The organism is uncultured Phascolarctobacterium sp. (assembly GCF_902463975.1).
GTDB lineage: Bacteria > Bacillota > Negativicutes > Acidaminococcales > Acidaminococcaceae > Phascolarctobacterium_A.
Genome location: NZ_CABQHJ010000004.1, coordinates 57672 through 103141 on the forward strand (window position 1 = coordinate 57672; position 45470 = coordinate 103141).

Below are 45470 nucleotides of genomic sequence, written 5' to 3' on the forward strand. Positions count from 1 at the left end.
ACCCATTGCTTCCTGATCGTACCAGACGCTTTCGCCGTTGACGATATCGGTAGCAGCTACCTGCAGCGTGCCGGGATAGACGCGGTAGGCAGCATAGTCGAAGGGGAGCAGATGCTTGGGCAGCTCATTGAAGATGAAGTCAAAGCCGAAGATGCTGCCGCTTTTAATCCAGTTGCGCACGCTGAAGTAACGCTTATCTGTGACGTAATGCTCGATAATCTGGCGTGTGCGCAGCGGTTGGGCAGACATATATGATAAAATATTGCAGGCTCCGGCCGAGACGGCGGTGATGTAGGGGAAGGTGAGCTGGTGCGCCAAAAAGGCTTCAAATACACCGGCGGAAAACATGCCCCGCATACCGCCGCCCTCCAGAACGAGAGCTGTTTTTTGTAAATGCATAGTAGATTCCTCCTAATTGCTATTATACACTAGCGTTTTAGATATACCAATAGCAGATGGAACTGTAAATGTAAAATATCGGTGAGCAAAGCGTTTAGGCTCCGTCCGTATAATAATGCAGTCACAATGTTGCAAGACGGCAAAACGACCTGTTGAAGTCTATTCCGAGAACTAAACTTCAGCAGGTCGTTTAATATAACGCCTTAGCTTATCTGTACTTATTGGTGTGCTTCTTTTTGGTGTGCTGCTCGCGGTAATCGGCCTGCACCTGATATACCTGATAGATATACAGAGCGCACAGGGGAATAGCTACAATCAGGCCTAACCAGCGGTTGTTGAAGAAGTAGCTGCCGGCCATGCCGCCAAGCAAGCTGATGATAAGTACAATCAGCATATTAACCTTGATTTTCATTAAATATTTTTTCATTATATATTCCTCCCAGGTTTTATAATCAGTGTAATGTGTTATTGCCTGCGCAATCAAAGCAATTGCGGTACAACGATGTTGTCTTGGGGAACTTTTTCCGGATGGAAAAGCGGCAGCAGCTCTGCTGCTGTAAGAGGCTCCGGCTTGGGCAGCTGGCCTGCAAGATAGGCCAGGAGGCCGATAATAGGCTCCGGACTGCCGAAGTGCTGCCTGAGGGCGGCGATTTCCAGATCACCGTCGCGCTTGGAAAGCCTGCGTCCCGCAGCATCTGTCAGCAGCGGAATGTGGCAGAAGGACGGCGGCGTAAGGTTCAGCAGGCGGTAAAGATAAAGCTGTACCGGTGTGGAGCTGAGCAAATCGCAGCCACGCACTACCTGATTTACGCCCATGAGCGCATCGTCGATGACTACAGCTAACTGGTAGGCGTATATTCCGTCGCTGCGGCGCAGGATAAAGTCACCGCATTCGTGCACCAGGTTGGCCTGTTGCCTGCCGTAGTGCATATCCGTAAAGGCGATAAGCTCGTCAGCAACCTTAATGCGCCAGGCGGGATGGCGCTGCTGCATTTTGGCGCTGCGCTGTGCTGCCGTCAGCTCGCGGCAGGTTCCGGCGTAAATAATACGTCCGTCGCTGGCGTGAGGTGCTTCGGCGGCGTGCAGCTCGCTGCGGCTGCAAAAGCAGGGATAGACAAGCTCCTGCTGCTGTAAAAGGTCAAAGTAGTGAGCATAGATATCGCTGCGGCGGCTTTGGAAAAAGCTGTCGCTAGCGGCGCTGCAGTATGCACCCTCGTCCCAGGTGAGGCCCAGCCATTCCAGCTCGCGTGCCAATGCGTCAGCCTTAGCGCGCGAGCAGCGCTGCGGGTCCAGGTCTTCGATGCGCAAAACTATTTTGCCGCCGCTGCTTTTGGCATAGAGCCAGGCCAGCAGACTGCAGAAAACGTTGCCCAAATGCAAAAAGCCGCTGGGCGTAGGCGCAAAGCGTCCTACGACAGGCGCAGTAGCTGCTGCCATTTTATCTCACCACCTCGACGTAATATCAATATATACTATAATATTTTACCATAAACTCTCCTGCTTTGCTAAGGAGATTAGTGCAGCGACGGAAAAAGTTTGCTATAGCCAGTGATTTCACGATAAACTCACTGTTTTGCCTGCCTGCTTTGCTGTATAATGTAATTATAAAAAGTATGCTGTTTATAAGCTTAAGGAATGGGGTGTAAAAATGACAGAATGCTTAGATGAGCATAAAATGAAATATGCTGTTGATACGGATAAGGAGGCAGAGGATATCTGCCGTTGGGCTGCTGCCCGCGCCGGTGTGATTGTAGTTGCTCCGGTAGTAGGTACGATGACACTGATGGCTAACGAGGTTTATATGATTACCCGCCTGGCCAAGCTGCGCGGTGTCAAGCTTTCCGAAAGTGCCGTGCTGGGGCTGTTGGGTTCACTGGGCGGTGCCTTTGTAGGGCAGACGCTGGCGACGCTGATTCCCTTTGCGCCGGTGCAGATTCCTGTAGGTATGTCGGTGACGTATGCTGTGGGCAAGGTGGCGAATGCCTGGCTGGCAGCAGGCTGCCCGGAGGATTTGTCGGCCTTTAAGTCTACTTATGAGGAGGCACGCATTGAAGGCATCAAAATGCTGGGCGAGCTGAAGAACATGGCCTGCAAGGATAAGCCGCTGGGTGATGAAAGCCGCCGCTTTGAGGTGGATGACGATTCGCCGGCAAATAAAAAGGTCGACGATTTGCTGCGTAAGGTAAAGGGCGTGTTGAAGAAGGACTGAGACACCTGCTTATGCCGGTAGTGTAGTTCTTATGCTGCCGGCTTTTTTATAATTCTTTTTTACACCATAAGAAGTTTTGTTGTATAATAGATAATTGAGAAAATATTTTTATGTGAGGTCTGACTATGCGCTTAAGAAAAAAACCATGGATTGAAGAAGCTATGAAGGAAGTGCAGGGAGAATACGTTTTCCTGCATGATATTGATAAGTTCAAGGGACATTGGCAGGAGATGTTTCCGGGCAAACGTCTGTGTCTGGAAATTGGCTGTGGCAAGGGACGCTTTACCATCGGCATGGCAGAGCTGTATCCGGATAAGGCCTTTATCGGCATTGAAACACAGCATGATATTGCCTATTTCCCTGCGAAGGCTGCCAAGGATAAAGAGCTGACGAATGTAAAAATCATTTGCGCTAACGCTGAAAACCTGCTGGACTGGTTCGAGCCGGGCGAAATCAAGGAGCTGTACCTGAACTTCAGTGACCCTTGGCCGAAGGCACGTCATGCCAAACGCCGTCTGACGCACCGCAACTTCCTGGCGCTGTATAAGCAGCTTTTGGGCGAGGGCGGTCACCTGCGCTTTAAAACAGATAACCGCGCTTTGTTTGATTTTTCCGTAGAGGAATTCAAGGAGTTCGGCCTGCAGATTATTGCTTTGAGCTATGACCTGCATCATTCTGAATATGAGAATCCTGTACAGACAGAATATGAGCAGAAATTCAGTGCGCTGGGAACGCCAATCAATTTCTGCGAGGTAGTTTTTTAAGTAAGGCTTTGCCATGAAGAAGAGATTTTTGTTATGGGACAATCCCTGCATTGCTGTTTATGCACTTGTGGGAGTTTTGCTGCTGGTGGGTGGCATAAATGTGTTCAGTGCCAGCTTTGTGAAGGCACAAGGGATGTTTGGTGACGGTCTTTATTTTCTGCTTTTGTATTATGTCTATGCGTTGCTTGGCATAGTAGCAATTGCTATTATCCGCTATTTTGGCTACAAATTTTGGTTGAATAAAAAATTGCTTTACTTGGCTTTGGCTGTTGTATTGGGCATGCTGATAGCAGTTGAGTTTGTGGGAGAGGTCAATAATGGCGCTGCCCGATGGCTCAAAATCGGTCCGCTTAAGCTTCAGCCATCGGAAATAGCCAAGCCTTTGCTGATAATGATAGCTGCGAAGTATCTGGGCAATGTGATGAAGCGGGGTGAAAGATTAAGCCAGCGCCTTGGCGATTGTCTGTGCGTAATAATCCCGACGCTGGTTATTGGTTTTCTTGTTTATAAGCAGCCTGATATGGGAACGGCAGCAATTATCGTGGCTCTGGTCATGGGATTATTTGTTGTTGCCGGTCTGCCTATGCTTTGGGTAACCGGTATGGGTATCTTAGGTGTCGTGGGAGGCGGCATTCTGGCTTTTTCTTCGGAGTATCGTGCGCACCGTTTCATGGTATGGCTTGACCCCTGGCTTGACGCTCAGGGCAGGGGTTATCAGACAATACAGTCACTGAAGGCCATTGGCAGTGGCGGGCTTACAGGTACCGGCTGGGGACATGGTGCAGCTAAGTTTGCTTTCCTGCCGGAGTCACATACGGACTTTGCCTTTGCTATTTTTTGTCAGGAAAATGGTTTAATTGGTGCTTTCCTGTTGCTTCTTGTATTTTGTCTTTTGTGTGCTGCCTTTTGTAAGATTGCCTTCCATACACGTGATAAGGTTGGCTTTTTGCTGGCTGTCGGTGTTACCTTTTTAATTATCGGCCAGGCAGTTTCCAATATGGCCATGGTTTGCGGCTTGCTGCCTGTTATCGGCGTACCGCTTACCTTTATCAGCTATGGTGGTACCTCAATGGTAATTTCGATGGCAGCAATCGGCCTGCTGTTGTCAGTTTATGATGAGGAAGAGCGTCTGCAGAAGCTGGAGGACGAGCCGCCGGAAAAACGCCGCAGTGATTTGCGCGTTGTGCATAGCGGGAGGTGGCAGCGGTGAAGCGTTTTTCTTTATTGGATGCGCAAAAACGTTTTGTTAGCCTGTGTTTATTGATGGGATTGTTAGTGTTCCTTGTATTTTTGCGACTTGTCTGGCTGCAGGTGGTAGATGCCGCAAAGTACAAGGAAATGAGCAAATACCAGATGACATTAGATTATGAGCGCGGCACTCCGCGCGGACGCATTATGGACCGCGATGGAGAGGAGCTGGCCGTGAGCATTATGACGGGCTCGCTTTATGCGGACCCCGAGAAGATGGTTGACAGCGAGAACAGAATAAAAGAGCATGGGCCGCGTGATGCACGTCGCCTGTGTGCTAATCTGCTGGCGCCGGTGCTGAAGCGGGATCCCGAAAAGCTTTATAAGGACTTTTGTGGCGGCGGTAATTACCTTTGGCTGAAGCGTTATATGGATCCCAAGGAAGTGGCGCAAATCCAGAAAATTATTGACGATAATGATTTGCCTGGCCTGCATTTTGAGCAGGAAAGCAAGCGCTACTATACTAAAAAGCGGGCAGCGGCACAGGTTATCGGCTATGTTGGTACGGATGATAAGGGACTGGCCGGTATTGAACACGCATATGATGACCTGCTTAAAGGTAAGAAAACGCTTTATTCATGTCTCATGGATGCTAACGGCAAGCGGCTGGTAGGACTGCTGTTTAATGAGCCTGCGCATGATTTGCAGCGTAAGCAGGAGCAGCTGCCGACAATCTATTTGACCTTGGACAGCAAAATCCAGTATGTGCTGGAGGATGCTATGGATGATGCTATGAAGCGCACCAAGGCTCAGGGAGCAGCGGCAATCATCATGGATCCGTATACCGGCGAAATCCTTGGTATGGTCAGTCGTCCGACTTTTGATCCAAATAATTTTGGCAAATATAGTGCTGATAGCTGGAAGAACCGTGCTGTTTCGCTGGTTTACGAGCCTGGCTCGGTCTTTAAGCCGATTGTAGGCTGCATGGGCCTGACGGAGGGTATTATTACGCCAGATACACTAATTCAGGACAACGGTCATATCAAGATTGCTGACCGCACTATTTATAACTGGGACGGCGAGGGCCTGGGCACGGTGCCCTTTTCCACGGTTATCAAGTTTTCGATTAATACCGGTATGGTACAGCTTGGCATGCAGCTGGGAGCGGAAAAGCTTACGAGCTATGCGAAAAAGTTCGGCTTTGGCTCGCCCACCGGCATCGAGCTTCCCGGTGATGAAAACGGCATCCTGTATAATCCCAAGAATATGTACGAACCTGATATTGCTACCATGGCCATTGGCCAGGGCATTGGTGTGACACCGCTGCAGGAGCTGCGCGCGATTTGCGCTATTGCCAACGGTGGTGAGCTGCTGCAGCCATATATCGTCAAAAAAATAGTGGCTGCTGACGGAACTGTCATCAAGGAGGGCAAGAAGACGGTGGTGCGCAATGTCATTACCGAGCAGGTGGCACGACAGATGCGCGAGATGATGGAAATGGTAGTCAGCGAGGGTGGCGGTAAGACTGCTTCCATTAAGGGCTATCGCATTGCCGGCAAGACCGGTACGGCCGAAAAGCGGGCTGAGAGCGGCATTGGTTACGCTGCCGGTCAGTACATTGCTTCCTTCGTAGGCTTTGTGCCTGCTGATAAACCGCGCTATGCGATGATCGTTATGCTGGATACACCGAAGGGTGCCTTCTACGGCTCGCAGGTCAGCGCGCCTATCTTCCGCGATACGCTGCAGCAGATTCTGGTAGCAAAGGGCATTCAGCCTGTCTACAGTAAGGGCTTACCTTCGTTTGAGGAGTTGAATACTGTCAGCCAGAAGGCTGATAACAAGCCGAAGCAGCTGCCGGTGCTGCAAAGAATGCCAGACGGCAAAATCAAGCTGCCGGATTTCAAAGGCTTGGATATGCGTAATACTGTCGACCTGCTGGAGCCGTATAAGCTGCGGCTGAAGCCTTATGGCAGCGGCCATGCGTGGCAGCAGAAGCCGCCACCTGGTAGCGAGGTGCTTGAAAACACTACGGTAGAAGTGTGGTTTAACTAAAAATTTTTGTATTATTTTACTTCCCCGGGCAGGAAAAAAGCTGCTCGGAGAAGAACTATATATGATACTTTGTTTCCAGTTGTATTTTTACGCAATGAAATAGGAGGAGATAAACATGTTATCCGATATTGAAATTGCCCAACAGGCAAAAATGCAGAAAATTACTGATGTTGCTGCCAAATTAGGCATCAGCGAGGACGATATTGAATTATATGGTAAATATAAAGCAAAGCTGTCCTACGATTTAATCCGTCGTGTGAAAGATAAAAAAGACGGTAAGCTGATTTTGGTTACCGCTATCACTCCGACTCCGGCTGGCGAAGGCAAGTCCACTACTACCGTAGGTCTGGCACAGGGCCTGGCTAAGCTCGGCAAAAAGGTTATCGTAGCTCTGCGCGAGCCTTCCCTCGGCCCATGCATGGGCATTAAGGGCGGCGCTGCAGGCGGCGGCTATTCCCAGGTTGTGCCGATGGAGGATATCAACCTGCACTTTACCGGTGACTTCCATGCTATCACCTCTGCACATATGCTGCTGGCAGCAATGCTCGACAACCATATCCAACAGGGCAACGCTCTGAACATTGATCCGCGCCGTATTGCCTGGAAGCGTGTTGTAGATATGAACGACCGCGAGCTGCGCAACATCGTAGTAGGCCTGGGCGGCAAGGCTCATGGCGTACCGCGTCAGGACGGCTTTGACATCACCGTTGCTTCCGAGGTTATGGCTATTCTGTGCCTGGCAAGCAGCCTGCACGACCTCAAGGAGCGTCTGGCAAAAATTATCGTTGCTTATGATTACAACGGTAAACCTGTTACTGCAGGCCAGATTAAGGCTCAGGGCGCAATGGCAGCTTTGCTGAAGGATGCCGTTAAGCCGAACCTGGTACAGACTCTGGAAAACGTACCGGCAATCATCCACGGCGGTCCGTTTGCTAATATTGCCCATGGCTGCAACAGCGTTATGGCAACTCAGACCGGCATGAAGCTGGCTGATTACACTATCACCGAGGCAGGCTTCGGCGCTGACCTGGGTGCAGAAAAATTCTTCGATATCAAATGCCGTTATGCTGGCCTGAAGCCGGACGCAACTGTTATCGTTGCTACCGTGCGTGCACTGAAGATGCATGGTGGTGTACCGAAGACCGAGCTGAAGACTCCGAACGTAGAGGCTGTTAAAAAAGGTCTGGTAAATCTGGAGAAGCATATCGAAAACGTTAAAAAATTCGGCGTTCCCTGCGTAGTTGCGATCAACATCTTCGCTCAGGATACCGCAGAAGAGCTGGAGGCAGTACGCGAGCACTGTGCTAAGCACGGTGTTAACGTTGCACTGTCCGACGTATTCGCTAAAGGCGGCGAGGGTGGCATCGACCTTGCTAAGGAAGTAATTGCCCTGGCAGACAGCGGCGAGAGCAAATTCGCGCCGATTTATCCGCTGGATATGAGCCTGAAGGGTAAGATTGAAACCATTGCTAAGGAAATTTATGGCGCTGACGGCGTTAACTATACTAAGGAAGCAGATAAGGCTCTTAAGGAATTTGAAGAGCTTGGCTACGGCAACCTGCCTATCTGCATGGCTAAAACCCAATATTCCTTCTCCGATGACCCGGCACTTTTAGGTCGCCCGAGCGGCTTCAAGATTACTATCCGCAATTGCCGCATTGCAGCAGGCGCAGGCTTTATCGTAGTTCTGACCGGTGATGTTATGACTATGCCTGGTCTGCCTAAGGTTCCGGCAGCAGAGAAGATTGACGTTACGGATGATGGTGTTATCAGCGGTCTCTTCTAAAAAAGTCTGACGGATAAAGCGCCATCCTTTAAGGAAATCGGAGGATAAAGCGCCATTTATTAATATATTTTCTATCTATAATAAATCAACTATGTTTTTTTGAGGTGAATTTACTATGGAAACTGTTTTAATGAGGGGTAAGCCTGTTGCTGATGTTTATCGTGAGGCTATTGCCAAAAAGATTGCTGTTGCTAAGCAGCACGACCTGGTAGTAACCCTGGCTATTTTGGTTGTGGGTGATGATCCTGCATCTCACGTATATAAGGACAGGCTGGTCAAATTAATTGAAAGTCTGGGCGGTGCCGCTAAGGTTATCACCTGCCCTGCCGATACTCCGGAGGAAGAGGTTATCAGCATCATCAAAAAGCTGAACCGCAACCGTTACGTTACCGGTATTATGCCGATGATGCCGATGCCGAAGCATATCAACAGCGATAACGTGGGCGCAGCAGTTTCCCCGAACAAGGACGTGGACTGCCTGAATCCGCAGAATATCGGTGATGTGTTCATGGGACGCAGCCGTTTTGCTGCCTGCACGCCGCGTGCCTGCATGGCAACCTTGGCGCACTATGGCATTGAGCTGGAGGGCAAGAACGTTGTTGTTATCGGCCGCAGTAATGTTGTAGGCAAGCCGGTAAGCGTACTGCTGCTGCAGCAAAACGCTACCGTTACCATCTGCCATTCGCGTACACGCAACCTGCCGGAGCTTTTAAAGCAGGCAGATGTTATTGTCGCTGCAGTGGGCAAGGCCTGCTTTGTGAAGCCGGAAATGGTTAAAGAGGGCGTTGTGATTGTGGACGTAGGCATCAACGCTGTTGACGGCAAGCTGGTGGGCGACGTTGACCATGCTGTTGCTGAAAAGGCGAGCGCCTTTACGCCTGTGCCGGGCGGTATCGGTGTTGTCAGCAATATGATGGTAATGGAGTGCCTGACGCGTCATATCTGATTTTGGCTGCAGACACATTAAGTGAGTGATGGAGCTATATGAAGTATTTTTGGTTTTTACTGGCTGCCTGTTTTGTGGGCATAATCTTTTATAATTCGTCGCTACCCCTGCGGCAGTCATCCCAGCTTAGCGGCTGGGTGACTGCGCTGACGCAGCTTTTGGCGCAGCACCTGGATATCCAGCTGACGGGTGATGTGGAGCATCATATCCGCAAGCTGGCGCATTTTTGCGAATTTTCGCTGCTGGGGCTTTTGCTGTGCCACAGCTTCAGTGCTCTGGGCGTGTCGAATCGCACAGCAACCGGCTATATCCTGTTTTTGGCTTTGTTCGCGGCGGTGCTGGACGAATATATCCAAAGCTTTTCGCCGGGACGTGCCTGCAGGGTGACGGATGTGCTGCTGGATTTCAGCGGTGTCTTCTGCGCCTGGCTGGAATACCGCATCTGGCAGTGGTGCCGAAGATAATTAAACATGGAAGGCTGCAGCTTGGCGCCGACAGGCGTTCGGCTGCAGCCTTTTGTTTGTTTCGGAATCTGTATAGGCAAAAAATATTGTTGTAATTATAAATTGCGCGCCAATCTGCTTGCGCTCAAGGTTATCCTGTGCTATAATTTTGGTTAACAGATGGTGAACGTTAAAAACGTCAAGGTTAACGTACCACTTATTTTTTTACAGCATAAGCCTACCAATTAAATAGGTTACAAAAGGAGAAGAGAATATGAACCCGCAAGCATTAGCACAAGAAATTATTGATGGCAGAAGACTGACTCGTCAGGACGATTTAAATGCCTTTCTGACCTGCGATTTGCAGGAATTATGTGAAGGCGCAGATAAAATTCGCAAGCATTTTGTCGGCGAGCGCGTGGATTTGTGCTCCATTATCAACGGGCGCAGCGGCCGCTGTCCGGAAAACTGCAAATTCTGTGCGCAGTCCGCACATAACCATACCGATTGCGAGGTTTACAGCTTCCTGCCGGAGGAGGATATCGTGAAGCTGGCACGTTTGAATCAGGAGGAGGGGGTGCACCGCTTTTCCATTGTAACCGCAGGCAAGGCGCTGACCGGCGAAGAGTTCGATAAGGCTATTCATGCGTATGAAACTATGCACCGTGATTTGAAGATTGATTTGTGCGCTTCCATGGGCTTCCTTTCCCGTGAGCAGCTGCATCGCTTGCATGAGGCAGGTGTCACCAGCTATCATCATAACATTGAAACTTCTAAGCGCAACTTCCCCAATATCTGCACTACGCATACCTACGATATGAAAATCAATACGCTGAAGATGGTCAAGGAGGAGGGCATGTGCGCCTGCTCCGGTGGTATTATCGGCATGGGCGAAACCTGGGAGGACCGTCTGGATATGGCTATCAGCCTTGCTGAGCTGGGCATTGATTCTATTCCTCTGAATGCACTGATGCCGATTCCCGGTACGCCGCTGGAGCATCTGCCGAGTTTGAGCGAGGCTGATATCCTGCGTACTGTGGCCTTCTTCCGTTATATTAATCCGCTGGCCAATGTTCGCCTGGGTGCTGGCCGTGCGTTGCTGACCAATGATGGTGAAACGGCATTTAAGGCAGGTGCATCCGCAACTATTACTGGCAATATGCTGACGACTGTGGCCTGCGCTACGATTCGCAGCGACAGAAAGATGTTGAACCATATGGGACGTGACATTAAGCCGGAATATATGACGGATGCGGAAGCTGCGGCGATTGATGCCAGAGCGGAACAGGCATGATTATAGCTTAAAATGAATTTTGCTGCCTGCGGAGGGACGAGGTCCTTTTGCAGGCAGCTTTTTTGTGCTGCTTTAACGGTGCGTTTTGCACCGGTTGCACCAGTTGAACCACTTTTTTCAGCCTTTTTGCTCAAAAACCGTAGGCTCGAAAACTTTAATATAATATAAATAAAAATAACGTAAATTTGCTCTAAAGCCTATAAAATAAAGGGTTTGAACCCTTACGAAGACTTTACTTACAGGGATATATATTAGGGGTTGTGGAGCAGTTTTTCTTTTTGCACCAAAAGTAGTGGTGCAGAGGGAAGTGAGAAAGGAAAATAATTTATTTAGAGGTAGGAGGAGAGAATATTTAATTGCTTGTAGACGGATTGATGTTGCTGTAGGCAGTTCTTTGGCTAAATGATAAATTTGTCTTCTTGATAATATATAAACTTTTAGTACATTGGTTTAGTAATACAACTCCGAAATATTATAATTATTGAGAAAAAATAGATTAATGAAATAAAACCTAAAATAATATAGAAAAAGGCAAAAAAGTGTAATAAACTTTACAACTTGACTAGAAATGCTGCTAAGGGTATAATGTACACAATAACTAATACTGATAAGAATTTTAGTATAAATTTAGAATAAATTTATATAGAGAGATTTGTTTTAGGTGCAATAATTGCTTAATAGATAAACAGGTGTAATTCCTGTACTGTCCCGCAGCTGTAAGGCGGAGCAGATTTTTTTATGTCACTGGGTAACCGGGAAGGCAAAATCTGCATTGAAGCTAAGCCAGAAGAACTGCCTAAAATAAAAGCCATAGTTTTCTGCGATCGACAGAATAGGCCTGCAGTGGGATAAGTACGCCTTTTTGCTGATTGCAAGAGGGTGTTTTCTTTTATGCTTAAATTTTTTAGTAATGATGGCTTGCCCAATAAACCTTTCGTTTTTTTCGTTAGTGCGTTAGTGGGAGTTGTTATAATAGGAGAAATCGTTTATTGTGGTTTTAAGTTTGATACAGGGGAATTGTTTCATAGAAAACCACAACCAATAGATGTCTCAGTAAAGAATTATAATACTGACAGGCGTGAAGTTATTCTGAACTTTGAACGCACTCCTGAAAGAATTATAGCTTATCATCAAAATAATATTGAGATACTAGATAAATTTGGCGAAAGAGATAGAATTATTGCTTCGGTTGGACGTTTTATTATTCCCCATGATGTTAAGCAGCAAGAAATTGACAGACTTATAAACAAAATACCTTATTATGGTCAAAATGGCATTGATAAAGAAACAGCACGCTACCTGAATCCAGATTTCATTATGGGTTGGCCGTCTTCTTTTGGTAAAAGAGGAGTTTGGTCGCTGGGAGATACTGACTATTGGTTAAAGCGAAATGTTAATTGTTACATGTCCTTGCAGCAGAAAGACGGAAAGCTTTATGAAACGATGGATGGTGAATATCAGTACATATTAGACATAGGAAAAATTTTAAAAAAAGATGCTGAAGCAATGCAAATTGTTTCTGATATCAAAAGCGATGTTAATAAAATTCTTTCTGACAATCAGCATAGAAAACAACAAAAGGTGTTGATTTTAGATTTTTATGGTAATACCATAAGTTCCTATGGAGAAAATCGCTTAGCAGGCAATATTGTGCAGGCTTTAGGCGCTAGTTTGATAAAAACTAATAGTAAAATTGGCAAGGAAGATATTTTGCTTGCTGATCCTGATGTGATTTTCCTTATTTATAAAACAGATGCTGATTTAGCATTTAAAAACAAATTTATGCAAAACGAAGAATTCAGATCATTAAAAGCTATCAGAAAAAGAAGAGTATACATGATTCCTATATCATATATTTATAATAGCGGCTTGCGATTATCTGATACTATTCACCTGATTGCCGCAGGATTGTATAATTAGTTTTCAAATTGAATCGATTTACTATAGTCGGTTTAATTTAAAAAATATTAAAGGAGTTGTATGTTATGAAGAAAAGGATGTTAGCTTTAGCGGTTATGTCAACAGTTTTTAGCGTAGGGTTTGTTATGAGTGCAAATGCTGCTGAAAATGCTGACCAAAAACTGAGTCAATATAGTGTTGACGAAGTTATTGTAGAAGGTAGTAGAGACCTGTTGCCTGGTGGTTTTGTAAAGAGCACTTCCAATGTAGGTATTATGGGCAAAAAATCTATTATGGAGACACCGTTTACGAAAGCAAATCTTTCCGAAAAAGCTATTACTGCTTTTGAAACACCCGGTGAAGGCTTGACTAGTGCTCTGTTGAACGTTCCCTCTGTTCGCTCTGCTTCTTCCCCGATGTATAATGATTTTTGGATTAGAGGTAGCCGTATTACCGGCTACCAAATGTATATTAATGGTGTGCCGGGCTTGCTGACTCAAACTAATATTCCCACTAATTTTGTTGGCAGCATCGAAGTTACTTCCGGTCCTGTAATGGGTGTTACAGGTACTACTGTACAGGAATCTGCTGGTGGTATGGTAAATTTAGTTTCTAAACGTGCAAGCGGAGAAGATATTACCAAGTATAAGCAGACTTTTTCCGGTAAAAGCGTTTTTGGTGAATATATTGATGTTGGCAGACGTTTTGGCGAAAACAAGTCTTGGGGTTTAAGAGTAAATGCTCAAAACTCTTCTGGCGAAACAGCAATACCGGGTGAAAAATTAAATACCAGAGACATCTTTATCAACTTGGATCATGTAGATGCAAAAAGCAATACCAATTTGTTAGCAGGCTACAGATTTGTAAATCATAAAAATGGTGTAAGATGGTTCCAATACGGTGGCGGTGTTACCAAGTTACCTAGTGCTCCGGATTCTAAGAATAACTATAGCTTCAGAGGTCAGGAAATGGAATATGATACTTGGCTTGCAACCTTGAATCATGAACAAAAACTGAATGATTCCTGGACTGCTTTTGCTAATATTGGCTACAGCAAGTATGATCTTTATAAAAACTACAATGCTGACAGCAGTGCTTATTTGGTTAACAATAATAATGGTGATTTTACAGCGAAGAGCTGGAGCAAAACATTCCCTGTAGAAAGCTATTTTGGTCAATTAGGTATTAAGGGCGAGTTTGCTACCGAAGATGTAAAACATAATGTTTCTTTAGCAGTTGATAAAGCATGGTATAACAATGGTAGTGCTGTTCCTGGGGTTCAATTTAATACAACAGAACCAGGTAACCTTTATAATAAAACTCATATTATTGGGGCCGAATTACCTGCGCCGAATCTTGGAGGATATACTGCTAGAAATGAATATTGGGGTATTTCTTTAGCTGATAGCATGAAATACGGGAAAGCCGAATTGTTATTGGGTGTTCACAAACACAATGCTAAGGTTGATTCTTATCAATGGAATACTGGTGCACATACTGGTTCTACTCAGAAGAGTGATTCTACTAGTCCGACCTTTGCTTTAAGCTATAGCCCTGATGACAAGGTAACTGTATATGCAAACCATGCAGAAAGCTTTAATAAGGGTGCTCTTGTACCAGGCAGTGCTAATGGTAATCATTTAGAAAATGGCGGTGAGATGCTTTCTCCGACTAAGACAAAGCAGAATGAAATTGGTGTAAAATACCAAAATAAGGGTATTCTTACTACTTTGAGCCTGTTTGATCTTAAGCAAGCTGCCAATATGGATGTGCAAAAAGATGGCAAATGGTATAGAGTACAAGATGGTGAAAATGAGTTTAAGGGTATTGAATTAACCGTTAATGGTAAATTTGCTGATAAATGGAATGCAATGGGCGGTATTACTTACTTGAATGGTAAAGTAAATCGTTCTGCATCTGTTGCTTCCGGTACTAAAATCAATGGTACACCTAAATGGAATGGTGTAATGTCTTTAGAATACCAGGCAGACGATGATTTCAGCGTATTGGGCAGAGCCTTGTACTTTGGTGATTGCACTATCCAAAATGAAAGATTAGAAGTTCCTTCTTATCTGACTTTTGATTTGGGTGTAAAATACAAAACCAAGGTTTCCCATACTCCTGTAACCCTGTCTGCAATGTGCTATAATCTCACTGGTAAGGATTACTGGATTACTTCTGGTAATACTACTATCTTGTCTAATCCTCGCACCTTTATGTTAAGCGCAGAATTTGATTTATAATTCTTTTTAAATAGAGTTAGCAGTATCTTCGGGTACTGCTAACTCTATATCCATCTTTATTTAATATTTTATTATATTGGAGAATGCTTACAGATGTCAGTGCTTCTATTAATTATATTGTTAATATCAATCATTATATCAGCTATGTTTGGCAGCGCTCCTCTTGCACTTGAAGATGTAATGGAAGTCATAAAAACAGGATTGTTTTATAGAGATTTAGATATAGCTGAAAATATGTTAACTACTTTTGATATAGTGTGGTTATTAAGGTTGCCGAGAATTATTTTAGCTATATGTATAGGAGCAGGCCTGTCTGTTTGTGGTGTAGTTATTCAGGCGATTGTACAAAATCCTTTAGCTGATCCATACATTCTGGGAGTATCGTCTGGTGCGTCTTTAGGAGCAACAACGGCGATAATGCTAGGCTTGGGTGTATTGTTAGGCGAAAATGCTATAGGTACATCTGCTTTTATCGGAGCTTTTATAGCCAGTGTTTTAGTTTTGGTTTTGTCTAATATCGGCGGAAAGGCAAATTCGGTAAAGCTTGTACTGGCAGGTACAGCTTTGAATGCGGTTTTCAGTGCTTTTTCCAGTTTTATTATATTTTTTGCAAACGATGCGGAAGGTATGCAAACCATAGTATATTGGTTGATGGGTAGTATGTCCGGTGCTAAATGGAGTTCTTTAGTAGTGATATTTCCTGTGACAGTATTGTTAATCGGATATTTCTGCAGTCAATCACGTATATTAAACTTGATGTTATTAGGTGATGATGCTGCAATAACATTAGGGCATAAATTAAATGGCGTTAGAATATTGTTCCTGATGCTTATTTCAATTGTTATTGGATTAGATGTATATGCAGCCGGTATAGTTGGCTTTGTAGGATTGATTATTCCTCATATTTCAAGGATACTGGTTGGCGTAGATCATAAAAAATTAATACCCTTTAGTGCATTTTTAGGTGCTATATTTCTGTTATGGGCTGATGTTTTATGTAGAGTTATTATATCCAGAACGGAATTACCCATAGGAATATTAGTTTCATTGGTCGGAGCACCTACTTTTATTTATTTGATGTTGAAAAAATCCTATGGATTTGGGAGTGAGTAATAATGAAAATATTAGCTGAATCCATTAATTTATCCTATAGTAGTAAAAAAATTCTCAAGGATGTCGGGCTTAGGCTTGATAATAAAGAATTTTTGGGGATAATCGGACCGAATGGCAGTGGTAAAAGCTCATTTTTAAAGTGTATATATAGAGTTGTTAATCCCAATTCCGGAATTATATATTTAGATGAAAAACCTTTGGATGAAATCAGTTATCGTGAAACTGCTTTGAAAATGGCAGTAGTCAGTCAGCATAATCCCTGTAGTTTTGATTTTTCCGTATTGGATATGGTACTTTTAGGCAGAACGCCTCATAAAAAGTTTTTAGAAAATAATAATGAAAAAGATATAAATATTGCTAAGAATGCTTTGGAAAATGTTGGCTTACTTAATTTAGCAAACAGAAAATTTTCTACTTTAAGCGGTGGTGAGCAGCAACGTGTGATTCTTGCTAGAGCGCTGACGCAAGATACTGAATGCTTGCTTTTAGATGAGCCGACAAACCATTTAGATATAAAATATCAGCTGCAAATTATGGATATAGTTAAAAAAACGGGAAAAACGGTTGTTGCCGTAGTACATGATTTGAATATTGCAGCTATGTATTGTGATAGAATTATCGCTATGAAGAAAGGAGAAGTAGTTGGTTGTGGTACGCCTAAAGAGTTACTTACTGAAAAATTTATATATGATTTATATGGAGTTAGAGCTGTTGTGAGTAATGACTTAGGGATTCTTAGTATTCGCTATATGCCTAATTACTTAGTAAGATGATAGAAAGAACGGAAGGAGCTTTTAATATGAAAAGAATATTTTATATACTGCTGATGTCAGTAATGACATTGTTCTTGATAGCTGGTTGTGGTAGTGAAAGCAAGGGTGCAAATGTCAAAGTACATACTATATGTGATAGCGTAGGAAGAAATGTTGAGATTCCTTATCCGGTTACTAAAGCTGCTGTTGCGAATGCGTATAATGTTGAGCTTATAAATGCTATTGGTGCACTTGATAATGTTGTTGGTGTTGATTTTAATATTTACAATGATCAGGCAGGTTTTAAAAATAAATTTAAAAAAGAGCAGATAATAGGTAAAAACCAAAGAGAGCTGAATTACGAAAAAATTATTGAGATTAACCCGCAAGTTTTAATATTAACAGGTAATGGTGCTGTTGAAGAAGCCGAGAAAAAGCTAAAGCCTTTTGGTATTAAGGTCATTGTATGTGATTCTTATTATACAGAAGACTTTGAGAAAAATTGTAAGCTTATAGGCTCCATTTTTGGCAAAGAAAAAGCAGCCGATGAATTAACGGCTTATTTTATGGATAAGCTTGCCTATATTAATAAGCAGCTTGCTGGTGTAGAAAAGAAGAAAGTATATTTTGAATATAGAAGGATAGGTAGTACTACAATTCCGGGGAATTATTTTTATAAAATGATTGAATATGCTGGTGGCGCGAATATTTTTAGCGATGCCAAGAATGTTAACGTTGATCCGGAGTCGATAATCGAAAGAAATCCAGAATATATTATCAAGGTATCGAATGTTAATGTTCAATCTACATATGAGCCTCCGACAGCAGATGAACAAAAAGCAATTTTGGCTGAGATTAAAAATCGTCCTGGTTGGGATAGTGTTGATGCTGTAAAAAATAATAAAATTTTGCTTTTATCTCATTATGTTCATGGAGGAGCATCAAAACTGGTTGGTACTATGTATGTTGCTAAGTATTTATATCCTGACAAATTGCCGGATTTGCATCCAGAGCAGGTCTTTAAGGATTGGTTAGAAAAATACCAACACCTATCTTATATTGAGGGGCATACCTACCCCAAATTTAATTTGAACGATTGAGGTGGCTGTTACTATGTTGGAGCAACAATATGAGCGAGAGTGCAGAAGAAAAACAGCTTATATTGCAGTAGGCTTGGTGATGATAGTCTTTTTCGCTTTTGCTTTCTCGGTTATTGGTATGGATGTACCTGTTTTTCAATCAGTAGTTGCTTTAAAGGCACTTTATACTGGGAATATTAATGACGGCACTTATGCTGCTGCAAATAAAATCATCGTTTTATTACGTATGCCTCGAATATTATTGGCTGTCATTGCTGGCGTTGGTTTGTCTGTAGCTGGTTCAATAATGCAGTCTATAACAAGAAATTACCTTGTCAGCCCGTTTACTTTAGGTGTATCTTCAGCTGCTGCTTTTGGCGCATCAATGTGCATAGTTTTCGGAACAAGCTTATTCTTTCAAAGTGAAATAGGAATTATTTCCTGCGCTTTTTTAGCTTCTTGCTGTTGTGGCTGTATTGTTTATGGACTGGCAAATAAAATTGGAGTAAAGCCTAGTACATTAGTTTTGGTTGGTATAGCGTTAAATTATTTGTTTAGTGCTATGACGGCAACAATTGAGTTTTTCGCCAAGGAGCATAAATTGGAGGCTGTGGTACAGTGGACTTTTGGTTCTTTTAATAAAGCAACGTGGGAAAATGTTTTGATATCATTTATTGTTGTTGCGATAGCAAGTTTTGTTATCTGGAAATACTCTTTGATTTTGAATGTTATGGCTAGCAATAATGATGAAATGGCTAGAAGCTTAGGTGTAAATACTGATAGAATTCGTACTTATGGTGGCTTGCTTGCTATACTGATTACATCTACAGTAATAAGCTTTACTGGTGTTATTGGGTTTGTTGGTCTTATTGCTCCACATATGGCACGTTTTATAATTGGAACTGACCACAGATTCTACATTCCTTTTTCTGGAATTTTGGGAGCGATATTATTACTTGTTTCAGATACTTTTGGTAAGCTGATTCTGTATCCGGTTAATATTCCTGTAGGTATAGTTGTATCCTTCTTGGGTGTACCTCTTTTTGTACATTTGGTTTTGCATAAAAGCGGAAATTATTGAGTAGGTGGCAAGTATGGAATTAGTGGTAAAAGATATATCCTTTGGATACAACAAAAATGTCAACGTTTTAGATAAGGTTAGATTTAGTGTAAGAAGCGGAGAAGTATTAGGCATCTTGGGCCCTAATGGTACAGGTAAGACTACTTTGCTGAAATGCATTAATAATATTATTAGGTATAGAAGCGGTGATATATACTTTAATGATCAAAGCTTATCTGGCTTGAATCAATTTGAGATGGCAAAGATTATTGCTTATGTTCCGCAGTATATTAATAATATGTTTCCTGTAAGTGTTATCGATACTGTTTTGATGGGGAGATTACCTTACTCTAGATACGGATATTCTGAAGAGGATAGAAAAATAGCTTTTGATACGATTCGCATTATGAATTTGGAGAAGTTTGCTTTTCGCAATATCATGGAAATGAGTGGCGGCGAGAGACAAAGAGTGTTAATTGCTAGAGCAATGGTACAGCAACCTAAAATAATCACCTTAGATGAACCTACAAGCAGTTTGGATTTACATAATCAATTGTTTATTTTGAAGCTTGTATCTGAAATAGCTAAAACAAATAATATAAGCATAATTATGACAATCCATGATTTGAATTTGGCATCGATGTTTTGTGATAATTTATTGATGCTAAAGGATTCTCACGTTTTTGCTTATGGTAAAAGCCAAGAAGTAATTAATGAGAAAAATATTAGTGAAATGTACAATGTAAATACTAAAGTAAGCTTTGTTGATGGTTTTAAACATGTAAGGCTTTTAAAAGAATAAAGTTTATTTTAGAAGTTGCTTTTTCTAATTTTATCAAACAAGCATATTTATACGTTAATACCTATTCAGCCGCCTGCAGAGGAAACTTCTTCTTCCGCAGGCAGCTTTTTGACGTATGCACTTGTAGAGATGTGCCTGGTGTTATATAATAAAATGTGTATGCATGAAATATGCACATGTTTGTTGACAGTGGCTCAATGGAGGGCTTATGGACTTTAAATTTTTTAGGAACAGAATAAAGGTATCTCTATACAGCATAGGCATCTTCGCCTTCTTCCTGCTTGTTTCCCTGGTAAGCCTGTATATTGTGCGCGAAAAAATATTGGATAATTCGCATATTATGGGACAGCAGCTGGCAGCCCGCTTTGCCACAAGGGAAACAGGACGCATAAAAGCTCAAGAAATTCTGCTGCGCAGTGCCGCGCAGAACCTTGCACATATGCTGGAAATGAAGCCAGATATGACGGATGCAGAGCTGGAGGAGGCGCTGACGCATTTTACCGATTATATGGAAAAAAATGCTGATGTGGGCCGCTTTGATATGTGCGCTGTAGTACACGGGCATCTTATTGGCAAGCGATTGGAGGGACAGCCGACAGATGTTGCTTCGCTGAAATGGTATCAGGCAGCGCTGAGCAATAAAAGCGGCGTAGCCTATACTAATTTATATCAATACGGCAAGAATAATGAGCGCCTGCTGACGATGGCCGTGCGCTTTAGCGATAACAATGTACTGGCGATGAATCTTTATCCGGAGCGTCTGAATGGCCTGCTGAGTGACAATAAGCTGCCGAAGGACAGCTATTACTACCTTTGCGATCCGTCCGGTAATATTATGTTTACCATCAATGACCGCAATCTGTCGATAGAAGAAGAGCAACCTTATGTAGATAAAATCTTTAAGGAAATCCGTGAATCTGACAGTGATGTATCTTATATTACCGACTATGAAGGCAATAAGCGCGGTGTTTACTACACGGTTTCGGAAAAGGGCTGGATATCTATTGTAACGATTCCATATGATTTCCTGATGGGTGATTATAAGGATTTGATGCAGTGGTTCAGCCTGACGCTGGCTATTTTCCTGCTGCTGGCTGCCGGTTTGGCACTGCGCGAGCATTTGCTGAACAGGGAGCTGCAAAGCATCAATGAGGTTATCCGCGTTATGAGCAAATCATTCCTGGCTGTGTTCAGAGTTAATTATATTACAGGACGCTATTATATGCTGAAAAGTACCCCGCCAGGACCTCAGGAGCCTGAGGGCGATTATGATGAGCTGCTGCAGGAGCTGATAAAGAATGTGGAGCCGGAGGCTACCGAAGAATTTGCGACCAGCTTTGCGCGTGAGCATATCAAGGATCTGGTGGAGCGTCATATCAATGACTTCGGCGGTGAGTTCCGCTATCGCTTCGGTAAGGAATACAGATGGCTGAATGTCCGCCTGATGCGCGATGATTTGCTGAATAAGGACGAAGCGGTTTTCTTCTTCCGTGAGGTAGACGCCGAAAAGCAGAAGGAGCTGGAGCATATTCAGGTGACGGAGCAGGCGCTGCAGGTAGCACGCGAAAATGCCAAGTCCAGAAACATGTTCTTCTCTGCACTGTCGCACGATATGCGTGCGCCTCTCAACGGCATTATCGGCATGGCGGAGCTGGCAGAGCTGCACAAGGATGACTGCGTGCAGGTGAAGGAATATATCCGCAAAATAAGCGCCGCAGGGCAGCAGCTGCTGACCTTGATTAACGATATCCTGGAAATGGCGCGTCTGGACAACGGCAAGGTGGAGCATGTGCAGGAAACCTTTATGATTGCCAAGGTAGCGCAGGATACCAGCGATATTTTTGCGGCGCAGGCCGAGCTGGAGCAGAAGTTCTTTGACTCTCAGCTGATGCTGCAAGAAGATGAAATGGTGAGCGGCGATTTGCAGGGCTTGCAGCAGATTTTGAATAATATTTTGTCGAATGCGATTAAATATACCAAGGCGCATGGCAAAATCAGCTTTCTGGCACGTCGCGAGCTGAGCAATGAGCGCAACCGTGTGCATTATACCTTTGTCATTAAAGATACCGGCTGCGGTATGTCGGCTAAATTCCTGGAGAAAATTTACAAACCGTTTGAACGCGACAGCCGTTTCGGTGTGCCGCGCGTTACCGGCACCGGCTTAGGCATGACGATTGTCAAAAGCCTGGTAGAGCGTATGGATGGCAGCATTCATATCAGCAGCCGTGTTGATGAAGGCACCTGCGTAATTATTTCTTTGCCGTTCAATATTGTGAAAAAAGTAGAAAGCAAGCCTCAGGATGCAATGCCGAAGCTGGAGGATTTTGCAGGCTGCAGAATTTTGGTAGCAGAGGATAACAGTATCAACATGGAGATTATCAGCGAGCTGCTGACGATGAATGGTTTAGAGGTATTGCCGGCAAGCAACGGCAAGGAGGCCGTGAAGCTGTTTGAGTCTTCGGAGGAGGGCAGCATCAGCATGGTGCTGATGGACATGCAGATGCCGGAAATGGATGGCTGTGAGGCTGCCGAGGCTATCAGAGTTTTGCCGCGTGAGGATGCGCGTAAGGTGCCGATTCTGGCGCTGACAGGCAACAGCGGCAGTGATGACGTGGAACGCGCGATGGCTGCCGGCATGAATGATTTTATGGTGAAACCGGTACAGATGAAGCTGCTGGCGCAGATGATGAGTGCGTACCTGCAGCATTAAGAGCAGAAAGGGGTGCGAAGACGTGCATTTACAGGAACTGCCGCAGTATGTGGCGATTGATATTCAGGAGGCGCTGGAAGAGCGCTTTATGGAAAGTGAAGCTATGTATGTGCGCTTTTTGCGCAAGCTGCTGACAACCGATGATTACAGACTGATGGAGGAGGCTGCTGCCGCAGAAAATTGGCAGGAGGTGCTGCGCTATGCGCACAATCTGAAGGGCGTGTGTGCAACGCTGGGGCTGACAGGCTTGCAGACGCAGTTTGCCGATATTGTGAGCCTGCTGCGCAGCGAGGACTATACCGTGCCGCAGCTGCAGGCGAAGCTGGCTGCGGTTAAGATTGACTGGCAGCGCACGCTGCAATATATTGAGGAGCTGGAGAGCGCATGATGGAAATAATAAGTGTAGCAGTCGGCGGTGCTTTGGGTGCAGTGTGCCGTTATCTGCTGGGTAATTTTATCAGCAGAGCGAGCGGCAGCGCCCTTCCCTGGGGAACCTTCGCCATAAATATCATAGGCTGCTTTTGCATGGGCCTTTTGATGACGCTGATTGTGGAGCGCGGTCTGCTGCCTGCGGCCTGGCGCCTGTTCTTGTGCGTAGGCTTGTTGGGCGGCTTCACCACCTTTTCCTCGTTTGGCTATGAAAGCCTGATGCTGCTGACGGAGGGTAATATCGCTGCCGCGGCAGCGTACAGCGGCGGCAGCCTGCTTTTGGGACTGCTGGCTGCGGGAGCAGGCGTGCTGGCGGGTAAAGGGGTATGAGCTTGAACGCTTAACGGAATAGACAACGCTTGTAAAATGTATGTTATAATCAGTAATGTAGACTATGCGCAAAAAGCAAGGGGGAGAATCATATGGGCCTGTTGTTAAATACTCTTTCTCCGGCAGTTTTATACGAGGAGATGGCTAAAAGTACATATTTTGTTGATAAAACTGCTTTTATAGGCCAAATGCTGCAGCGTATAGGCACCAATGGCAAGTATGTATGTATTACGCGTCCGCGCCGTTTTGGCAAAACCGTTATGGCCAATATGCTGGGAGCATTTTTGACTAAAAGTGCTGCTACGAAAAAGCTCTTTGCACAGTTAACTATAGGTTGTGATGCTGAGGCTATGCAGCACATCAATCAATACAATGTTATTTATATTGATTTCAGCAGAATCAGCAGCAATGATTACCAAAGCTATATAGATAATATTGCTGATGCCTTGAAGAACGATCTGCATAAGGCCTATCCCGATGTTGATTATCGTGCGGCAGGCGGCGTAGCCGAGGATTTGGAACGAATTACTGCAGCGACGGGCGAAAGATTTATTTTCATTTTTGACGAATGGGATGCTATCTTTCACGCTGCCTTTATTTCTGAAGATGACAGGAAAAAATATCTGCTGTTCTTAAAGGATTTGCTGAAGGACAGAGTTTATGTCCAGCTGGCGTATATGACGGGTGTGCTGCCGATATCAAAATATACCAGCGGCTCGGAATTAAATACCTTTGCTGAATATAATATGGCGACGATGTCGTTATATAGTGATGTTTTCGGGTTTGATGATGCGGAAGTAGATGCGCTGTTTGCCAAGTATCAGGCTTTGACGCCTAAACCACAGGTTACACGTGAAGGCTTGAAAATGTGGTATGACGGTTATCACACTGCTGCCGGTAATTTGCTGTATAATCCGCGTTCAGTGGTTATGGCTTTGCAGAATAACCAGCTTTATAATTATTGGACCAGCTCCGGTCCCTATGACGAATTATTTTATTATATCCGCAACAATGTGACGGCGGTGCGAGATGATTTGGCACTGATGGCTGCAGGCGAACGCATACCCTTGAAAATTCAGGAATATGCGGCTATGCTGCTGGAGCTTAATACTAAGCAGCAGATTTTTTCAGCGATGGTTGTTTATGGCCTGCTGACATATGAAAATGGTAAAGTGTTCATCCCGAATAAGGAATTGATGGATAAATTTAATGAGCTGCTCCTGAACAAGGATTCTTTGGGTTATGTGCATCAGCTGGCGGTAAAATCGGAAGCAATGCTGCAAGCTACGCTGAAAGGTGATACTGTTACGATGAGCAGGATTCTGGAATTTGCGCATAATACGGAAACACCGCTGTTGGCGTATAACAATGAAACCGAGCTGGCTGCTATTGTTAATCTCATATATCTGGCAGCACGTGACAGATATAATGTCCAGAGGGAGGATAAGGCCGGGACAGGCTATGTTGACTTTATCTTCTATCCTTATCAGGAAAACGATGATTGTCTTATATTGGAGCTGAAGGTGGACCATACGTCTGAGGAAGCGATTGAGCAGATTAAACGCAGGCAGTATGCGCTCAAATTTGCCGGAACTCTGGGAGATGGCAGCAAGCGTTATAAAGGACGGATTTTGGCTGTCGGTATAGGCTATTCCAAGAAAACAAAGCAGCACCGCTGTAAGGTAGAGGTGCTGCAGAAATAGTTGGCTGTATTATGATGAAAATAGGGAGTGAATAAGGTGAAAATTGAAAGCGGAAGAATGCTGAATGACTATATTGAACCTAACAAAAAACAGTACTGCATTCCTGTTTTTCAAAGGGATTATGCATGGACTGAAGAGCAGTGTACAAAGCTTTTTGAAGATATAGTGATGGCATATAAAAAAGATAGACCTCATTTTTGTGGTTCTTTCGTGTATGCACCTTTGGGTTCTAAAAAACATATTGATTCATATATAATTATTGATGGCCAGCAACGCTTTACGACGCTTTATATCTTGATAAAAGCACTTGCTGATTCAGCAGATGATGATAGAGATAAGGAGGCTCTGCAAAGATACCTCTACAATGAAGATAAATTTAACAGATATGGCTTAGACGAAAAAAGCAAGCTGAAATTAAAACCGGTAAAAACTGATAATGATCAACTTCTGTTATTAATGTCAGGAAAAATAGAGCAGATGGATAAGAGCAGGCGAGGCATAATTTATCATAACTATATGCTTTTTATGCAATTAATAAAATCATTTCTTGAGGAATCAAGTGCTAATTCTGTACTGATGATTAATGATGGGATAGAAAAGCTGATTTGTGCAGATATTAGATTAGATACAGACGATAATGCTCAAGAAATATTTGAAAGAATTAATTCAACAGGCATTAAGCTAGGATTAGCAGATTTGATTCGTAATTATATATTAATGACTGATACAGATCAAGAACGTTTATATGAAGAGTATTGGCTTACTATGCAGAACTTATTGCCTGATAAATTGCTTGATAACTTTTTTATAGATTATCTGAATATGAAAAGCGATGGCTTTGTAAAAGAAAGTGAAGCCTATAAAAGCTTTAAACAGGTATATGTAGAAGTTAAGTATGACAATGAGAAAATGCTTCAGGAAATTTTGCATTACGCAAAGCAGTATTATGTATTTTGTTATGGAAGCAGTGATTTTGGCGCTGAAGTCAATAAAGCTTTAGCAGGCTTGCGCAAGCTAAAGCAGACTACGGTATACTTATTTTTGTTCAGAGTTTTTGATGATTATGAAAATGGAATTATTAATAAAAATGAACTGGCGAGAGTGCTCAAAATGCTTCTAAGCTACAGTATAAGAAGACTTGTTTGTGAGATTGGTTCTAATACTCTGCGTGGATTATATAAGACTCTTTATGGACGTGTATTCGAACAAAAAGAAAATAAAAATACATACTACGATTCTCTAGTTTCGTTCTTTCTACAACAAACCTCGAAAAATACAATACCATCAGATAATGAGTTTTTGACAGCATTGCAAGAAAAGAATCTCTATAGTAAAAATGCTCTTTGCAAATATTTACTCTGTGAAATCGAAAACCAAGGCAAGGAAACATTAGATACAGAAAATCTAAGCATTGAGCATATAATGCCACAAAATAAAAATTTATCGATGTCGTGGCAAAAAATGTTAGGAGAAAATTGGCAATCTGTGCATGAAAAGTATCTTCATACGCTCGGTAATTTGACATTAACAGGGTATAATAGTGAGCTTGGAGATAAGCCGTTTGAAAAAAAGAAAGAGAAATTGGAAGAAACCATTACACATATAGCTGTTCTCTATAGTGATGTTAAGGATAAGAGTGAATGGAATAGCGTAAATATGGAAAAACGTGCAAAGCGTTTGGCTGAGATTATTTTAAAACTATTTCCTATTGAGCAACCAAAAACAAAAATTGAATTTACTGATCCCCACTATAAGCTTTATACATTAGCGAATCCGGATGATGCTACTTATAAAACAGTAAATTATTTTGAGTTTTTAGGAGAACGTGTGAATGTTAGTAGTTTTGCTGAGATGGTAAGGTCTATTGCTCAAATTTTGTACGATATGGACAATAGCATTATTGATGATATGGCTAAGAAACATGAACCACTGCCGGAATGGACAACACCTGCGTTTTCTTATGAAGAAGACGGTGTACGCAATCCGTTTAAGTTGAGAAACTGTAACATTTATATTTCAACAGGTTATTCTGCATCTGCATGTATATTTTTCATAAGAGGTTTAATGAAAAAGTATGAGTTCGATATTAGTGAGGATTTTGTGTATAGTGCAAAACCTAACAATACATCGATAAATTAGCCTTTCTATACTTTCCTGATATTCAACACGGCAATCGCTGCAAATATCAGTCCCATGCCGATGATTTTCACCATCGTCAGTGCTTCCGCAAAGAAAATAACACCGACAACGGCAGCGACAAAGGGCTCAATCGTCGCCAGGATGGAGGCCTGTCCTGCTTCAATCTGCTCCAGTCCCTTGGTGTAGAGCAGATAAGGAAGCACGGCGCAGAGCAGGCCCAGTCCTAAAACGCTGACGATGGACGGCAGGTCAATGGCTGCAAGACGCTGATAATCAAAATCTGCGAGCGGCCATGAGGCTGCGAGTGCCAGATAAAAGGTGTAGGCGGTTATGGTAAATGACGAATACCTGCGCACGGCGTACTTGCCGAAGATGCTGTACAGTGCGTAGCCGAAGCCGCTGCCCAGACCGTAGAGCAGGCCGCTGAGCGTAAGCGTCACACTGCTGCCGAAGACACCGGTGACACAGGCGCAGCCGCTGAAGGTGAGCAGCAGAGCGAGTGCCTTGGTGCGCGTGAAGGCTTCGCCGAAGCACAGTAGTGACATAAGCATAACAAAGACAGGCGCGGTGTAAAGCAGTAGCGCTGCCACTGCCAAGCTTGTCTGCTGCATGGCGTTGAAGTAGCAGTAGTTGAAGAATACCAGGCTGCAGATGCCGGTGCCTACGAAGAGCCAGATGTCACGCAGTCTGATGCGCAGGGCGGCACCTCCTGAGCGCAGCAGCGGCAGCGTGACGCAGATTGCCGCTGCCAGCGAACGCAGGGCAACCATCTGCATGGAGCTGAAGCCATGAGTTGCCAGCGTTCTGACAAAAAGCCCGATTAAACCCCAGCAGACAGCAGCGGCGATGATATAAAAATAGGCCTTTGTTTTCATTGCTCAGCCTGCTTTTTGCCACGTCCCCAGAAGGTGTGGAATTTTTGCAGCAGCTCCTTACCGGGCTTGGGCGGCCACAGCTCCTGCCTGTCGCTGTTACGCATGGCTGCCGCCAGATGCTCGTAGATTTCCGGATACTGCGCGTTGAGCGCGGCGATATGCTCCTTGATGTCCTGACGCATGGTGTGACCGTCATAAGGACAAGGATTTTTGATAGGCTTCAGGTTCAGCTTGGCCACCAGCTCGCGTATTTCCTGCTCGCGGTAGTAGAGCAGCGGGCGCAGTACCGTGATGCCGGAGCGCGACAGCGGTGTTACGGGCAAGAAGGTGCGCAGCTGGCCGCTGGTCACCAGATTCATGAAGAAGGTTTCTACGGCATCGTCATTGTGGTGCGCTAACGCTACCTTGTTGAAGCCAAGCTCCTGTGCGCGGCGGTTGGTGGCGGCGCGGCGGAAGTAGGCGCAGGTGAAGCAGGGACTGCCGCCCTTTTTTTCATGCGCTGCCATTACGTCAACATCGTCGCTGTAGTGTGTAAGGCCGAACTGCGCGCAAAAGGCCTCCAGCTCTGCCTTGGGGAAGTTAGGCGCAAACATGCCGTTGACAGTGTAGCAGGCAAGGTCGAAGGGAATAGGCGAATATTTTTTGATTTCTGCCAGCATGGCTGTCAGAAGCATGCTGTCCTTGCCGCCGCTGAGGCCGACGAGAATGCGGTCGCCGGGCTGGAGCATGTCGAATTCTATAATAGCCCGCCACAGCTTGCTCAAATCCTTGGCGGGAACGAAGGTGCTTTTCTTAGTCATCTGTATAATCTCCTTTTGCATTACATAGCCTTATTTTAACACAATGCAGCTGCTTTTCCTAGCATCTCTCTAGGCAAAAGCGGCTGCTTTTCTTCTGCTAAGAGTCGCGTTTTGTGATATAATATTTAAGTCAAAAATATTTTTACCCAAGCAGAGGATGCAGGTGCATCCGTGAAATATTATGGAGGCTAACGACTGATGACCGATACAATGCAAGGACTCAATAAACAGCAGCTTGATGCAGTACAGACTATCAACGGACCGATGCTGATTCTGGCAGGCGCAGGCAGCGGTAAGACGAAGGTGCTTACCTGCCGTATTGCGCATCTGCTGCAGCAGGGTGTGCGTCCCTATCGCATTTTGGCGATTACCTTTACTAATAAAGCCGCCGCGGAAATGCGTGAGCGTGTAGACCGTATGGCAGGCGCTGCTGCCAGAGATGTGTGGCTGTTTACCTTCCATGCCTTCTGCGCCCGTCTTTTACGCTATGAGTTGGAAAACCTTAACGGCTATGCCAATAATTTTGCTATTTATGATACGAGCGACAGCAAAAACCTGATTAAGCAGGTGCTGAAGGAAATGAACCTTGATGAAAAGCGTTTCCCGCTGCCGGCGATTATCAGCAATATCAGCAATGCGAAAAATGCTTTGCTGCTGCCTGATGCCTACGCCCGCGAGGCCTCTGGCTATTATGAGCAGCAGGTGGCAAAAATTTATGATGCTTATCAGAAAAAGCTGCAGGCCAACAATGCCGTAGACTTTGATGATTTGCTGCTGCTGGCGCTGCGTCTGCTGCAGGAAAACCCTGCGGTAAGAGAAAAATACCAGCGCAAGTTTGATTATCTGATGGTTGACGAATATCAGGATACCAACCATGCGCAGTATCTGCTGACGAAGCTGTTGGCAGCAGGCCACAGAAACATCTGCGTTGTAGGCGATGCTGACCAGAGCATTTACGGCTGGCGCGGCGCCGACATCCAGAATATCCTTGATTTCGAAAAGGATTACCCCGATGCCAAGCTGGTAAAGCTGGAGCAGAACTACCGCAGTACGCAGGTTATTCTGGATGCCGCCAATGCCGTTATTGATAACAACAGCGGACGCAAGCCGAAAAATTTGTGGACTGCCAACGGCAATGGTTCGGAAATTGTTTACTATCAGGCGAATGATGAAAGAGATGAAGCACGCTATGTGATTGAAAATATGCAGAAGCTACAGCTGAATGAAAGCGCCAAGCTGGGCGATATGGCAGTGCTGTACCGCACTAACGCGCAGTCGCGTGTATTCGAGGAAATGCTGATTAAAAGCGGTATTGCCTATACGATGGTCGGTGGTACGAAGTTCTATGAGCGCAAGGAAATCAAGGATGCGCTGGCTTATCTGCGACTGATTTTCAACCCCAGTGACAGCTTGAGCCTGCTGCGTATTATCAACGTCCCGCGCCGCGGTATCGGTGATGCTACGCTGGCACGTCTGCAGGAGCATGCTAATGCTACTGGCCAGACGCTGTTTGAGGTAGTGACTAATGCAGCGGATGTTCCGGGACTTGCCAACCGTTTTGCCGGTAAGCTGGACGAGCTGAGCGAGCTGCTCTTTGAGCTGATGGGCGAGGCCGCTGATGTGCCGGTAAAACAGCTTCTAGATGATGTGTTGCTGAAAACCGGTTATCTGGAGGAGCTGCAAAGCAGCAAGGACCCGCAGGACGAAAGCCGTGTGGAGAACCTGAAGGAAATGCTGAGCGTAACCGAGGACTTTGCTGTCAAATGCGAGCGCAACGGCGAAGAACCGACGTTGGAAAACTTCCTGGCCGACGTAGCGCTGGTTGCCGATATTGATGATGCTGAGCTGGGTGAGGATGCAGTTACACTGATGACGCTGCATTCTGCCAAGGGCCTGGAATTCCCCAATGTCTTTTTGGTAGGTATGGAGGAGGGTATCTTCCCGCATTCCCGCACATTGATGAACGATGATGAGATTGAAGAGGAACGCCGCCTGTGCTATGTAGGCATTACGCGTGCGGAAAAGCATTTGTTCCTGAGCAACGCCAGAACACGCACTATCTACGGCCGCACGCAGTATTATACACCGTCCCGCTTTCTGCAGGAGGTGCCGCGTAATCTGGTGCATGTGATTAAACGTCAGGCACCGCAGCGTCCGGCGATGACGCAGCAGGTGCATAAGACGAGTGCAAAAGAGGCTGCTAACTGGTTTGAGCAGCACAAGGCCAGCTTCTTCCCGAAGGAAAGCAGTGCGGCGGCCGGTTGCAGCTTCCGTGTCGGTGATAAGGTTATGCATAAAAAGTGGGGCGCAGGCACGATTGTTACTGCCAAGGATGCCGATGATGGACAGGAGGTTACAGTTGCTTTTGCCGGCGGTGGTATCCGCAGCCTGCTGACGAAGTATGCTAAGCTGGAAAAGCTGTAAGCCGTTTTTCAGATAAAAATCTTGGAGGATAAAGCAATGGCAGAAATGGATTTATTTGCTGATGAGCGCGCGGCAGATTTGGCTGAGGCCGAAAAGCTGCGCCGCGAAATCCGTCATAACGAATATTTATATTATGTATTGGATGCGCCGGAGATTACGGACGCCGAATATGACCGCATGATGGTGCGCCTGCGTGAGCTGGAGGCGCGTTATCCCGACAGCATTCCGGCCGATTCGCCTACGCAGCGTGTCGGCGGCCGTGCCTCCTCGCAGTTTACCGAGGTGCGCCATCTGGAGCCGCTGCTGAGCCTGGGCAACGTGTTTTCCGCCGAGGAGCTGCGTGCCTTTGATGAACGTGTTCGCAGCGGTCTGCCTGCAGGCAGCAAGGTGGAATACGTTATGGAGCCGAAGATTGACGGCCTGGCCTGCAGCCTGATTTACGAAAACGGTAAGCTGGTGCGCGCCGCTACCCGCGGTGACGGCGTAGTGGGCGAAAATGTTACGGCCAACGTGCGCACAATCCGCAGCATTCCGCTGACGCTGAAGGTGCCTGAGGGTGAAGCAGTGCCGGAGCTTCTTGACGTGCGCGGTGAGGTCTATATGCCGCGTCAGGCTTTTATGCGTTTAAACGAGCAACGCGCGGAGCGCGGCGAGAGCGAGTTTGCCAATCCGCGTAATGCGGCGGCAGGCAGCCTGCGTCAGCTGGACCCGCAGGTAACGGCAAGCCGTAGCCTGAGCTTTTTTGCCTACTATCTGGTAGGCGAGGGTGCGCAGCCTAAGCACAGCGAATCGCTGGCTTTGCTGGCGCGCTACGGCTTTAAGGTGAGCGAAAATTATAAGGTTGTCGAAAATATCGACGAGGCGATTAAATATATCGGCGATTTCAACGAGCTGCGTCAAGGCCTGTCCTACGATACCGACGGCGCTGTTATCAAGGTCAACGATGTTTACCAGCAGCGTATTCTGGGTGCGACAGGCAAGGATCCGCGCTGGGCCACGGCCTATAAATATCCGCCGGAGCAGGCGGAAACTACGCTGGAGGATATTGACTGGCGTGTGGGACGCACAGGCGTACTGACACCGACGGCAGTGCTGGCACCGGTAAAATTGAGCGGCAGCGTTATCAGCCGTGCAACTCTGCATAACGAGGATTTTATCCGTGCCAAGGATATCCGCATCGGTGACAGGGTTGTCATCAACAAGGCCGGTGAAATTATCCCCGAGGTGCTGCGTGTAGTTGTTGAAAAGCGTACCGGTGACGAAAAAGAGGTGGAAATCCCCAATGTTTGCCCGGAATGCGGCTGGCGCGTAGAGCGTCAGGGCGAGGAGGCTGCTATCCGCTGCACCAATCCGCATTGTCCGGCGCTGGGACGCGAGGGCCTCATTCACTTTGTCAGCCGTGATGCGATGAATATCGACGGCTGCGGTCCTTCTGTTATCAATGCACTGCTTGATGCGGGCTTAGTGCGCGATGCTGCGGATTTGTACAGCCTGCACAAGGAGGACTTGATGAAGCTGGAGCGTATGGGCGAAAAGTCTGCGGATAATCTGCTGACGGCTTTGGCCGAGAGCAAGAAGAACGAGCTGGACAAGCTGCTCTTTGCTTTGGGTATCCGTCATGTGGGTGCTAAGGTAGCGCGTATTTTGGCAACGGAATTCGGTAGCATGGAAAAGCTGCAGCAGGCACAGCCGGAGGAGCTGGCGCAGATTCGTGATATCGGTGATAAAATTGCGGAAAGCGCCGTTACCTGGCTGAACGTGCCGGCGAATATCGACCTGGTGGAGCGCCTGGCGGCAGCAGGACTGACGATGACGTTTACGCCGCCTGCCAGTCAGGAGGATAACCCCTTCTTCGGCAAAACGCTTGTCTTTACGGGCACAATGCCTACGTTAGGACGTGCCGAGGCCAAGACGATGGCGCAGGACGTGGGTGCTAAGGTAAGCGGCAGCGTCAGCAAAAAGACGGATTACGTCATTGCGGGCGCGGAGGCCGGCAGTAAGCTGGAAAAGGCACAGCAATTGGGCGTAACGGTTATTGATGAGGCTGAATTTCTGCGTCTGCTGAAAGGTGAATAGAGTATAAAAATAGCGTGGCTGCGAGTAGCGGCCACGCTTAATTTTTTATTTGTTTTTGTGTTCCTTGGCCAAAGCATCCCAAACAGGCAGCTGCAGGCCGGCGATTTCGGAGGTGAAAGGAGTACCGTCGTTCTTTTCGAAATGCTTCCAGGCACGCAGTACATATTTAAAGCCGATATATTGCAGCGGTAAGTTGCAGTATACCATGAGGATATTGGCGAAGTCGCTCAAATCCCACAGTGCGCCTAAATCCATACCGGCGATGTTGGTGATAACGCCGAAGGAAATAACGATGAGGCACAGCACACGAATGGAATTGATGAAGGACGCCCTACTGGAAATGCGGTTAGCGCACATTTCGGTGAAGGACATGAAGCCCAACAGGCAGGTGAAGGCAAACAGGCCGAAGCAAACGCTTACGAGCAGCGTAACAACGCTGTAAAGCATGTCACTGCCACCGGTCAGAGCACCGCAGGAGGCTAAGAATTTATCCAGCTTGCCCATCTCGAACCAGGCATTGGCATCAGTTGTGAGCCACAGGCTGCCCATGATAACGACAAAGCCTGTCAGGGTGCAGATAACGATGGTATCAAGGAATACGCCTAAAGCCTGCACACAGCCCTGCTCACAGGGATGAGCAACCTCTGCTGCCGCTGCCGGCATGGTGATGGTACCCTGGCCTGCTTCGTTGGACATCAGGCCGCGCTTAATACCTTGGCTGAGCGCCAGACCGAAGGCACCGCCGAAAACAGCATCAGGCGCAAAGGCCTGCGTGAAAACGGAGCTGAAGAACAGCGGAATGCGGTCGATGTTGCCGACGGTCAAAGCAATGACGGTGAGCACATAAATAACTGCCATAACGGGAACGATGCGGTCAGTAACCTTCGTTACCTTTTTAATACCGCCGAAGCTGATAACAGCAGTGATAACAATAAGCACCGCGAAGGAAATCCAGTAGAGCGAAGAATTGGTAGGAATGTTCACACCGGAGATTTTGCTGGCGATGGCACCCACGGCGGAAATAGTGTTGAAGCCCTGCGCGGGGAAGCACAGCAACGCATAAACGATGTACAGCATGCTGAGCGCAACACCGGCAGCGGCGGAATCGTTCAACAATTTGCGTGCGTAAAAGGGCAGGCCGCCAACATATTCGTTATCACGCTTTTCCTTAAAAATCTGCGAAAGCGTAGATTCGGCGAAGGACGTTGCCATGCCGAAGAAGGCAGAAACCCACATCCAGAACAATGCGCCCGGGCCGCCGATGGAAATCGCACCGGTTACACCCAAGATATTGCCGGGGCCGACACGCATAGCGGTGGAAAGCAAAAAGGCTGTGAGTGAGGAAATACCGTTGCGCGTATGGTTGCGCTGCATCAGCACCTTCACAGCGAAGATAAAGTTGTGTACCTGTACAAAGTGCAGACGGAAGGTGAAGTAAATACCTGTGCCGACCAATAAAATAATTGCCAGACTAAAATTTCCCAGAATGGGGATAGAACCGTACCAGTCGAGATTGCAGGGGAAATCCCAGAACCAGTTGGAAACAATCTGGATTTTGGCGCAGATTGCGTTAACTGCATCAAATAAAGCTTGCATAAGACCTCTCTCCTATAGCTGTAATTTTATTTTGCCCTTGCATTAAGGCGCAGCAAAGGCAGCTTCATTATCTATATCTTAACCTTTTTTATATTGCTTGGCAATGGGTGCGGGGAAGTATACAATATATAGCGAAACCTATTTTCTCTGCAAGAAAAACTTTTTGTGTTGATTTCTCATACATAATTTACAGACAAACAGCGCGATTTGTACTATAATATAAAACTAGATAAGTGACATCTGCTGTCTTTCGCACAGATGTCTATATGTAATTTAGAAATGAGGGAATATGATGAAAGAGTATAATTCCGTATCGGAACCGTTTTTAGCGGATGTGCGCGCCGTAGTAGGTGACGCCAATGTTTTTACCGAGCCTGAAAAACTGGAGCAATATAAAACCGACGAGGAATATGATCCGCGCCGTTTCCGTGTGCCTGAGGCTGTTGTGCGTCCTGCCAATGCTGAAGAGATTGCTGCAGTTGTGAAGCTGTGCAACAAGTACAATGTGCCGCTGACTGTCCGCAGCGGCGGTACCAGCCTTGCCGATGGCGCGATTGCTGTCTGCGGCGGTATTGTACTGCTCATGGAGCGCTTAAATAAAATTATCGAGATGAATACCGAAGCGATGTATGTTGTCGCCGAAGCAGGTGTGCGTACCGTTGATATTCAGAAGATGGCCAACGAAGCAGGCTATCTTTACGCAGGTGACCCCTGCAGCGCCGAAAGCTGCCTGATCGGCGGCAATCTGGCAACAAATGCCGGCGGCAGCAAGGCTGTCCGCTATGGCGTTACCCGTAATCAGGTTTACAGCCTGGAGATGGTTACCCCGACCGGCGAAATCGTGGAGGTTGGCAGCCGTCTGAAAAAATGCAGCACAGGCTATTGCATGGAGCAGCTGGTAATGGGCAGTGAAGGTACCTTGGGCATTATCACCAAGGTAACCTTGAAGCTGCAGCCGATGCCTCCGTATCGCTTTGACCTGCTGGCAGTTTTTGATGACCCGTTCAAGGCGCTGGACGTAGTGCCGAAGATTATGCAGGCCGGTCTGAATCCGACAAGCATGGAATATATGGATAATTCCTATGTGCGTGCCTGCGCTGATTATATCGAATTTAAGGGCGCACCGCATTATGAGGATGGTATTTACGTTATCATTACGGTAGAAACGTTCAGCGAGGATGAGCTGGACATGAAGATGGAGCAGCTCGACGAGCTGTGCGAGGCAGCAGGCGCTGTTGAGGTGCTGGAAGCAGATGACCGCATCTGGGCAATGCGCCGCAACTGCCAGGAATCTATCAGCCTTGTCAGCAAGGTTTCTCTGACTGACGATGTTGTTGTACCTGTGGACCGCATTGCGCCGACCATTAAAGAGATTATGCATATCGGCAGCAAGTATCCCTTCCCGATTCCGGTAAAAATCAATGCGCATATCGGTGATGGCAACCTGCATATCGTTCTCTGCAAATGCGATTTGGATGATGCAACCTGGGAAAAGATTGTGCATGACTTCCACGAGGAGGTTTATGCCTATGCTTATGCTCAGGGCGGCCGCTTAGCAGGCGAGCACGGTATCGGTGCCAAAAAGCTGGCTTATATGGAAGAATTTACCCCTGCCGGCGAGCTGGAGCTGATGCGCAGAATTAAGCTGGCTTGGGATCCGAATTTGATTTTGAATCCGGGTAAGGTTTTTAACGCATAAGCAAGAGCGCATCTGATTCTTTCTCTGCACTCTTTATAAAAATTAGAAAAAGAGATATATTATGAGCAATTATAATTCTGTAACTCCTGAATTTATTGATGAATTAAAAACGCTGTTGGGCGAAAAATATGTCAAAACCGATGCTGATACGCTCGACCGCTACAAGACGGACGAGGAGGCAGACGAGCGCTGCTTCCATCTGCCGGATGTAGTGGTAATTCCCGCCGATGCCGAAGAAATTTCCGGCGTAGTGAAGCTGTGCAACAAGTATCTCGTTCCGCTGACCGTGCGCGGCGGCGGCACAGGCATCGTTGACGGCGCTATTGCCGACAAGGGCGGCGTAGTGCTGCTGATGGAACGCCTGAACAAAATTATCGAGCTGAATAAGGAAGGCCTGTACATGGTAGCGCAGGCCGGTGTGCGCACGCTGGATATTCAGGCAGCGGCGAAGGCGGAGAACCTGCTTTATGCAGGTGACCCGTCGAGCAGCGATAGCTGCCAGATTGGTGGTAACCTGGCGACGAATGCCGGCGGCATCAAGGCTGTGCGCTATGGCGTAACGCGCAACCAGATCTATGCTGTGCAGATTGTTACGCCTTACGGCGATATTGTTGACCTGGGCTCGCCGCTGAAAAAGTGCAGCACAGGCTACTGCATGGAGCAGCTTGTTATCGGCAGCGAGGGCACGCTGGGCATTATTACGCAGGTAACACTGAAGCTACAGCCCTTGCCTCCGTATAAAATCGATATGTTGGCAATTTTCCACGACCCGATGGCGGCGATTGGTGTTGTGCCGCAGCTTGTGAAAGCAGGTATCGACCCGACGAGCATCGAATATATGGATAATCCTAATGTGCGGACAACCTCGGAATATCTTGAGTTCCCCGGTGCGCCGCATGTTGAAGACGGTATTTATGTTATTATTACGATAGAAACCTTCAATGAAGATGAGCTGGACATGAAAATGGAACAGGCCAGCGATATCTGCGAGGCAGCAGGCGCTGTGGATGTTCTGGAGGCTGATGAGCGTATCTGGTCGATGCGCCGCAACTGTCTGGAATCTGTAAGCCTTATCAGCAAGGTGTGCACGACGGATGATGTTGTTGTGCCGGTTGATGAAATGAGCGATATGATTCAGTACATCATTAAAACCGTGGCAAAATATCCCTTCCCGCTGCGCATCAACGCACATATCGGTGACGGCAACTTGCATATAGTTTTGTGCAAGCTGGATTTGTCCGATGAGGAGTGGGAGTCTGAATTAAGCCGCTTTACGGAAGAGGTTTATACATATGCTTATGCGCATGGTGGCCGCCTTTCCGGTGAGCATGGCATTGGCAGCAAGAAGGCACACTTCCTGGAGCGGTTTACTCCGAGCGGTGAGCTGGAGCTGATGAGAAAAATTAAAAAAGCCTGGGATCCCAATAATATCTTGAATCCAGGCAAGGTTTTTAATTTATAAGACTATCTCAATGGTCTGCTGTAAAACTAAAATATGTAGCATTGTAGCTAAGTAGCAAAGGAGAGATTTTAGTATGACAAATTACAATCCCGTAACCGAAGAAGTCCTGGAGGAGCTGCGTAAAGCAGTCGGTGCAGAGCATGTAAAAAATGATGCCGAAACTCTGGAGCGTTACAAAACCGACGAAGAGCCGGATGCTCATTACCATCATCTGCCGGAGGTAGTTGTAGCACCGGGCAGCACCGAAGAGGTGGCTGCTATTATGAAAATCGCCAATAAATATCTTGTGCCTGTAACTCCGCGCAGTGCCGGTACCAGTGTATCCTGCGGTGCGATTCCTGTTTTCGGCGGCATTGTGCTGCTGATGGAACGCATGAACAAGATTATTAAGCTTGATGCCGATGCTATGTATATGGAGGTTGAGGCTGGTGCGCTGACCTCCGATATTCAGGCTAAGGCTAACGAAGCAGGCCTGCTGTATGCCGGTGACCCATGCAGCGCAGACAGTTGCATGATCGGCGGCAACATTGCAACCAACGCCGGCGGCAATAAGGCTGTACGCTACGGCACTACCCGTCATCAGGTTTATTCTATCGAGGTTGTTACTCCGACCGGTGAAATCGCTGAGTTGGGCAACCGCCTGAAAAAATGCAGCACCGGCTACTGCCTCGACCAATTGGTAATGGGCAGTGAGGGTACTCTGGGTATCATCACCAAAGCAACTCTGAAGCTGCTGCCGCTTGCTCCGTATCGTCTGGATATCCTTGCAGTTTTCACCGAGGTACAAAAGGCTGTCGACCTGGTGCCTGCGCTGGTTAAGGCCGGCCTGAATCCGACAAGTGTTGAATTTATGGACAACGGCTTTGTACGTGCTGCCAGCGATTATGCAGAACAGCGTCTGCCGCATTACGAGGATGGCAGCTACGTTATCGTTACCGTGGAAACCTTTAACGAGGACGAGCTGGATATGAAGATGGAGCAGCTTGACGAAATCTGTACTGCCTGCGGTGCAACCGACGTTGTTGAAGCAGACGAGCGCGTATGGAAGGTACGCCGCAGCTGTCTGGAAGGCTCCAAGGCTTTGAGCAAGGTATCTACCTCTGATGACCTTGTTGTACCTATCGACAAAATCGCTGTCTGCCTGAACCACCTGATGGAGGTTTCCAAGCAATTTGATTTCGAATGCATGTGCCTGGCTCACGCAGGTGACGGTAACCTGCATTTCAACTGCCTGAAGATGGATATGACCGACGAAGAATGGGAAAAACAGCTCGCAGAGTTCCACAAAATCTGCTACGCATATGTTTACAGCCTGGGCGGCCGTCTTTCCGGCGAGCATGGCATTGGTGCGAAAAAGATTGACGCACTGGCAGCTTATTGCGACCCGGTAGAAATGTCTATCATGAAGACTATTAAACGCGCTATGGACCCGAACAATATCCTGAATCCGGGCAAGCTTATCCGTGCCTGATTCTTTTTGAGCACTGCTGAATAAATTTAATATAGCGTCCGACGTACTCTTATATGCAAGAGTACGTCGCTTTTTTTATTTACAATATTCCTCGCCTACATTATAAATGTTGCCAACTTGATAGAGGCATAGTTAAATAAATTGCGGAAAATTAAAAAACTATTGCTTGTAAAATACGCATATGTTATAATGCTGTCTATATAAATTTAATTAGGAATAATGAATATATATTATGAAAAGGGGAGGATGATGATGAATATGACAGAGGAATACAATCGCCTGATAGGCAAGCGTGTAAAAATGCAGCGCATTTCCGCTAAGGTATCTCAGACAGAATTGGCGAAAGAGTTGGGGGTAACTCAGACGCATTTAAGCAATATCGAAAACGGACGCGCGGGTTTGACAATACCCAATCTGATTAAGCTGCATCAGATTTTGGAATGTCCTATCAGTTCTTTTTTTGTGGATATCGAAGGGGAAAAGGAAGCTGATAACAGCAGCGATATAACTCTGGAAAATGTTATGGAGCTGGCAAGACTCCTGAAAAAGGCACGTGCCTGAAACAAAAAGCAAAGTCATTTTATGGCTTTGCTTTTTGTTTTTGTTGTGGCAGTATTTTTAGGCAAGCTGTTTTTACTCAGGCAGGAATTTCGGGATTCATGGCGAACTATCCATATATTACATATTTTTTAAAGGAGCAATTAGATGAGTACATTCACCAAGGTCCTGTTGGCCACAGATCTGTCCCCGCAGGCTGATAAATTGACCGAGTGTCTGTTTTGCTTATGCCCCGATACGGAAACGGAAGTGGTTTTGGCTCACGTCTTTGATGATGACGATGATGCCGACCCTGACGGTAGCAGCTTTAAAAAAGCGCGCAGCCGATTGGATGGGTATAAAAATGATATAGAGCAGGCAGGCTATGAAGAAATTTCCATTGTAACCCCGGCAGGCGAGCCCTGCGAAACCTTAAGCAGGCTGGCGGAAGAAAACGACGCTGACCTGATGCTGGTAGCATCTCACCGCAAGGGCTTTTTGAAGCGTGCGCTGATGGGCAGCACTACCTATGAGCTGGCACGGGCTACAATGATTCCCCTGCTGATTAATAAGGATGAGGAAGATGAGGTTACAGAAAATCTGCTGGATACTGTGCTGATACCGACCGATTTTTCCCGTAAATCCTTAGAAGCGCTGAACGTTATCCGTAGCCTGCGTGAATATGTAGGCAAGGTGTTGTTTGTGCATGTTGTTGAGCACAGCAGAAACAAACATGATTACAAGGAAAAATACGGCAGTGCCAAAATGTTTTTGCAAGAGCTGGTAGACGAAATGAAAATTTTCGGCATTGAAGCCGATTATCGCATTGCACATGGCGTAGCCTCCAAAAAAATTGCTGCTATCTGCGAGCGTGATAATGTCAGCCTGATTATGATGACTAAAACCGGCGCCGATATGACTAACGGCGATGACTTGGGCAGCACCTCGGAAAACGTGGTTCTGAATTCTGATTGTGCGGTAATGCTGCTGCCGGCTGAAGACAGTGATGAGGAGGATTCCTTCTCCTAAACTGCTGCAGAAGAAAAATTTGATGATTTTATAAAAATTTTTACAAAAAACGCTTGACTTTCATTAAAAATGCCAGTATAATACTACTTGCAGTTATGTTGACTGCGGGTACGTATTGTGCTGGCAAATTGAAAATAGTTTAAAGTTTTCAACCTTGGAGAGATGACCGAGTGGTTGAAGGTGCACGCCTGGAAAGCGTGTGTACGGGAAACCGTACCGAGGGTTCGAATCCCTCTCTCTCCGCCACTTAAAAATCTGCCGCACTGAGCGGCTTTTTTAATAAAATCATATATTTGTTTCTCTGTAGGATCGTAGAGCCGGGTCCTGCGCAATGGGAGCCTGTGAACCAGGTCAGGTCCGGAAGGAAGCAGCCTTAAGCGGATACTTTCATGTGCCGTGGGGAAGCCCGTCTTTGCGGTCCTACAGGGAAATAAACGAAGAAAATCCGTCGCATGTGCGACGGATTTTTTTGTGCTGCGCTTATTTGCTGAGCAGCTCGATTTTTTTCATATAGGGAGCAACGATATTAGCGATGGCCTGAGGATTTGCTGCCTGCCAGGCGGCAAAGTCAAGACCGCTTTGGGCGATATGCTTGCCGATTTCCAAAAGCACGAAGGGGATATCTTCGGCAAGCAGTGTGCCTACTTCTTCTCCTAGGCGTTCGCTGCCCTGCAGTGAGCAGCCGTTGATGTACATAGTGAAGGCTGGGTGTGCTGTACCCTTGATGACCTTAACTGTACCGCGGAAGCCGAGGTCGCCTATTTGGTGGGTGCCGCAGCTGGAAGGACAGCCGGAAATATAAATCTGCGGCAGAGCATCACTGGCGGCGTACTGCGTAGCCATTTCTTCGAAGCAGCTTGTCAGCAGGCTTTGGGAATCTCCCATGCCCATCTGGCAGACGGTAGAGCCGATGCAGGCCACGCTGCTTGTGAAGGCATTATAGGCTGTGTCAGGCGTGAGCGACATTACCTTTGCTGCTTCGGGAGCAGTGAGGTTGATAATATAGACGCTTTGGTCGGGTGCAAGACGCAGCTCGGCGGCTTTAACGTTCTGCAGATAATCCGCCAGAGCGAGGAAGCTTTCAATTTTGGGCAGTCCTGCCTGTGGATGATAATTTACGGCGTAAAGACCGGGCTGCTTCTGGGAGGTAATGCGGAAGCCGGTGATGAGCTTGAAGTCGCGCTTGGTGATTTTTGTTGCCTCAGGCTGCAAATCAAGACCACCCTCCTGCAGTGCCTGCAGAAGGCGTTCGCTGTAGGCAGCCTTATAGGCTGCTTCTCCGCCCAAAAGCTCAGGCAGATAACGGGTGCGTGATTTGGCTCTTTGCGTATAGGTGCCGCATTCGCGGAAGGTGGCGAGCATTGCTTTAATATGATACAAGATTTTTTCGGGAGCAACAGCCTCGGCCATTTTTATACCTGTGCAGGGAGCAGGGCCCAGGCCACCGGCACTGTAGACATCGAAGCGACCGTCGGGACGGGCGGCGAAGCCTAAATCGCGCATGGTGGCGTGCGTAATATTTTGCGGGGAATTGGAAAAGCCGGTCTTTAATTTGCGTGGCAGCTTGCCGTCGGGAATGGCAGCTACAAGATATTGCGCTGCAGCTTCGGCGTAAGGCAGCACGTCAAAATATTCCTCGCGCTCTACACCGCTTAAGGGTGAGCAGAGGACATTACCGGGATAGTCACCGCCGCAGCCGAAGGGGATGATATCCGCGTCCAGGCATTGCTCCAAAATTTCAGCGGCAGCCTCGGCGCTGAGGTCGTGCAGCTGGATAGTCTGGCCGGTGGTGAAGTGAATGCGGCTGATGTTATACTTGCGGATCATCTTGGTGATGAAGGCCAGCTTATCTGCAGTTATGCGACCGGCACTGCAGCGCAGGCGCAGCATATTGCTTTTGCCGTCGCGCTGGGCGAAGCTGCCGAAGTAGCCGGAAAACTCCTTATAGGCAATTTTGCCGATTTTTTCATTATGGTAGTCAGCAGTCTGCCTGGCAAAGTCAGGTAACTGCTTGCGTAAAAAGTCCTTGTCAATTTCGGGTATGGTCATTGCTGTAGCCTCCTTTTGATTAGCTGATGATATTATATAATACTTCAGTGCATTAGTAAAATATTTGTTTTGATGGTAAGCTGGAGCATCTAAACTGTAATTTACTTTTTAGGCTATTTTGAGTATAATAGTTATGTATGTAATAAATTCCGGGGAGGTGGCAGCGATGGCTTATGTAGCTTTATATCGCCAATGGCGACCGCAGGACTTTGACGCTCTTGTGGGACAAAAGGCTGTAAAAACAACCTTAAAAAATGCTTTGGCAAGCGGAAAAATAGCCCACGCTTATTTGTTTTCCGGTCCTCGCGGCACCGGTAAAACCAGTATGGCGCGTATTCTGGCCAAGGCTTTGAACTGCGAGCAGGGGCCTACTGCCGAGCCCTGCGGCCAATGCAGCAATTGTCAGCGTATTGTGCAGGGAACCTCTCTGGATGTAATTGAAATTGACGCTGCATCCAACACCAGTGTAGATAATATCCGTGACCTGCGCGAGCAGGTAGCCTTCACGCCGGCGGAAAGCCGCTACAAGGTTTATATTATCGACGAGGTGCATATGCTGTCTACGGGCGCTTTTAATGCCTTGCTGAAGACATTGGAGGAGCCGCCGGCACACGCTGTATTTATTCTGGCGACGACGGACCCGCAGAAGGTGCCTGCGACAATTCAGTCGCGCTGTCAGCGCTTTGAATTTCGCAGGGTAACGGTAGACGAAATTGCGGAGCATCTGGCCATGGTAGCCGCTGGCAGTGGCATTGAGGCAGATGCGGACGCGCTGCGCTTAATAGCGATTCAGGCTGAGGGCGGTATGCGTGATGCGCTGAGCCTGCTGGACCAGTGCGGTGTCATGGCCAAGCGTGTTACGGTGGCAACCGTGCGCGAGGTACTGGGCATCGTAGGGCGTGAAGCGCTGCACGAGCTGACGGGAGCAATAGGCCGCAGACAGCTGCCGCAGGCGCTGGCTACGCTGAATCTGCTGCTGGAGCAGGGTAAGGATGTAAAGCAGGTGCTTACGGAGCTTATTGAGTATCTGCGGGCGTTGGTGCTTTATCTGGCAGTTCCTGACTATGAAGAAATTTATCTGACGGATACCAAAGAAGCGCTGGCAGAGCTGGCGCCGTTATTTGGGCGTGATCGCTTGCTGGCGGCGGAGGAAAGACTGCATAGTGCTATTCAGGAGCTGCGCGGTTCAATGCGTCCGCGCATCACTGCGGAGCTGTGCTTATTGGATTTGTGCCGCGTAGAGGGCAGCACATTGGCTGCTTTGTCGGCAAGGATAGAACAGCTGGAGCGTCAGCTGGCAGGTGGTGTAATGCCTGTTTATCAGCAGGCTCCGGTTAATGCTCAGCCTGTGCCTGCTGTGGCAGTGCAGCAGCAAGCTGCACTGGAACATGCAGCGCCGGCAGCGCAGCAGCCTACTGCACAGCAAGCTTCGGCGGCAATGCAGATGCAGGCAGCGAAAGCTGCTCCGGTTAAGCAGCCTGCAGCAGCGCAGCAGCTTGCTGCTGATACGCTGGCTGCAGCGGTGAACGCTGCGCCTAAGCCTAAAAGTGCCAGAGTGCAGCAGACAGAGGAATATGCCGGTGATTTTGCCGCCGGTGAGGATTTCTGGAAGCAGGCTCTGGAGATTATGAAGGCTGAAAAGAAGAACTCGATGGTGTCCTGTGCTAAAAACGGCAGAGTCTTCAGCTTTGCCAATAACATTCTGCAGGTGGCCTTTAAGGCGCCCTTCCTTGCGGACAGAATGAACAAGGATGACTATCGCGGTGCCTTTGAAGAGGTTCTGTTGCGTCTGGCAAGGCGCGAAATCAGGCTGGAGGCTGTGATTGAGGGCAAGGCTAAGCTGCCGCAAAAGCCTGTAAAGCAGCAGGAGGTGCAGCAATCGCCCGAAAGCGAAACGCAAAATCTGCAGGCAGCACAGCTGCCGGAAAACCTGCGCAAGGCCTTTAATGCTTTGGGTGGCAGCGTAACAGATATATCTGACCAATGAAACTAAATTGAGACTAGCAGGTCTTGGCTTAAGTTTCTAAGAATATATAATATCAATATATGTAAATATCAAGACTAACTATAAAAAGTCAAGGAGGCAAAGATAAAAAACTTAAACCAAATAGA

Annotated in this window: 35 protein-coding genes, 1 tRNA gene, 1 other RNA gene and 1 riboswitch (1 of these 38 only partly in view); of the genes, 30 read left to right on the forward strand and 7 right to left on the reverse strand. The window is 46.6% G+C overall.

Translation table 11 applies throughout. From position 1 onward, the window contains the following. From RDW05_RS02170 to gluQRS, 3 genes are all read right to left on the reverse strand, one after another. Positions 1-399: the beginning of a patatin family protein gene (locus RDW05_RS02170; protein WP_307977681.1), read on the reverse strand. 456 nt of this gene lie to the left of the window's left edge; the window shows 399 of its 855 coding nt (coding positions 1-399); the start codon lies at positions 397-399; the stop codon falls past the left edge of the window. 208 nt (positions 400-607) lie between these two features. Further along, the gene (locus tag RDW05_RS02175; protein ID WP_040564521.1) at positions 608-826 is read right to left on the reverse strand and encodes a hypothetical protein; all 219 of its coding nucleotides are present in this window, start codon (positions 824-826) and stop codon (positions 608-610) included. Between the two features lie 53 nt (positions 827-879). Next, entirely contained in the window at positions 880-1836 is a 957-nt protein-coding gene (gluQRS, locus tag RDW05_RS02180) for a tRNA glutamyl-Q(34) synthetase GluQRS (protein ID WP_307977682.1), read from the reverse strand. 211 nt (positions 1837-2047) lie between these two features. Between gluQRS and RDW05_RS02185 the strand changes: the two genes are divergently transcribed. The 20 genes from RDW05_RS02185 (at position 2048) to RDW05_RS02280 (ending at position 27340) form a co-directional block, all read left to right on the forward strand. Continuing rightward, positions 2048-2608: a hypothetical protein gene (locus RDW05_RS02185; protein ID WP_293724321.1), complete on the forward strand. Its 561-nt coding sequence runs from the start codon at positions 2048-2050 to the stop codon at positions 2606-2608. 125 nt (positions 2609-2733) lie between these two features. After that, positions 2734-3372, forward strand: a complete 639-nt coding sequence (gene trmB, locus RDW05_RS02190; RefSeq protein ID WP_009144566.1) for a tRNA (guanosine(46)-N7)-methyltransferase TrmB — start codon at positions 2734-2736, stop codon at positions 3370-3372. A 13-nt stretch (positions 3373-3385) separates the two neighbouring features. Next, on the forward strand, positions 3386-4582 hold the full coding sequence (locus tag RDW05_RS02195) for an FtsW/RodA/SpoVE family cell cycle protein (protein WP_307977683.1): 1197 nt from the start codon (positions 3386-3388) through the stop codon (positions 4580-4582). A gap of 53 nt (positions 4583-4635) precedes the next feature. Next, a complete protein-coding gene (locus RDW05_RS02200; RefSeq protein WP_307977684.1) occupies positions 4636-6612 on the forward strand; it encodes a penicillin-binding transpeptidase domain-containing protein in 1977 nt (658 codons plus the stop codon). A 115-nt stretch (positions 6613-6727) separates the two neighbouring features. Beyond that, positions 6728-8398 carry a formate--tetrahydrofolate ligase gene (locus tag RDW05_RS02205; protein WP_307977685.1) on the forward strand — a complete coding sequence of 557 codons (1671 nt, stop codon included), beginning with the start codon at positions 6728-6730 and terminating at the stop codon, positions 8396-8398. A gap of 115 nt (positions 8399-8513) precedes the next feature. Continuing rightward, positions 8514-9344: a tetrahydrofolate dehydrogenase/cyclohydrolase catalytic domain-containing protein gene (locus RDW05_RS02210; RefSeq protein ID WP_307977686.1), complete on the forward strand. Its 831-nt coding sequence runs from the start codon at positions 8514-8516 to the stop codon at positions 9342-9344. Between the two features lie 38 nt (positions 9345-9382). Then, positions 9383-9808 (forward strand): VanZ family protein, encoded by a 426-nt coding sequence (locus RDW05_RS02215; protein WP_307977687.1) that lies wholly within the window; start codon positions 9383-9385, stop codon positions 9806-9808. Positions 9809-10061: 253 nt separating this feature from the next. Next, positions 10062-11081: a biotin synthase BioB gene (bioB, locus tag RDW05_RS02220; RefSeq protein WP_307977688.1), complete on the forward strand. Its 1020-nt coding sequence runs from the start codon at positions 10062-10064 to the stop codon at positions 11079-11081. A gap of 642 nt (positions 11082-11723) precedes the next feature. Next, positions 11724-11896: riboswitch (cobalamin riboswitch) on the forward strand. Between the two features lie 76 nt (positions 11897-11972). Further along, entirely contained in the window at positions 11973-13001 is a 1029-nt protein-coding gene (locus RDW05_RS02225; protein WP_307977689.1) for an ABC transporter substrate-binding protein, read from the forward strand. Positions 13002-13066: 65 nt separating this feature from the next. Beyond that, positions 13067-15223 (forward strand): TonB-dependent receptor, encoded by a 2157-nt coding sequence (locus tag RDW05_RS02230; RefSeq protein ID WP_307977690.1) that lies wholly within the window; start codon positions 13067-13069, stop codon positions 15221-15223. Positions 15224-15316: 93 nt separating this feature from the next. After that, positions 15317-16336, forward strand: a complete 1020-nt coding sequence (locus tag RDW05_RS02235) for an iron ABC transporter permease (RefSeq protein ID WP_304238063.1) — start codon at positions 15317-15319, stop codon at positions 16334-16336. A gap of 2 nt (positions 16337-16338) precedes the next feature. Then, positions 16339-17109 (forward strand): ABC transporter ATP-binding protein, encoded by a 771-nt coding sequence (locus RDW05_RS02240; RefSeq protein WP_307977691.1) that lies wholly within the window; start codon positions 16339-16341, stop codon positions 17107-17109. Between the two features lie 26 nt (positions 17110-17135). Further along, positions 17136-18188: an ABC transporter substrate-binding protein gene (locus RDW05_RS02245; protein WP_307977692.1), complete on the forward strand. Its 1053-nt coding sequence runs from the start codon at positions 17136-17138 to the stop codon at positions 18186-18188. A 13-nt stretch (positions 18189-18201) separates the two neighbouring features. Next, positions 18202-19248, forward strand: a complete 1047-nt coding sequence (locus tag RDW05_RS02250) for an iron ABC transporter permease (RefSeq protein WP_307977693.1) — start codon at positions 18202-18204, stop codon at positions 19246-19248. Between the two features lie 13 nt (positions 19249-19261). Next, positions 19262-20029, forward strand: a complete 768-nt coding sequence (locus RDW05_RS02255) for an ABC transporter ATP-binding protein (RefSeq protein ID WP_307977694.1) — start codon at positions 19262-19264, stop codon at positions 20027-20029. A gap of 208 nt (positions 20030-20237) precedes the next feature. Further along, positions 20238-22739 (forward strand): ATP-binding protein, encoded by a 2502-nt coding sequence (locus tag RDW05_RS02260; RefSeq protein ID WP_307977695.1) that lies wholly within the window; start codon positions 20238-20240, stop codon positions 22737-22739. A 22-nt stretch (positions 22740-22761) separates the two neighbouring features. Continuing rightward, positions 22762-23127 (forward strand): Hpt domain-containing protein, encoded by a 366-nt coding sequence (locus tag RDW05_RS02265; protein WP_307977696.1) that lies wholly within the window; start codon positions 22762-22764, stop codon positions 23125-23127. Then, a complete protein-coding gene (gene crcB / locus RDW05_RS02270) occupies positions 23124-23498 on the forward strand; it encodes a fluoride efflux transporter CrcB (RefSeq protein WP_293691031.1) in 375 nt (124 codons plus the stop codon). Before RDW05_RS02265 ends, crcB begins: the two co-directional genes overlap by 4 nt. A 92-nt stretch (positions 23499-23590) precedes the next feature. Further along, complete coding sequence (locus tag RDW05_RS02275; protein ID WP_307977697.1) at positions 23591-25201, forward strand: AAA family ATPase; 1611 nt, start codon at positions 23591-23593, stop codon at positions 25199-25201. A 36-nt stretch (positions 25202-25237) separates the two neighbouring features. Next, positions 25238-27340, forward strand: coding sequence for a DUF262 domain-containing protein (locus RDW05_RS02280; RefSeq protein WP_307977698.1), 2103 nt, complete (start codon positions 25238-25240; stop codon positions 27338-27340). Positions 27341-27345: 5 nt separating this feature from the next. Here RDW05_RS02280 and RDW05_RS02285 read toward each other — a convergent pair whose 3' ends face one another. Continuing rightward, a complete protein-coding gene (locus RDW05_RS02285) occupies positions 27346-28215 on the reverse strand; it encodes an EamA family transporter (RefSeq protein ID WP_307977699.1) in 870 nt (289 codons plus the stop codon). Continuing rightward, positions 28212-29015: a tRNA 2-thiocytidine biosynthesis TtcA family protein gene (locus tag RDW05_RS02290; protein WP_307977700.1), complete on the reverse strand. Its 804-nt coding sequence runs from the start codon at positions 29013-29015 to the stop codon at positions 28212-28214. The genes RDW05_RS02285 and RDW05_RS02290 overlap by 4 nt, the downstream gene beginning before the upstream one ends. Before the next feature lie 198 nt (positions 29016-29213). Between RDW05_RS02290 and pcrA the strand changes: the two genes are divergently transcribed. After that, positions 29214-31439, forward strand: a complete 2226-nt coding sequence (pcrA, locus tag RDW05_RS02295) for a DNA helicase PcrA (RefSeq protein WP_304278792.1) — start codon at positions 29214-29216, stop codon at positions 31437-31439. A gap of 36 nt (positions 31440-31475) precedes the next feature. Further along, the gene (gene ligA, locus RDW05_RS02300) at positions 31476-33515 is read left to right on the forward strand and encodes an NAD-dependent DNA ligase LigA (protein WP_307977701.1); all 2040 of its coding nucleotides are present in this window, start codon (positions 31476-31478) and stop codon (positions 33513-33515) included. 45 nt (positions 33516-33560) lie between these two features. On the opposite strand, the gene RDW05_RS02305 is transcribed toward ligA, so the two are convergent. After that, the gene (locus RDW05_RS02305) at positions 33561-35111 is read right to left on the reverse strand and encodes an amino acid carrier protein (RefSeq protein WP_307977702.1); all 1551 of its coding nucleotides are present in this window, start codon (positions 35109-35111) and stop codon (positions 33561-33563) included. A gap of 292 nt (positions 35112-35403) precedes the next feature. Here RDW05_RS02305 and RDW05_RS02310 point away from each other — a divergent pair, with 292 nt between their 5' ends. The 7 genes from RDW05_RS02310 (at position 35404) to ffs (ending at position 41724) form a co-directional block, all read left to right on the forward strand. After that, positions 35404-36810: an FAD-binding oxidoreductase gene (locus tag RDW05_RS02310; protein WP_040564517.1), complete on the forward strand. Its 1407-nt coding sequence runs from the start codon at positions 35404-35406 to the stop codon at positions 36808-36810. Positions 36811-36871: 61 nt separating this feature from the next. Further along, positions 36872-38272 (forward strand): FAD-binding oxidoreductase, encoded by a 1401-nt coding sequence (locus RDW05_RS02315; RefSeq protein ID WP_307977703.1) that lies wholly within the window; start codon positions 36872-36874, stop codon positions 38270-38272. Between the two features lie 73 nt (positions 38273-38345). Next, the gene (locus RDW05_RS02320; protein ID WP_293806516.1) at positions 38346-39743 is read left to right on the forward strand and encodes an FAD-binding oxidoreductase; all 1398 of its coding nucleotides are present in this window, start codon (positions 38346-38348) and stop codon (positions 39741-39743) included. Positions 39744-39989: 246 nt separating this feature from the next. Beyond that, positions 39990-40304, forward strand: coding sequence for a helix-turn-helix domain-containing protein (locus RDW05_RS02325; RefSeq protein ID WP_210685134.1), 315 nt, complete (start codon positions 39990-39992; stop codon positions 40302-40304). A 144-nt stretch (positions 40305-40448) separates the two neighbouring features. Further along, the gene (locus RDW05_RS02330) at positions 40449-41309 is read left to right on the forward strand and encodes a universal stress protein (protein ID WP_298880380.1); all 861 of its coding nucleotides are present in this window, start codon (positions 40449-40451) and stop codon (positions 41307-41309) included. Between the two features lie 156 nt (positions 41310-41465). Further along, positions 41466-41555 (forward strand) — tRNA-Ser (locus tag RDW05_RS02335). A 69-nt stretch (positions 41556-41624) separates the two neighbouring features. Then, positions 41625-41724, forward strand: an RNA gene (gene ffs / locus RDW05_RS02340) — signal recognition particle sRNA small type. Positions 41725-41789: 65 nt separating this feature from the next. Here the strand turns inward: ffs and RDW05_RS02345 are convergent. Beyond that, entirely contained in the window at positions 41790-43358 is a 1569-nt protein-coding gene (locus RDW05_RS02345) for a nitrite/sulfite reductase (protein ID WP_307977704.1), read from the reverse strand. Positions 43359-43524: 166 nt separating this feature from the next. Between RDW05_RS02345 and dnaX the strand changes: the two genes are divergently transcribed. Further along, on the forward strand, positions 43525-45345 hold the full coding sequence (dnaX, locus tag RDW05_RS02350) for a DNA polymerase III subunit gamma/tau (protein ID WP_307977705.1): 1821 nt from the start codon (positions 43525-43527) through the stop codon (positions 45343-45345). Positions 45346-45470 lie beyond the last annotated feature (125 nt).

Excerpts from the sequence above, each read along its gene's own strand:
- RDW05_RS02175 (WP_040564521.1), bottom strand. The coding sequence starts at position 826 with ATGAAAAAATATTTAATGAAAATCAAGGTTAATATGCTGATTGTACTT.
- gluQRS (WP_307977682.1), bottom strand. The coding sequence starts at position 1,836 with ATGGCAGCAGCTACTGCGCCTGTCGTAGGACGCTTTGCGCCTACGCCC.
- RDW05_RS02185 (WP_293724321.1), top strand. The coding sequence starts at position 2,048 with ATGACAGAATGCTTAGATGAGCATAAAATGAAATATGCTGTTGATACG.
- trmB (WP_009144566.1), top strand. The coding sequence starts at position 2,734 with ATGCGCTTAAGAAAAAAACCATGGATTGAAGAAGCTATGAAGGAAGTG.
- RDW05_RS02195 (WP_307977683.1), top strand. The coding sequence starts at position 3,386 with ATGAAGAAGAGATTTTTGTTATGGGACAATCCCTGCATTGCTGTTTAT.
- RDW05_RS02200 (WP_307977684.1), top strand. The coding sequence starts at position 4,636 with ATGGGATTGTTAGTGTTCCTTGTATTTTTGCGACTTGTCTGGCTGCAG.
- RDW05_RS02205 (WP_307977685.1), top strand. The coding sequence starts at position 6,728 with ATGTTATCCGATATTGAAATTGCCCAACAGGCAAAAATGCAGAAAATT.
- RDW05_RS02210 (WP_307977686.1), top strand. The coding sequence starts at position 8,514 with ATGGAAACTGTTTTAATGAGGGGTAAGCCTGTTGCTGATGTTTATCGT.
- RDW05_RS02215 (WP_307977687.1), top strand. The coding sequence starts at position 9,383 with ATGAAGTATTTTTGGTTTTTACTGGCTGCCTGTTTTGTGGGCATAATC.
- bioB (WP_307977688.1), top strand. The coding sequence starts at position 10,062 with ATGAACCCGCAAGCATTAGCACAAGAAATTATTGATGGCAGAAGACTG.
- RDW05_RS02225 (WP_307977689.1), top strand. The coding sequence starts at position 11,973 with ATGCTTAAATTTTTTAGTAATGATGGCTTGCCCAATAAACCTTTCGTT.
- RDW05_RS02230 (WP_307977690.1), top strand. The coding sequence starts at position 13,067 with ATGAAGAAAAGGATGTTAGCTTTAGCGGTTATGTCAACAGTTTTTAGC.
- RDW05_RS02235 (WP_304238063.1), top strand. The coding sequence starts at position 15,317 with ATGTCAGTGCTTCTATTAATTATATTGTTAATATCAATCATTATATCA.
- RDW05_RS02240 (WP_307977691.1), top strand. The coding sequence starts at position 16,339 with ATGAAAATATTAGCTGAATCCATTAATTTATCCTATAGTAGTAAAAAA.
- RDW05_RS02245 (WP_307977692.1), top strand. The coding sequence starts at position 17,136 with ATGAAAAGAATATTTTATATACTGCTGATGTCAGTAATGACATTGTTC.
- RDW05_RS02250 (WP_307977693.1), top strand. The coding sequence starts at position 18,202 with ATGTTGGAGCAACAATATGAGCGAGAGTGCAGAAGAAAAACAGCTTAT.
- RDW05_RS02255 (WP_307977694.1), top strand. The coding sequence starts at position 19,262 with ATGGAATTAGTGGTAAAAGATATATCCTTTGGATACAACAAAAATGTC.
- RDW05_RS02260 (WP_307977695.1), top strand. The coding sequence starts at position 20,238 with ATGGACTTTAAATTTTTTAGGAACAGAATAAAGGTATCTCTATACAGC.
- crcB (WP_293691031.1), top strand. The coding sequence starts at position 23,124 with ATGATGGAAATAATAAGTGTAGCAGTCGGCGGTGCTTTGGGTGCAGTG.
- RDW05_RS02275 (WP_307977697.1), top strand. The coding sequence starts at position 23,591 with ATGGGCCTGTTGTTAAATACTCTTTCTCCGGCAGTTTTATACGAGGAG.
- RDW05_RS02285 (WP_307977699.1), bottom strand. The coding sequence starts at position 28,215 with ATGAAAACAAAGGCCTATTTTTATATCATCGCCGCTGCTGTCTGCTGG.
- RDW05_RS02290 (WP_307977700.1), bottom strand. The coding sequence starts at position 29,015 with ATGACTAAGAAAAGCACCTTCGTTCCCGCCAAGGATTTGAGCAAGCTG.
- pcrA (WP_304278792.1), top strand. The coding sequence starts at position 29,214 with ATGACCGATACAATGCAAGGACTCAATAAACAGCAGCTTGATGCAGTA.
- ligA (WP_307977701.1), top strand. The coding sequence starts at position 31,476 with ATGGCAGAAATGGATTTATTTGCTGATGAGCGCGCGGCAGATTTGGCT.
- RDW05_RS02305 (WP_307977702.1), bottom strand. The coding sequence starts at position 35,111 with ATGCAAGCTTTATTTGATGCAGTTAACGCAATCTGCGCCAAAATCCAG.
- RDW05_RS02310 (WP_040564517.1), top strand. The coding sequence starts at position 35,404 with ATGAAAGAGTATAATTCCGTATCGGAACCGTTTTTAGCGGATGTGCGC.
- RDW05_RS02315 (WP_307977703.1), top strand. The coding sequence starts at position 36,872 with ATGAGCAATTATAATTCTGTAACTCCTGAATTTATTGATGAATTAAAA.
- RDW05_RS02320 (WP_293806516.1), top strand. The coding sequence starts at position 38,346 with ATGACAAATTACAATCCCGTAACCGAAGAAGTCCTGGAGGAGCTGCGT.
- RDW05_RS02325 (WP_210685134.1), top strand. The coding sequence starts at position 39,990 with ATGATGATGAATATGACAGAGGAATACAATCGCCTGATAGGCAAGCGT.
- RDW05_RS02330 (WP_298880380.1), top strand. The coding sequence starts at position 40,449 with ATGAGTACATTCACCAAGGTCCTGTTGGCCACAGATCTGTCCCCGCAG.
- RDW05_RS02345 (WP_307977704.1), bottom strand. The coding sequence starts at position 43,358 with ATGACCATACCCGAAATTGACAAGGACTTTTTACGCAAGCAGTTACCT.
- dnaX (WP_307977705.1), top strand. The coding sequence starts at position 43,525 with ATGGCTTATGTAGCTTTATATCGCCAATGGCGACCGCAGGACTTTGAC.